Source organism: Paraburkholderia sp. J69-1 (genome assembly GCF_905220255.1).
GTDB lineage: Bacteria > Pseudomonadota > Gammaproteobacteria > Burkholderiales > Burkholderiaceae > Paraburkholderia.
The window spans coordinates 171,279-228,053 of the sequence record NZ_CAJMZG010000014.1; the positions used below are offsets into that span (position 1 = coordinate 171,279).

Consider the following 56,775-nt stretch of genomic DNA (forward strand, 5'->3'; position numbering starts at 1 on the left):
CGTAGCGCCCTTCGTGGTGATTCGTCTGGGTATCGACATGGTGCCGGGCCTGCCCGCCACGATTGCGCAGACGGTCGATAAAATCAGTTTCGCGCTGATCGTGTTGCTCGTGACGATGACCATCAGCGCGACGCTTTCGGCCTTCGAACATGCGCATCGCACCGCGCGTCAGGATCAGCCGCGCCTCTCGCTCAAGGGCGCGATGCAACTGGTCAAGCTCGTGATGTTCATCACCGCGGCGCTAATTGTGATTGGCGATGCTACGGGCAAGCAGATCGGGCTGCTCCTTTCGGGGATCGGCGCGATGTCGGCGGTGCTGATGTTGATCTTCAAGGACACGATTCTCGGCCTCGTGGCAGGCGTGCAGCTTTCGTCGAACGACATGCTGCGCATCGGCGACTGGATCACCATGCCGAGCGCGGGCGCGGACGGCACGGTGATCGACATCACGCTCAACACCGTCAAGGTGACGAATTTCGATCACACCATCATCACGATCCCCACCTGGAAACTCATCACCGAGAGTTATCAGAACTGGCGCGGCATGACCGAGGCGGGCGGGCGGCGTATCAAGCGCGCGCTGTTTATCGACGCCACCAGCGTGCGTTTTCTGCAGCCGCAGGACGTCGCAAGACTCGAACGTCTCACGCTGTTGCAAGACTATCTGGCGCAAAAGCGCGATGCACTGACGCAATTCAATGGCGCGCTAGGCAGCGCGGGCGAATGCACGGCGAACCGCCGCCAGCTCACGAATCTGGGCACATTCCGCGCTTATGTGGATCAATATCTGCAACGCCATCCGCATATTCATCGCGAGATGACCTGCATGGTGCGCCAGTTGCCGAGCGGTGCAGAAGGCATTCCGCTCGAACTCTATTGCTTCACCAATACGACTACGTGGGTGGAGTACGAGTCGATTCAGTCCGATCTGTTCGATCATCTGATTGCGGTGCTGCCTGAATTCGGGCTGCGTGTTTTTCAGAATCCCTCGGGTTACGACATGCAGCAAGGCCTGCTGGGCGCGCAGGAAAAACGCGGCGAACGCGAAAGCGCACTCGCCGCGTAAACGCTCAGGCGGGCTGTTGGACGTCGACGGGCTCGTGCGACGTCGGCAGATCGTTGCGATCCGATTCCGGCACCTCGCCAGCCCGGCGGTGGATATCGTGCGTTACGAAACCCTGTTCGCGGCTCGGCACCGCGAACCAGTCAGGATGCGAGAACGACGCGCGTATATCTTCCAGCCCGCTCGACCAGTGCTCCTCCATCGTATCGACGCTGAACTCGTAGTCCTTGTAGTGGCCTTCATAAGGTTTGTTCTTGTAGATCAGATGCACGACGTTGATCGACGAACCATCGGCCACGGTTTCCGCGAGGCGAAACAGCGGGTCGCTGCGGCGCGCTTCGGCGGGCACGTGCTCGAGCAGTTCCTTGATGAAACGCGCGTGCTTCTGCCGATCGGCGAGCATATTGGTGATGGCGCGCGTGCGGCTCGAATACTGGATGTCCTTGGCGCGTTCGGCCACGTCCATGAAATCGGCAGGCACGTTGCCGTTCGCACTCCATAGATCGACCTGAAAAACCAGCGTGTCCTTGTGGTCCGCGTCACGCAGAACCTCCGTGAGCGGCGTATTCGAAACGAGGCCGCCGTCCCAGTAGTATTCGCCTTCGATCTCGACAGCCGGAAAACCCGGCGGCAATGCGCCCGATGCCATGAAATGCTCGGGTTCGAGACGCATCTTCGTGTTGTCGAAGTACACCAGGTTGCCGCTGCGCACGTTCACGGCGCCCACCGAAACGCGGGTGGGGCCATCGTTGATGCGGTCGAAATCGGCGAAACGCTGCAGCGTGGCCTTGAGCGCGGCAGTGTCGTAATAGCTCACTGAATTGGGCAGCGACTTCTGCCAGCCCGCGAGCGGCAAGGGACGACGCGGCGCGAAAAAGCCCGGCTGACCTTCGGCGAGCGCGCGCCCCGCCGCCCACATGCTGGCCCAGCGGCGCGCCAGATCGTGATGGCCGAACAGCGGCAGCGCGAGCGAACCCAGATTGCCGAACCAGTCGAGCGGATGGCAGATCGACTCCCAGAAGCCGCGCAAGGCGGCCACGCGCTGGCCGGGCTCGTTACCCGCGATGATCGCCGTATTGAGCGCGCCAATCGACACACCCGCGATCCAGTGCGGCTCCACGCCTGCCTGCGCCAGCCCTTCGAACACGCCGGCCTGATAGCTGCCTAGTGCGCCGCCGCCCTGCAAAACAAGGGCGATTTCGTCATAGCGCGGCAGCTCAAACGGCTTGCGCTCCGAGTTGCGCGTGGATTTGGCCTCTCTGCGGGCGGTTGTATTGCTGCTGCGCATGAACGCCTCCTTTAGTGCATCGACCAGCCGTGCGTGACGAGCACCGATTGGCCCGTCAACGCATTGGACTCGAAGCCCGCGAGGAAGGCCACGGTGTTGGCGACATCGTCGAGCGTGGTGAATTCGCCATCGACGGTGTCCTTGAGCATGACGTTCTTGATGACGTCCGCCTCGGAAATGCCCAGCGCCTTGGCTTGTTCCGGGATCTGCTTGTCGACCAGCGGCGTGCGCACGAAGCCCGGGCACACGACATTGGCACGCACGCCGCGCGAGCCGCCTTCCTTGGCGACCACGCGTGCCAGGCCCAGCAGACCGTGCTTGGCCGTCACATAAGCGGCCTTGAGCTTCGAGGCTTCGTGCGAATGCACCGAACCCATATAGACGATCGAGCCGCCCTTGCCGCTGCCGTACATATGCTTGAGCACGGCCTTGGTGGTGAGGAATGCGCCATCGAGATGGATCGCGAGCATCTTCTTCCAGTCACCGAAAGCGAATTCATCGACCGGGCTGATGATCTGAATTCCGGCGTTCGACACCAGCACATCGATCCCGCCGAACACCTTCGCGGCTTCCTCGATGCCCGCATTGACGGCGTCTTCGTTGGTGACGTCCATCGCCACGGCGAGCGCCTTGCCGCCTGCCGAAATGATGCTGTCGGCGACCTTGCCGGCTGCCGCGAGGTTCAGATCGGCGATCACGACGGCCGCGCCCTGCTGAGCGAACATCCGTGCGCAATGTTCGCCAATGCCACTTGCCGCACCGGTAATAACGGCGACTTTGTTCTTCAACGACATAAGTAATCCTTACTGAATGAGTTAAAAATTAGGTGAGCGCCGGTTCTTCGTCGCTATGGCGCGCCGGCTTTGCAGCGGTATCGGCCAGATAGTCGAACGCGACTTCGCCGATATCGAGCGTGAGATTGGCGATCACATGACGTGCGCCCACCACGCGGCGCACGGGCAGATCGGCCACTGGCGCGAGGGCGTGCGGATGCAGTTCGAGCGCGGCCGGACCGCTCCAGGCGCCATGCACGGTGACATCGCTGAGATAGAAGCGCACGAGTTCGCAGATGCGCGCCGTGCCGTCCACGTGCGGAATCACCTTGAGCAGATAGTTGGGGGTATCGGCCAGCTTGCGACGTTCGTCTTCGTTATTCAGAACGTTGTGCTTGTAGCCCATGGTGCCCGTGGCAATGCGCTGCGTGCCGTAATCGAGCGTGCCGAGCAGCGTGTCGTTGCCGTCCACGCCCAACACCGGGCGGGCGAGTTTCTTCGGAAAGCCCCAGATTTCGCGGCCGCCCGCGATCGGGCCTTCGTCGTCCAGATACATGGAGTGCGTGTAGTTGGCGAGACGGCCCTGCGGGTCGCGCACCGACACCACCTGCCCGCTTTCGGTGTAATCGCCGAACCCCGAAGAGTCGGGCATGCGGATGAATTCGTAGTGCACGAGATTGTTCTCGGGCTTGAGCGGTTCCGGCACGATGGCGCGCAGCGCATCGGGATCGGTCTCGTACGTGATGATGAAGTATTCGCGATTGACGAAGCGAAACGGCGGGCGCGGATAGGCCGGATTGTGAACCGGCATCGCAAACGCTTCGCGGCGGATTTTTGCTAGATCCATGCTGTCCTCATGACTGGGCTGCGGTAAAACGTCGCGACTCATCATAGAGGTGAAAGCGCAGTTCAGTGGTGATGGATATCAATAAACACTGTTGCGATCGCCGTAATCAAGAAGGTTTATGAAAGGAAATAGCCGTATATTATTCACGGCATCACAATACCCTTTTCACGTCCATACGCTGGTTGTTGCGCTTCCATACCTTATCCGTTGCAGGAATCGGATAAGAACAATCGTCATAACATATAAAGTTGCACGCACAACTAATATGTTGAATGAATCAAGCGGTGATAAAGCAGAAAGTTGAGCGTGCGCCGTGCGAGCGACGGCGCATGAGACGCGTACAGGAACAACTAGAAATTGTACTGCACGTAGATCTGGCTGAAATTGATACCGGGGTTCGGGTGCTTGAGTCCGGCGTTCGATAGGTGCTGGAAGCGAAAGCCCACCTGATAGTCCTGGTGCTCGCCGAACTGTGCACCTACACCAACCATATCCGCAAACTGGAACGAAGACGAGAAGCTTCGATCCGGCGTTTCGTCCACGTGCGAAAGCAGGCGTACGCCCACACCCGCCTCGATGAAAGGACGGATAAAGCCGGAGTTCTTGATGAAGCGGAACACGGGCGTAAAGCCGAATTCCCAGATGTTTGCATTGGCGGACGGTCGCTCGCCGATGTCCCAGTAGGCGACGTGTCCTTCGCCCACCACGGTGAAATGATAGCCGCCGATATTCCACCATTGCCAGCCGGGGTCCCACACAACGCCAAGGTCGGCTTTCTTCACGTCGTGGTCGGCGACGCCGCCGGCAAACTGGACGCCCCATCGGTCCGCGTGTGCGGCCGTCGAGCCGAGGCACAAGCCCGCAAAAAGAATAGCGAGTGGCAGTTTTCTTTTTCGCATTTCCTCACTCTTTCGATTATCGATTCTGATGCGGCACGATCGATTGAATGATGAAAATGCCGCGTCGAAACCCGGCGAATTATAAATTCAGGGTCATCTTTATTGCCCTATCTTCAGCGCAATGCTTTATTACCGAAAACGGGAAAGTCGAGATATCGAAAATAGAAATGGTGAATTGCGTTGAGTGTTTTCGGATACAAAAAAAAGACCTCCGCCTTTGCGCAAGCGGAGGTCGAAGTCGGTTTGGAGACCAGCGTTGTTCATCGCCTGAACAACGCCCGCAGATATTAATGATGTACGGTCAATCAATAAACTCACTAGTGCGCATCAGTCCATTGCGTTCATTGCAGCAATGTGAATGCGATCAGATGCGTAAATGGGTCAGCGCGTTTTATACGTGCGTACGCAGCATCGCAATCTGTTCGCGCCAACGCGCAATCACACTCTCGCGCTCATGGAGCCGGAACGTCACACCGCTGAGCACGTCGGCATATTTCGCGCGATGCACGTCTACGCGCTCGATATGCAGGCGAAACACGCTGAGATTGAGCGCAGTCTGCTGTTCGGCAACGAGGCTTGCGCGGGCGCGGATTTCCAGCAGTGCGCCGTCGTCCACAAGCGAAAGCGTCAAACGGCCATCGCGCGCCATGTTGTGTGCGGTATTCGAATTGGGCCACATCGCGACGAGCAGCGTTTGAGGATCGACGGCCAGCACTTCGCCCACGCTCAGTTGCGCGCCGTGCGGCCAGCCATCGGCGCTCACCGTCGAGATACGGATGGCGCCATCGGCGTGCATTTCCAGATGGTCGCCGTCGAACGCGGTGAGTAAAGGTGCGGGTAATGTGTGATCTTGCATCGGCTTCTCCTGATCGTGTGACGCGACGCCAATCTACCGCATTGTGCGCGTTGGCGGAGTAAGCTGTGGACCTCGACGACGCACGGGAGATCCACCATGACCGACGATGAAACCTGCCTGCGCAACGTGGTCGCGCAATGGCACGCGGCCACGAATGCGGGCGACGTTGACGCGCTGCCCGCGCTGATGACCGAGGACGTGACATTTCTCGTCGCCGGTCAGCCGCCCATGCGTGGCCGCGACGCCTTCGTGCAGGCGCTCAAGCCTTTGCTCGTCACCCATCGGATCGAATCGACGGGCGCGATTCAGGAAATCGAGGTCTCCGGCGATCTCGCCTGGTGTCGCAGCGAACTCGATGTGCGTGTCGTCGCGCGCGACGGCAACACGGTCATGCGACGCGCAGGCAGCGTCCTATCTATCTTCCGGCGCAGCCCCGATGGCTGGCAACTCGCGCGCGACGCCAATCTGCTGACGCTGCAGAAAGACGCTTGACCTCGCGCGCGCGGGCTGCAGGCGTCAGGCCTCGTCGGCGTGTGCACGCTCGCGGATCGTATCGAGCGTGACATCGACACAGAGACGCCCGTTTTCATAGACCGTTTCGAGCGCTTCTTCCCAGTCGCGTTCGAGCGTGCGATCTTCCCAGGCGAGCGGCAAGGTCGCGGTGCGATATTCGCCTGTACGACGGTTGCGCAGCAGCGTGAGGCGGCCCATCTTCGAGCGCTTGCCGGCGTCGGTCACCGGATCTTTGCGCACGCCGGTCCACGTATCGCCCAGCCGGATCGCCGAACACTTCATCGCGAAGCGCTGCGTATCGCGATCCACGCGCTGCAACAACGCGCCGCCCATGCCGAAGGTGACGTTGTCCGCCGCATAGCCCGCGTCGTCGAGCGCCGCGAGGATCGCTTCGATCGAGGCCTCGTTCACGCCATCGCCCTGAATCACACGCACGGTGTTCAACACACGGCGGCCCCGGCTATTGAGCGTCGAGCCAAACGATGCATCGAGCGCGCGCACCGTTTTCATGACGATATCGACCGGCTCGCCGGAGTCCGGCCGGATCACAAGCGTGGCGCCGGAGTCGAGCACGGCCTGCTTCAACTCGCCGCCCCAGACTTCGAGCGCCGCGAACAGATCGTACGAATCGGAGACGACCGAGACGATCGCACCCGGCTTGCCGAATTGCGCGAGCATGTTGCGGTAAGCGTCGGCCTCGCGCTCGCGGCCCCAGGAGGTGATGGTGCTGTGCTCGGCTGCGGGCACCGAATACGCCGCCATCGACGCGTTGTAGTAGCGGTTCGCCGCGATCACGCCCAGCACGGTATCCGAGCCCATGAAGCTCACGAGGTGAGCCGCGCCGCCAATCGCCGCGCTTTCGGCGCTCGACACGCCACGCGCGCCGAAGTCGTGCAGCTTGAACGGCAGTTGCGTGAGATCGTCGCTGGTTTTGCGCAGATAGCGGCCGATCGTCTTGCGCAGGTGCCAGCTTTGCGTCGCAACGGTGATCGGATACCAGAGGCGCAGATTCATTGTTTCGATGTACGAAGCAAGCCAGAACACTCTGGGATCGTCACACTCGACAGTCATGAGCACCTGATGCGTCGGCACAACCGAGCCTTCTGGCACGGCGCGAATGCGCAGCGGCAGATAGCCGCCGTACTGCTCGACGATATAACGCCAGCCGGCTTCGTTGAATGGCTCGCCGTGTGCGCCGAAAAACAGCTTCGCTTCGTCGATCATCTGCGCCGTGATGGGACGGCACAGATATTCTTTCACCAGCATTTGCAGGCCGAAAAACACGGTGCGATCGTAACGGCCGCCACGCGACTCGACATACGAAAACATGCCCGTCGCTTCGGGCGGATATTGCAGAAAGTGGGAGGCCTTGTAGGAGTCCGTATTAAGAATCGGATTGGCCAGAACGGATGCGAACGAATCGAATTGGGCTTGCATGGCTAGAGCTCCTCTATGCCGTTGAGAGTCCGCCGGGTCTTTCCCGACGGGGTAAAACTGTGCGTCCTGCTACGTGTGCCTAGAGTTTGCCGAGGAACAGATGCGCGATATCGAAGTGATCTTCGAACATCACGTCGCGCATGCGCGCAAACGTGTTGAGCGGCACCCAGCGCGCCTTGTCGGCATCGTCGCCGCCCTTCACGCGCGGCAGATCGCCAACCGGAAAATGAAAGAGGAAAGCATGGGTGATGGTGCGCCCGCGCAGCGAGCGTTGCGGGTGATCGAAGACCTGACGGTCCTTGATCGAGCCGCGCAGCACCGGCTCGGGCAGCTTGAGGCCGGTTTCTTCGCGCAGTTCGCGAATGCAGGCGGTTTCGAGGCGTTCGTCCTGATTGACGAAACCGCCTGGCAGCGCCCACAAGCCGCGGCCCGGTTCGCTACGACGACGCACGAGCAGGATATGGCCGGAATGCACGACGAGCGCATCGACGGTCACGAAGGTCACGGGATAAGGCGCAGCAGCCCAGGCCTTCTGATAACCGGCGATGAATTCGGCTTCCGACTTCAGTTGCGCAAACTCGGGCCGCGTACGAAAACCTTCGAGCCAGTTGTGCACCGGCGCGGGCACAGCCCACGAGACGAAGCTGTTGCTGCGCTCCGCAAACAACTGCTCGCGAATCTCGGTCGCGGAGATGTCTTCGGTGGCGTCCGTTTCGACAAAGTCCCACTGCGGGAACATGCGCAGATAGTAGGAACTGCTGTCCTTCTCGTGCCCGATCAAGCCGATACGGCGGCCCGTGGTGTCGCCCAGTTGCGCGGCCACGGCGTCCTGAATCCAGCGCAGCCAGTCGCCGTCGTTGTACATCGAGTCCTGCACGGGCGCGATAAGTACCCGCTCGCGCTCGTCTTCGTCGAGCATGGCGAGAATCATCTGGCGGCGTTCGTCGAAGGAGAACGGGTCCTTGATGGTACGCGGGCGGTCGGTCGAACCAATCAGCACACAGACACGCGTAGCGAGTCCCAATGCGCGGCGCAGCACATCGAGGTGACCACGATGCGGCGGCTGGAAACGGCCAATGAAAATCAGTGCGTCGAAACGCGAGGTATTCGTGCTCATGAGGCTCCCTCAAGAGATTGGCGGTCGTGGGTCTGTCCCTTGACCGAGCGATCATCGTAACGCTGTCAGAGCGATCGCGTCAACCGGTTTGCCGCGCTTCCGGCGATACGAGGATGCGCGAACGCCGCCAAAGCGCTGCACCGGCATATTCGAAACGTCATATTCGCGACTATTTTCTCGACTTATACTCGCGCGAATACAAGGCGCCGGTCGTGTCGTGACCGGGCGCATCGTCCCCAATCGCATCGTCTTCACTCTCGTTACGGCGATCATGAAACGTGTGTCCGTCCGGCAATCGCCGGTGCATGGCAAAGGCGTATTCGCACTCTGCGGGCTGCGCGCCGGCGAGCGTATCTTCGAATACAAAGGCATGGTGACGACGTGGCGCGAGGCCGCGCGCTGGAATGCGCGGCGCGATGTCTCGGGTCATACCTTCCTGTTCGGTTTGTCCGATGGTCGCGTAATCGACGGCGGGCGTGGCGGCAATGGCGCGCGCTGGCTCAATCACGCGTGCGCCGCAAACTGCGAAGCCGTGGAAGACAGTGGCCGCGTCTATATCGAAACGATCCGCGAGATTGCTGCGGGCGAGGAACTGTTCATCGATTACGCGCTGGAGATCGACCAGCAGACCGACGACGAAGCCCAGCGCGAATATGCGTGCCGCTGCGGCACGCCTTGCTGCCGGGGCACGATGCTAGGCGCCGGCGCAGTGGAAACGGTTGTTGTGGCAGCGTGATTTGATGAGGATTACCAGGTAATTCGCGCCGAAGTTCGCGCTTGACAGTGGGTGTCGAGCGCCCGGCGTGCGGCCATCGAGGCGCAAAAGTTATCCACAGTTTCCGGGGATAACTCTTGGGATAAGCCTTCGGATGAATCGCCCAAGTCATTGATCCCACGTCGATATTTTTCGACGCGCTTCGGGATCATCGGGCTGCCTGCACACTATGCGCAAAGTCGCGCCCGAACGGCGCGATCGCAACGATTTTTTGCCAGGCACGTCGCCCTGCCACGAGGGCAGGGGACTCACAGCCCGCTCTGTTTGAGCTTGCCGTAGACGAACTGACCGAAGTACCAGGACAGATCGGAGTGGTTGAGGATGTTCACATCGGAAAGCGCACCGGCCTCGAGCTTCAGGCGGCGCAGCATGAGCTTGCCGGCCTGCGAGGCGATGTAAAGACGCACGAGCTCCTTGCGGGTCTTCTCGTCGGCCGATTCGAAATGCTCGCGACCGCGCTGCACTTCGTCGTTACGGCGCGTGCGGGCCTCTTCGTCGCGGGCGGCGATGCTCTGCTTCACGGCAGTGGTGGTCGCCGCCTTGGCGGTTTCTTCGGCGTCCACAGCCGCCGCGCGTTCGCCCTGGATCGCCACCATCTTGCGCTCGGCCTCCGAGACCTGCCAGTTATGGCTCAGCGCCTTCATGAGGTAACCCGCCGGGCTCTTCGTCACCTTGCCCTGGTTGAGGCGGAAACGCGTGTACTCGATCGCCTGCTGGATGCGCTCGTCGGTCCAGTTCACGCGATGCTCGGCGATCACGTCGAACTGCTTGTTGCTCAGGCCGAATTCCTCCTTGAGCGTGAGCAGCAGGTCGTGCGCGTCGGGCTGACGGCTCAACATCGCCGCAACCGTGTCCTTGCGCTTCAGGCGAAAGCGGATCTTGTTGATCTTGCGCGAGGTCTCGGAGTCGGCACGCGTCTCGTAGCTCAGGTCGATATCCGACAGCTCGTTGATCTGCTTGACCGCAGGATCGAGGTATTTGGGCCGGAAATGTTTGAACTCGGATGCACTCGAACCCAGCTTGCCCGGCCAGCGGCGCATGACGTCGAGCTCGATCCAGTCGGTGAGGCCGGCAAGCACATAGGGCTGCACGTAGTCGTAAATCGCGCGCGCAAAGGTCTGCGAAAACGCGGCGGTGATGCAGAGGTTGAGCCAGTGATGCTTCTCCGGCCCGGTGATGTGGCGCAGCATCAGCGGCGGAATGCGGAACTGGATCCGCCCCTTGCCGATCTTGACGCTGCCCATCAACTGCTCGGAAATCCACTGGTCGTCTTCGCTGGGCGCGCGGTCCGGCGGCGTGTCGGTCACTTCGATCAGGACGCGCTGCGCCTCCTTGATCACGCTCTGAAGGTGACGCACGTTGCGGCTTTCGTAGCGCATCAACCACTTGAAGTAGTTGAGGTCGACGTCGTAGGTCTCGTGCGGAACCGGCTCCTGGGCTGCGATGAAATACGCCGCGTCGATGAAACGCCGCGACGACAGGCCGAGCCCGTTGATGGCAACGAAAACGTTGTTGCGCTGAAAGCCGATCTCTCTCGTGCTCTCGCTGATAGGTTGCCCGGACATCTCTTCGAACAACCCAAGCGACATTTGCTGGGTGGTCGTCCTGCGTCCGCTGTCCTCCGACATTCGCGTGCTCTCCGTCGATATTGGCGGGGACTCTATCACTCCGTTTACACAAGTCAACACAATAACCGTTACCTCAAACGCCACGTACGAAAAGCGTCGACACAAAAAACGTGCCGAACTGCACATAAACCGCGCCATCCCATGCACATAAAACGGCACCCTTGCGCACATAGAACGATGCCTTCAGCACATAGACCGTTTCTTTTCGAGGGCAAGTCTTTGAAATCAAAGAATTCAGGGCGCTACGTTAGTGGGTTTGTAGGTTTTTTGTTTTTAAGTAAACAAACCAACCTCGTAAAAAAAGACGCTTGGTACCGAAATTTGTGCTGATCGGCTAGCAGAACAGGGAAATAAGACGCTTGAGCGCAGGTGATCGAGCCGCAAGCCGCGCTCATTGCTGTTTTATTGGGCAATCTAGGGTTAACACGAGGTTTTGTGGCTGGAAACGCTCGATAGCAAGGCAACGTTTTGTGTGCATCTCCTGGATCGGATGGTAACGGTTCATGTGCAGATGAGGATTCAAGTCCTTTCGGCGCAGCGAAATCGCGTTTGGTAACGGTTTTTGTGCGGATTGAAGCCGGAGACAGCGATGTAGTGGTTTTTGTGCGCGGAAGTGTGGCGCGAGAGAAGGCAACGTTTAATGTGCAGCCGCAGGTATCGGCATCCTTTACGGCGTCAGCGGCTGTTCTTAGGGCTGCGGGTAACGGTTTTTGTGCGATCAAGCTGCCTGACGCCGCTCGCCGCGGGGTTCCGCTGGGCTTTCGCAGTATTCAGTTTGCTATTTCTGTACAAGCACGATGATTCGCGTGCGTTTTTTGTGCAGATGTATGGAAGTGCAGCGCTCGCAAGGATTCTGGAGAAATGCGGTAACGGATTTTGTGCCATTTCGCCGCGTACACGAGTGCAGCCGCAGTAAAAAAATACAATAGCCGTTGTGGCAATTCCAAAGCGACTGCATGGACTTGTACCAAATGGCGAAAGTGCACAAAAACCGTGACTTCTGCGAATTGGCGCTTGCCGAAGCTGGAAGAGGCGTCTGAGTCAACGCCGGGTTAGTCGTGGCGGCAGGAGACTTCTCAGTGTTCTCTTGAATATTTGCTTAAAAAATAGGCAAATCGACGGAGAGGGGCTTAGGGGCCTCCAGGCGGGCTTGGCCGTTCAGGATAGGCCAACGGCTGGACGAGCCCGTCCGAAGCCGTTATAGCGCGAATAAAAAGGTCGTTTTTTTCGAAAACCGGTCTCAATCAGTGTGTTTCGATACGCTTTTCCTGTATTCTACGCTTTATCCAAATTCCGATGAAAAGCGTATTAATGGCAAAGACTATCGAATTTCCATCAATTGACCGGCGCGTCGACCTTTCGGCTGTCACGCACTTTGCGGAAGAGGCGGGGCTACTGTCGGAAGAGCTTCGGGAAATGATGCTGGCGCCGAAGCCGCGCAAGATGGCACCGACGTTTACCTCGGCCCAGGTTGCGGAACTGTGCGGTATCGACCGGATCAAGCTCAATAACCTGTTGGCTACGCGCGAAGGCTTGCCCCAAGGCGAAGCGCAAGGATCGGGACGTAGCCGGGTGTTTACGTTGCCTGAAGCGCGTGTCTGGGTCCAGCAGGTTTCGGATATTTATCAGACGCCGCTCCACACCGGCGTGCGCGATGCGGACGGCAAGGTCATTCTCGTCGCGAACTTCAAGGGCGGTTCGACTAAAACTACGACGACGATGTGCCTCGCTCAGGGGCTGACGCTGCGCGGCCGCCGCGTGCTGCTCATCGACCTCGACCCGCAAGCTTCGTTGACAGAGCTCTGCGGTCTCTATGCGGAGAAGGAAGTGACGGAGGACAGCACGGTCCTGCCGTACATCTACGATCCGCAAATGGAAGGCGGCCTGCTGAACTTCGTCCAGCCGACGTATTGGGATGGACTCGATGTCATTCCCGCGCACCCGACGTTGTTCTCGGCAGAGTTTCACATTCCCGGCACTGTCATCAAGAATCCCGGCTTCAAGTTCTGGGATCTGTTGCGCGAAGGCGTGAAATCGCTGCGCCAGCACTATGACTACATCCTGCTGGATACCGCGCCCTCGCTCTCGTATCTGACGATCAATGCGCTGATGGCAGCGGACGCAATGGTGATGCCGCTCGTGCCGGAGAGTCTCGACTTCATCAGCTCGGTGTCGTTCTGGAGCCTCTTCTCCGATCTCGCGCACACGATCATGGAGCGCGGTGACGAGAAGACCTACGACTTCGTCTCAGTGCTGCTTTCGAAGGTCGACTACGGCAAGACGTCATCGGCGCCGGTTGTGCGCTCGTGGGTGCAGCGTACCTATAAGGATTGGGTGAGCTCGGTGGAAGTGCCGGCGAGCTCGGCGATGAGCAACGGCGCGCTGGCTATGGCCACCGTCTTCGACATCAGCAAGGGCGATCTGGCAGACAAGACGGTTGCGCGGGTTCGGCAACCGCTCACCGACTACGTGCGCTGGATCGACGATCTCTACGTTGAACAATGGAGGGCCGGGAAATGAGTTCGTTCCGCGACAAGATGGCGGCGAAGACCGCCGAGCTTGGCTCGGCCTCCGAGCGTCAAACCACCGAACGCCCGGCGCCAGTAGCCCAGGAGCCGCGCCGTAGTAGCGCTTTCAAGACCGGCCCCGGCATGCTCGGCGCACTGGCGGTCGCGCAGCAGCGTATTCAGGAACTGGAGACGAATAGCGACAAACTGATGTTGCCGGTCAGCGCGATCCAGCCAAATCCTTGGCAGCCGCGCAAGATATTCAGCGACGAGGGTCTGGCGTCGCTTGCTGAATCGATCCGTGAAGTTGGGCTTGTTGAACCGGTAGTCGTGCGTCGCGCCGATCACGGTTATCAACTGATTGCTGGTGAGCGTCGGCTTCGCGCGCATGTGATTCTGCACGCGGAAGAGATTCGGGCGTCGGTGATCGAATGCTCCGACCAGGATATGGCGGTGCTGGCGCTGGTGGAGAACGTCGGTCGCGAAGATCTCACGGACTACGAAATCGGTCAGTCGCTGCGCCGCGCAGAACAGGAGTTTCCCACGCGTACGCGCATGGCTGAAGCGCTGGGTATGTCGCGCAAGGGGCTGTATCGATTCCTCTCGTTCGAAAAACTTCCGGATTTTGTTCGCCGCGATCTCGATCTGAATCCGCGCCTGCTAGGCGGCTCGGCGGCGGATGAGATTGTTTCGGCGATCAAGAAACACGGTGCGGGTGGGCTTTCTGCTGCGCGCGAATTGTGGCCGGCAGTCGTGGCTGGGACGCTGGATCAAGGCAAGCTGGCCGCCGCGATCGGGGCGCAATCGAACCGCAGCGAGGTCCCGCAGAGCGTTTCAGAACGTAGCATCGAGAAGATTTTCTCGGGGAAGAGCCACGCTGGCAGTATCACGAAGGACACGAATAGCTTCACGGTGAAGCTGAAAACGGGTGTGCTTTCGGATGCTCAGGAGACGCAGATTCGTGAACTGATCAACGAACTGTTCAATGTGAAACCTGGCTGAGTGGATTGGCTGGAATTTGGATTGAGGATTAAGCCCGCGAAAGCGGGCTTTTTTTATTGGTGAGTTGAAAGAGTGTGTCGAGTCGACACGGGCGGTGGGCATGCTGGTGCTGGCTGCTTGTGTCGACTCGACACATGGAAACGGCCTAGATCTCGACGGAAGATTGTTTCGGCTCTGCAGGTTGCTGGAGTAGGAGACCGGGAGGCAACGACTACGTGTGTCGAGTCGACACACGTAGGGAGTCTCGACGGAAGATGTGGTGTGGCGGCACGTCCGCATTCGCTCGGGGGCACTGGAGCATGCGGAGCGCTGATCTTGATTAGGCGCTCATCTTTGCAGCGATCGGTTCATTCACCCGGTCGTTGGAGGTGCGTATTCACTGCTACCGAGTCTTGGGGACATTGCGCGATTGATCGCCCTATGAGTCGTCGTGTGTCGACTCGACACACGACGATATGAGCGCTTGCCGCGACATTGGGCCAAACCTACAGAACGTTTGATCGTTGTTTCGGGCCATGCTCTGATCGTTGCGAGGAAGCGGTACTACCCGTCGCTAATCCTCATCTCACAGCGGCGAGTGTCTGATTCGAGCGCCGGCCTGCAAATCTGAGATGCAGGATATCTGTCCTATTCGCGAGTGCGGGGCAGCCAAACGGGTTTGTCAAAGCGAGCACTATTCGCTGCAGAACCGGGTATTCGAGAAGGGAAGGGTATTAGGGGGCAACTTTGCCTTGTTCGGATGTCGTGCGCCTTGTGTCGAGTCGACACAGTTAGTTCGTTTGAAGAAGACACGTGGGATGAGCGCGCCTGGGTCTAAGCGTTGGCAGAGTAAAGCCGGCGCTTTGTGCCGAGGCGAATACGGTGGAGTGCGCGATGTGATCGAGCAGGGCGCCGTCAATTTTCTGTCTGCGACGGTTGGCTGTTCTCATGGCCCGCAGTCATGCGCGAGGCAAGGTCATGGGGACGAGCAGATGAACTGCGTGATCCTGCCTGCTAGTGACTCTCCCTGAGGCCTGATGAGTTTGGGCAGGTCTCAATGGCCTTAGTCAACGCAGTCGATCGGGCCGGCACGTGGCGCGACGCCTCGGTCTTTTGTGTCGACTCGACACATGACGTCGCGCTCCCAACCGAACTGGGCGCGCGAGATAGGGCAGGCAGGGAAGTATTGGACGATGCATCGGCAGGAAAGTGTGTGTCGTTTCGACACACGAGTGCTCAATGGAGATCGTTGTACCGGGCGCGATTTCGCCGCGTCGAGAACTCTGAGTTGGCTTTGTGGATGCTCTTTGCAATGTGCCGATCTGCGCGAAATGGGCAGTGGTTTGCTCCGCGAGGAATCGTTCCGGCCGTCAACGGGTGACGACGGGGACACTAGCGAAACGCATCGAGCCGCCAATGAAGTCACTTATGTTCCCGAAGGCGAGCGACCTAAATGTGATGTATGCGGCTAGTTTCGATGCTCACGAACTGATTCGCGGCAACGCCACAGGTCATTGCGCCGCTAGCTTCACGAGGTCGTCGCCCGAACTGTGTCGACTCGACACAGGATTATTTTCCCAGCCGCCGGTTTGGGATTCCGCTAGCTAGGTGGACCAGGCAGCGCTTCACGCCCGTAGTTAAAGTTGCCCCAACTCAGGGACAACCGGTGTCTGTGTCGAGTCGACACACACGATTAGCGAAGGCCGACACGCTTGCGGAAAGCTCGGTGCCTCGATTTTGTCGAATGTGTACGCATCGATGTCGATGGAGCAGAGCGGAATCCCATCGGAACAACAGGGCGATTCTAGACTTAGGTGAGTGCCAGTTTTCGCCGATGTCATGACGTGATTTGTGCGATGCGCGCGAACTGCTCAAGAAGGGCTAGCGGCACAGGTTGCACTTAAGGGCGACGCGGTCTCCGCCATAACCGTGACCTGAGCGCTTGCCGAGCATAGGGTGCTTCTCTTCTCTGCACTGGCCCCAACCAAGAATCGTTGCAAAATCGCGCTCGCCCTGGGAAGCTCTCGGCTGCGAAGAAGGCAGTATGTGTTGGCACATTCGGCGAACCGGTGCGAGACAGATAGCTAAAGCCGAGCAGACGGGTCTCGCGATACCGACAAGCCATTGCGATTTAAGCCGTCACTGCTCTCGACTCAGGCACATCTGTCAGCGCGCGGCAAACGTGACGATGAGCACTACGAGGATAGAGACGTTTGCTTAATACATATTGGGTGGTCAAACGCATGCAACCAGAGCAGTTAACGCAACTAACCATCAAAAATATCACGGCCCAGTTTGTGCAAAAAACAAACTGAATCGACACCGCTGACGATCTAGAGAGGCAAGTGGCTGAGACGGCGCCTGTATTCTCTGCTCAACTGCGACCCCGCGATACCAATACGTCCAAAAACTAACGAAACTGCACCACTTCACACCTTCAAAACCCGCATTTAGCGGCCCAAAATCGCCGTCAGAACACATCTCGTGAAACATTCGCATCAAATCGAGAAATACGATAAAATCCTTATGCATCAAGCGCTTGCGCGATAGAAACTTGTTCTTGTAAGCAATGTTCCACGGCGCGAAGTGTTTTAACCCTCATAAAAACAGCGCTTAAAGCACAATTACAAACAAGCGCACGAAAAATAGCCCAAGACGTATATTTCACTACGTATTTTGTAATTAATCGAATAAGCGACGCTTCAAACCGCAGCGGTTTCTCTTCCCGCCGCAGTCTGCTCAAATTCCCAGCACGTCTTTAGCCAGCAAGCGTTCGCGCCTTAACGGCATCGCTTGCGAGCGCGAAATTCCCGGCACCAAGATGATGGATCGTGTGCAGGTCGCGATTGCTCTCATCGAATACCCAATGTCCGCCATCAAAGACGCGCGGATCAGCAGCCGCTGACACCACTTCGCAGAAGCACGTGTCGTAAGCATCTTCGGTGTGCTTCTCAGGAATCAGTCTGCACTCCATCCACGCGGCGAAACCTTGCTCGATAACGGGCACACCAAGCACTGGGCCTTTCACCGCGTCGATTTCGAATTGCGCGAACTTGTCTGTTTCGCGACCGCTTACGCTACCGACGGCAAAAGTCAGATCCATCGCAGCAGCACCCGGGACGCAGATCGCAAAGTTGCCGCTCGCGTGGATCAACTCACGCGTGAAGGTTTTCTTGTCGATGACAACGGCGATACGCGGTGGCGTAAATTCCACGGGCATCGACCACGCAGCGGCCATCACGTTATGACGAACTCCATCCGAACTGGTGACCAGGATTGTGGGGCCGTGATTGATGAGTCGACTCGCATGTTCGAGTGCGACAGGTTTAAAGCGGGAGAGTGTGTCCATCGTGTTGTCAGTCCTTCGTGTCGAGGTGCGAGGGACTGTACAACAGTTGGAAAAATGCTGCGGCGCGCGCCGGAGCCCGGCGCGGTCAGGGGAGGGGGTCAGCTGGTGATTGTCGAAGAGCCCGAAACGGGCGCGGCGCTCGACACACTCGACACATCCGTGGTGCGATGCGTCCGCTCGAGTGCAGTCACATAATCGTGCGACTGCATTTCGGCGAGCCGGCTCGTTGTGCGCGATACATCGTGCGCACCATCCAGTCCTTCAAGCGTTGCTCGCACCGGCCGGTCCGACGCCATAAACAGCGCGTGCTTGCGGTCGTAGAGAATATCGATCAGCCAGACGAAGCGCTGCAGTACGTCGCGCCGCTGGAGCATCGCCGTGTCCAAACGGTCAAGAATTACGCCGCGCCAGCGTTCGGCCAGCGCGAGATAGTCGAGGTGCGAACGCGGCGTGCCGCACAGCGCATCAAAGTCCACCCACACCAGTTGCTTGCCCGCCGCCGTGATTGGCAGCGAGCGACCGGCCACTTCAACATCTGCGGGATGGATGGATGCTTGCGCTTCGTATTCAGCAAAAATCGCCCACAGCGCTTCGCGCGTGCCATCGAGCGGGGCGAAGTAACGCGGTTGTGTCGACTCGACACACTTTTCCCGATAGTCGCGCGCGCCGTCGAACGCGATGATGTCGAAGTGACGCTCGATCCGCGCAATGGTCGGCTCGAAGCGCTCGTGAAATTCTGGGTCCGGCAAAAGCATGCGTGGCGCATAGTTCGAGGTCAGCACGATACGCGTGCCGCTCGTCAGTGCCGTTTCCAGAAATCGGCCGATCAGGAATGCGTCGGCGATATCGTGCACATGGAATTCGTCGAAGTAGAGCAGATCGACGCCGTCGAGCCACGCGCGCGACACATCGCCGAGCCGATCGTCGCTACGCGGTGCCTGCACGAGCAGACGGTTGATGTCGCGAATGAACTGATGGAAATGGATGCGTCGTTTTGAACACGGCGCGAGCGCGTAAATCGTGTCGACGATCAGACTTTTGCCGCGCCCAGGCAGACCGTGACAGTAGACGCCGCGATGCTCGCGTTGAGCCGCTTCTGCGCGGCTACCCTTGAGCAGGGCGCAGAGTGTGTCGATTGCCCTTTGCTGACTTTCGTCCGCGACGATCCCTTTTTCGGCAAGTGCGTGGGCGATGGCGGACGGCTCGATCATGCGAAGACTCTAAATCAGCGTTGAAAAGGCGAGGCGCGTACTCGACGCGCGGACGCGCCAGTTTATCAGCGGGGCTTCAAAGTCTGTCGCCATCTTTGCTTCACCGCCACCCGACGCAGCGAGGGGATTCTGAGCCACGTGATCATCCAAAATCCCCACGCAATTGATGTTCGTAATTCGTAACAATACATAGGATTACGTATCAATATACAGATTATAGAAATCGATAAGCATTGCGAATGAAAAATAAATTGCTACATCAAGCCACGTAAAACAAGCACAAAAATCACGCCGTTCGCTTGTCCGTTGCATAACGCCGGCAATGTTCCAGATACCCGGCTTCATGGCTGCTCGCCAGTTGGACCACACTGTTCCAGAGCCAAAGCGGCGCATCAATCGTCCTCGACCGGCTGCGCCGCAGTTCGGCAAGCCAGCCGCGTCGCGTCGGCGGGTCCATCTGCCGCGCGTGTGCCTTGCCTACCACGGCTGCGAGATAAAAGGCGACCTTGCGTGCATCGTCTTTATCGAGTTCGTCGATTTCGAGCTTGAGGTCTTGTGGCAGCAACTCGCGTATCACCACAGCGCGATCGAGCAGACGCGCGGCGCGCATGCGCTCGCCCAGAAACGGTGAAAGATGACGCGCGCCTTCGACGACACGTTCGGCGTTATCGCGCGGCATCGACGCATCTTCATAGCGCGGCGCAGCCGCTTTTACGCCTTCCTTGATGTCCATGAGACAGAGATCGTCGCCTTCGATCACACCGCCGTCCACATCGAGCAGCACCGCGTAACGCAGTCGCCCGAGCGAACTGCAGCCTTTCACCCAATACGCGGCATCGAGCACTTCCACGGCGCCTTCGTCGCTGCGACCGCGCAATCCTGTGGGCAAACTGGCGATCGCTTCATCGGCGAACAGCGACGCGATTGCCTTGCCCTCCGCGCGCGTGAGTGGCCAGAAGCGCTTGCCGAGCGGAATCGTCGGCCGGAGATCTTCGATGCGTTCTTCGGCGAGATGTCGCCACGAACGGCGTACCGCAAGCTTCATCGCCAGATGCACCGGCTCGGGCCGTTCGGGCAATTGCGGCTTTTTGCGCTTCGTTTCGAATGCCGATTGATAACCTGCGGCAAGCGCCTCGATCATGTGCACGATGGTGAGACCCGAGAGCGCCGATCCGCGCGCCGCCGTCGCAAGCGAAAGCCCAAGACGAATCAGATCGTGCGCAGGATTGCCGATGACGGTCTGATCGAGATCGCGAATATGCACCTCCACCTTGCCGTCCTGATTCGCAATCGGTCCGAGATTGCCGGTATGGCAATCGCCGCAGATCCAGATCGCCGGGCCGCGCGGCAGCGAACCGCCATTTGCATCGACGATCCACTCGTAAAACTGCTCGGTATTGCCGCGTACATAGGCATGCGGCGAGCGCGCCATTTTCAGGCGGCGCTGCTCGGTGAGAATCGCCTGGCGATCGGCAGGCTTCGGCAGTTTCTTTACGCGCTTCGCGTCTTTGGCGTCCAAAAGAAGCGCATTGTCCTGCGTCTCTTTTCTACTTTTCGATTTACTTTCGGTTTTGTTCGTCATTTGCGTCCCCTTCGCATGTGCGCAGGTGCAGTGCAAATGGCGTGCCTTGTTTTATTACGTTTTGAAAGGCATTCCCGAACCCAACGCACCCAACGTTACACAAACAGCGCATATCGACGAATCATGCGTCATAAAACTTAAAAGCGTTTTCGCTATGCTTCGACGTTGTCTTACCGCTGCTTTCCAGTGCGCGTAAGACGACGCTCGGGCCGCCTCCTCGAGCCGTTGTTGTGCCTCTATCTGGACGGAGACTTCGATGACGGTCGATTTCGTGCCGGCGCGCCCGCTATGGTGTAGCGCGCCGCGCAAACGTTTGAGCCTGCCCGGCGTGTTCTCACTCGCGCTTTTCAGCACTTTCGTTGCGTGCGCAACGAGTGCTTGCAGTAACCGCGACGACGACACGCGCGTCGTGCTGACCACGCGCGCGGAACGCGATCTCGCGCAAACGCAGCCTGCGCCTGCGCTATCTGCTGCCGCGCAGCAGCAGGGCACATCTTCGCTTGCGGGCGCGTTCTCGTCTCCATCGAATTCCCCAGACAGTGCAAATGGCGCCGCGGCGATTACCGCCATCGCTGTGCGCTCGCCCGCACGCGCCGCGGCTGTATCCGATGGCGCAAGCGGGGCGGAAGGCATTGGCAGCACCGGCGACGCACCGCTCGCACCTCCCGACATTCACACCGCAGACTGACGTACCCGCAGCCGTACCCGAAACGCAGCACCCGGCCGCGCGACCCCGCGCCGTCTGCCGCCATAGGGCGGCGCGGCGTCGCGTGTGCCTTCTCAACCCGACGATGGAAACCACAATATGACTTCGAGAAGCCGCCGTGATTTTCTCCGCACCGCCGCGATGAGCGCCGGTTCGGCCACCGCCCTGACGATGCTGCCGCAAGGCATCCGTAACGCACTTGCTATCCCCGCGAACAATCGCACGGGCAGCATCCGCGACGTCGAGCACATCGTCATCCTCATGCAGGAAAACCGTTCGTTCGACCATTACTTCGGCACGCTGCGTGGTGTGCGCGGCTTCGGTGATACGCGCGCCATCACGCTGCCCAACGGCAAACCGGTGTGGAACCAGCCGCTCGCTGCAGGCGTCGGCGAAGTGCTGCCGTTCCATCCCACCGCTGCAAATCTCGGCCTGCAGTTCATTCAGGATCTGCCGCACGACTGGCCGACCACGCACGCCGCGTGGAACGGCGGCCGCTACGATCAGTGGGTGCCCGCCAAGGGCACGACCACGATGGCCTACCTCACGCGCGACGATATTCCGTTTCACTACCAGCTCGCCGATGCCTTCACGATTTGCGACGCCTACCACTGCTCGACGCTGACCTCGACGGACCCGAACCGCTATTACATGTGGACGGGCTGGGTGGGCAACGACGGCAGCGGCGGCGGCCCGGTGGTCGATAACGCGGAAGCCGGCTATGGCTGGTCGACGTATCCCGAAGTCCTGCAAAACGCGGGCATTTCGTGGAAGATCTATCAGGACATCGGCGAAGGTCTGACCGCGAAAGGGTCGTGGGGCTGGACGGGCGATAACCCGTACATCGGCAATTACGGCGATAACTCGCTGCTCTATTTCACGCAATACCAGAACGCGCAGCCGGGCAACCCGCTTTACGATCGCGCACGCACGGGCACGAACGTGCTCAACGGCGGCGGTTATTTCGACGTGCTCAAGCAGGACGTGGCGAACAACACACTGCCGCAAGTGTCGTGGATCGTCGCGCCGGAAGCGTATACCGAGCATCCGAACTGGCCCGCGAACTATGGTGCGTGGTATGTCGATCAGGTGCTGCAGATTCTCACGTCGAATCCCGAGATCTGGAGCAAGACCGTGCTGCTCGTGAATTACGACGAGAACGACGGCTTCTTCGATCACATTGCGCCGCCGTTCGCACCCGCGTCGAGCGCGAATGGTTTGTCGACCGTCGATACCAGCAACGAGATTTTCCCGGGCAGCAGCAAGTATGCGTCCGGTCCGTATGGTCTGGGGCCGCGCGTGCCGATGCTGGTGGTCTCGCCCTGGTCGCGTGGCGGCTGGGTCTGTTCGCAGACGTTCGATCACACGTCGGTGATCCGCTTTATCGAAAAGCGCTTTGGTGAACAGCACAATCTGGCCGAGCCGAATATCACGCCGTGGCGTCGCGCGGTGTGCGGCGATCTGACGACGGCATTCAATTTCGCCACGCCAAATGCAGCGCTGCCTTCGCTGCCTTCGACGAGCAGCTACGCACCGCCGGATAAGATTCGTCATCCTGATTATGTGCCAGTGCCCCCGCTGGTGGGCAGCGTGCCGAAACAGGAGAGCGGGGTACGTCTTGCGCGCGCGTTGCCGTATGAACTGTTCGTGCGCTTCAATGCGAATGCATCGTCGGGCAAGGCGAAAGCGCACTTCATCAACACGGGGCGCGCGGGCGCGGTGTTCCTCGTCTACACGGCCAATAGCACCGATGCGCCGCTCACGTATACGGTCGAAGCGGGCAAGCGCCTGGAGGATCAGTTGACGATTGGCGCGACGGCCGCGTACGACTTCACCGTGCACGGGCCGAATGGTTTCCTGCGCCGCTTCGCAGGCAAGCAAACGCAGACGGGCTGGTTCGGCAGTGGCGAAACGGCGCGCCCGGAAGTGGCCGAAGGCTACGACGTGGCGAACGGCAATCTGCAATTTCGCCTTGAAAACACGGGCGGCGCGCGTTGCCAGTTCACTATCGTCAACGCCTACGATCCGGGCACGAAGATCCAGCGCACCGTGCGCGGCGGCGATACGGAACAGCTTTATCTCGACCTGCGTAACGCGTATGGCTGGTACGACCTGACGATCACTGTCGATAGCGATGCGAGCTTCGTGCGCCGCATCGCGGGACACGTTGAAACGGGTCATCCGAGCTATAGCGATCCGGCGCTGGGCGGCTGATACGCGTAGTTTTTCTTTGTCGACCACGGTTGCGCCGCCCGGCGCGCCGTGGTTTTTTGTTGGCGCTCGACAAATCGCGGATAAGCGAAACGTGGTCAAATCCGGCCACGCAATGTGTATGCAAACTCCGGAGACAAAATGAGCGAATCACACCACCAGATAGCCTGCTTATGCGGCGCCGTAACGGTCGATCTGACTGGCGAGCCTGCCGCACGCGCGAACTGTCATTGCGCAACTTGCCGCGACTTTTACGCGACGCCGATGCTGTCCGCGACCGCATGGGCAAACGAAAACGTAGCACCGCACGGCGAGTTGAGCGTCTTTCAGCATCCCACGAAACAGATGTCGCGCGCCTTCTGCCCGAAGTGCGGCGAAACGCTGTTCGGCACCAATCGCCTCGGGATGCGTGTTGTGCCCAACAGCCTGCTTGCACGCGCGAACGGCGGCACGCTGCCAGCCAATCGCACACCATCGATGCATCTCTTCTACCGGCATCGTGTGATTGACGTGAACGACACGGTGATCAAATACGTCGACGGTTGGGACGGTCCCACCTACGAGCCCGCGATTTGAACAACAACGTATCCGAACGCCAACGCGCGATATGCCGTAAATACGGCCTTGCTTAGACACCACCCGAAGCAATGGTCGCGCTGGCACCGGGCTCGCTCGAACAGCAACCGGTATACGGTACGCGCGTGATGCTCGCGGCAGCCGAGAACATCGACGATGCCGGCTACGAAGACGTCTGGTTAGCCGAATGATTCACCATGAGGCCGAGCAGCATGCGGGCCGCGTCGCTCATCTGTAGCACGTCGCGATGCACGATGCCGACGTCGCGATGAAACGCGTGATGGCCGAGATCGATCGCCCGCACCTGCGCCGGCCAGCGTTGATAGCTGGCCGTTTGCGGCACGAGCGCCACGCCCGCCCCCTTGCCGACCAGCGCGACGATGGCTTCCAGCTCGTCGAGTTCGCACACTTCCTGCACGACGATCTGCATGCGGCGCAGAAACCGGTCGACCAGACGACCACCAAACGAAGCGCGGTCGTAGCGGATAAACGGCTGCTGCGAGAGCAGCCTCATCCAGTCGCTGCCCTTGAGCGCGCGCGGCACGATCAGCCGGAACGGTTCGCTCGCGATCGCACTCCAGCGCAAATCGCTCTGCAGCGTAAAGGGCGGCCGAATGATCGCGGCGAAATCGAGTTCGCCTGCATCGACCAGATTGACCAGTTCCATCGACACACCCGGCACCACCCGCGTGTGGGCGCCGGGACATTGCCGATGAAAGGCCGCGAGCGCGTCAGGCAACAGCGCGCGCTGCACCGAGGCAATCGCGCCGATATTCAGGCGCACCGCCACGGCAGGATCGACCGCGACCGTACTCAGATTGCCGTAAAGGCGGATCACTTCCTGCGCCTGCACGAGCAGTTGCTGGCCGCGCGCACTTAAACGCGCGTTACGGCCTTCACGCTCGAATAGCGCAAAACCCAGTTCGCTTTCCAGGCGCTGCATTTGAGCGCTCACGGCAGCTTGAGTCAGGCCGATGCGCTTGCCGGCGGCGGCAAACGTGCCTTCTCGCGCCACGGCCAGCAGCGTTTTGAGTTCGCGGATCATTCACAAACAATTTTGATGGATCGGGAAATTATAGTTTGATTTTATTTTTCAACGATACGGCCTAACATGGCGCGAACCGTTTCCCTGCGGGACGCGAACCCCCAATCCCGACAGAACAGAACAAGGAGCCCACCATGAGTCTTTCGCCGTTTCATCTGGCGATTCCCGTCTACGATCTGCCCGCTGCGCGCGACTTTTATGGCCGTGTATTCGGTCTCGCCGAAGGTCGATCAAGCACGCATTGGGTCGATTTCGACTTCTTCGGCCATCAGCTGGTGATTCACGAACATCCGAAGACGGCTTCGCAGGACGCGGCGCACACCAACGCCGTGGACGGCCATGACGTGCCGGTGCCGCATTTCGGCGTGGTGCTGGAATGGACGCAGTGGGAAGCGCTGGCGCAGCGCTTGCGCGAGTTCGGCGCGCAGTTCGTGATCGAACCGTATATCCGTTTTCAGGGGCAGGTGGGCGAACAGGCCACGATGTTCCTGTTCGATCCGTGCGGCAATGCGCTGGAATTCAAGGCGTTCAAGGATATTGGGCAACTGTTTGCCAAATGAACGCCTGATGTGCCGAAAGGCGCGCGCGGGAATGCGCGCGCGAGGCAAAACGAATGACTAAAATAATCAGCCTTCGTAGATGAAGTTGCGCACGTGCGTATTGAAGAGATCGGCGTGCGTGCCGTTCATGCCGTGCGTTGCGCCCTTCATCGTCACGCGCTGCGCAAACTCAATCCACTCGTCGAGCGCTTCGACGTTGTTGCGGAACATCAGCGGGCTGCGCTGACCGTCGATCAGCAGCGTGCGGCATTTGATGTCGCCAGCCGGGCGGCGCGTGTAAGCGGGCAGCGGATCTTCGAGTTGCTTGGCCAGCGTCGTGGCATTGGCGATCGCCATTTCGCGGAACGCGTGCGTGCTCTTGCGCCACGCGCCGGGCATGCTGACCGAATCCACAAACAGTTCCAGACCGTCTTCGAGCTGACCGTCGTCGATCAGGCCGACCGCGCGCGAACGCAGCGCGTTGGTGGCCGGCGGCATGACGTCGTCGTCTTCTTCGAGGCGGCGCAGCGGGCCGCCCGGATCGGCGAGCACGAGCGTGCGCACGAGACGCGGATAACGGCGCGCAAGGTGATACGCGATGCTGCCGCCGCGCGAGTGACCGACCAGGTGCACGGATTCCAGACCCAGCGCGACGATGAAATCGGCCAGTTCGTGCAGATGGCTTTCCCAGCCGAAATCGCCCTGGATGCAGGCGTCGGCCGCCGGCCAGTAGTGGCTCAGGCTCGGCGCGATGCAGCGGAAATCGTCTTCGAGGCCGTCGAGTTGCGGCTCCCAGTAGCGGTAATCGCACAGCGAGCCGTGGACAAACAGCAGCGGCTCACCGGTCCCCCGTTCGAGGTAGGGCAGAACGACGCCCGAGTCGAGCGTCGCGAACGACAGATCGGGCGGGGCAAGCAGGGACGGATCGATGCGCTGGTTCAAGGAAGTCACTCCATTCGCGGAGATGACACTTTGCCGCATCAGAACGCTTATGGGAAACGCATTAAATTGAAGCTTGCTATCAGTTTTTCTGATTGACTGCTGGGTGAAACCCTAGGTTTCATGGGTGAAACACGGCTTGGATCAAATTAAAGCGTCAGGCGATAGCGAACGAAGTCGTCGGCGGCGACAAATTCGTCGTAAAGCTTGCGCGCCGGGTTGTCCTGGCGCGTGTGCCAATAGAGGCGCGACCAGCCGCGCTGCCGCCCGAGCGCCACCAGATCGCCGATCAGCGTCCGGCCCACGCCCTTGCCGCGCACGGCGGGATCGACGAACAGATCCTCCAGATAGCAGATGGGCGCGGCCACCCACGTGCCTTCGTGCAACACGCTCAGGCTGAAGCCGACGATGCGGGCGTCGAGCACGGCGACGCGGCCGAGCAGCGGCACGTCCGCATCGATCAGCCGCTGCCACGTGCGTTCGCTGATCTGCGGAGCGACTTCGGTTTCGTAAAACGCGTTGTAACCCGCCCACAGGCGGAACCAGTCGGCGCGATCGGCGGGCTCGATATTGCGGATCACTAGCTGATCAGGCATCGCGCAAGCTCGCAAGCGACGCACGCTGATTACCCTGCGCGTCGAAATTGTCGGGCGCGAGCCAGCTTTCGAACGCCTGCTTCACCTTCGGCCAGTCCTGATCGATGATCGCGAACCAGGCCGTGTCGCGGCTGCGTCCCTTATAAACCACCGCCTGACGGAAGATGCCCTCGAATTCGAAGCCCAGACGCAGCGCCGTCTTGCGCGAAGGCGCGTTGAGGCTGTCGCACTTCCACTCGTAGCGCCGGTAGCCGAGCTGGTCGAAGGCGTAGCGCATCAGCAGATATTGCGCTTCGGTCGACAGCGCGGTGCGCTTGAGCAGCGGCGAAAACGTCACGCTGCCGACTTCGATGACGCCGTGCGCGGGATCGATGCGCATCAGCGCGAAGGTGCCGACGGCCTTGCCGCTCGCGCGGTCGACGATGGTGTAGTGCAGCGGATCTTCCGAGGCCGCCGCCTTCGCGAGATACGCGCGAAACGACTCGAAATCGTCGAACGGGCCGGTGAACAGATACGTCCAGTCGCTGCCGTCGGGCGCGGCGCTATAGGCTTCGAAGAGGTCGGCGGCGTGGCGCTCGACGTCGACGGGTTCGATGCGGCAGCGCACACCTTCGATCGTGATGCGCGCCGGGCGCTCGCGCGGCGTCCAGCCTTCCAGTGCCGCGCCGATGGGTTGCTGATATTCGTTGGTTCTCGCTGCCATGCTGCTCGTGCTCCGATCGTGGGTCCGCAGAAATTTGCGTCGATGAGGCATAAGGTAACGCGTGGCGTGGCTCCCTGAAAGATCCACGATGCGCCGATACTGTAGGGCCACGCGAGAGAAATAGTTGGAGGGCGCTGTAACCGGCGGGCTGCCGCGAGCGAATTGGCATGAAAGCGCGCACCGCGACGGTGCGCATCGACACGGTACCGGCACGGTATCGGCAACACACGGAGATCGCGAACGTGAGCTGGGCGAACAGGGCAGCGCAGTGGCGACAGGCGGGCGAATTCGGCCCGCGAGGTGGCGTCGCGTCCGCTATTGCGGTGCAGGACGGCTTCGGCTACGCTCACCCGATCGCGCCCGAATTCGAGACCGGCGATGCCGGTAAAAACGCCTCAGCGGGCGCGCCTTCCCAAAGTCGCGACAAACCAGGACGCCCTTTGTATCCCGCGGAAATCCGTCTCAAAGCGCTGTTTGTCAGCGGCCTCGAAGGCGACGCCGATGCGTACCGCACTTTCCTGCAGGAACTCACGCGCCATCTGCGCGCGTATCTGCGCCGGCGTATTCCGCAGTTGCAAGACGATGTGGAAGACCTCGTGCAGGAGATTCTGCTCGCGGTACACAACGCGCGTCACACGTGGCGCTCCGACGAACCGCTGACCGCCTGGGTGCATGCGATCGCCCGCTACAAGTTGATGGACTTCTTTCGCTCGCGCTCCCGCCGCGAATCGCTCAACGATCCGCTCGACGACCACAGCGACCTGTTCGCGCAGGCCGACGACGAACCGGCGCAAGCGCGCCGCGACATCGGCCTGCTGCTCGACCAGTTGCCGGACAAACAGCGTTTGCCCATCCTGCACGTGAAGCTCGAAGGGCGTTCGGTGGTCGAGGCCGCGAAACTCACCGGGCTTTCCGAATCGGCCGTGAAGGTGGGCATCCACCGCGGCCTGAAGGCGCTTGCCGCACGCATCCGGGGGGCGCAATGAAAACCGACGATCTCATCAGCCTGCTGTCCACCGGCGTCACGCGCGTGGACCGCAAGGCCGTCGTGCGCCGCTTCGCGCGTGCGCTGCCGCTGGGACTGGCTGGATCGCTACTGCTGGTGGCCGTGGTGTTCGGCGTGCGCCACGATCTGATGGACGTCGCGCAGACGCCGATTTTCTGGGCCAAGATCGCGTTCCCGCTCGCCGTGGCGATTGCGGCGGCGCTGGCCGTGAGCCGTCTCGGCCGGCCTGGCGTGCGCGGCGGTTACGCATGGGCTTTGGTGGCCGCGCCGTTCATCGCGGTATGGCTCGCGGGCTGGGCAACGCTTGGCACCGCCGCGCCCGCGGAGCGCGTGCCGCTGATGCTCGGCCTGTCGTGGCGGACCTGTCCGTTCAATATCCTGCTGCTCTCCGTGCCCACCTTCGCCGCCGTGTTCTGGGCGACGAAAGGCCTCACGCCCACGCGCCCGCGCATGGCAGGCGCGGCAGCAGGACTCTTCGCAAGTGCGCTTGCCACCATCGCTTATTGCGTCCATTGCCCGGAAATGAGCCCGGCGTTCTGGAGCATCTGGTACGCCGTCGGCATGCTGATGCCGGCAGCGATCGGCGCCTGGCTCGGGCCGCGTCTGCTGCGCTGGTAAATCGCCGACGCTTTGTCCTGCGGGATGAAGCGTCAGCGATTTCTTTATCCGTCCATTTTATTTAGTCATCCTTCATGTATTGATCGATGTCACCGCTGTGACATGTTTTAACAAACCCATCCACGGCTTTGCTGAATAATAAGATGGTTCCCGCAGCAATCATTCGTACTCCAAAGCGATGCGATTGCGCTGATGGCGCATCGCGGGAAAAACAACGCACGGACTCGCAAAGCCCGAAGTTGGTCGAGATCGCTGGTGCTCTCCCACGCCAATGACCAACTTCTTTGCCAGTCTGGATGCGTCTGTCCGACTGGCATTTTTTGGCGTAGACCTCGTGCGAGCCATCGCGCCGAAAAGCAATAGAAGCGCTTATTCGATGAGACTTGCCATACTTTCCGGCGATGCCGAACTCACGCAGCTCACCTCCAGCACGCTCGGCAGCGAAGGCTGCGTGTGCCATCACTTCGCAACAGGCAGTGCGCTGCTCAGCGCGTTGCGCCGCGAAACCTTCGATCTGCTCGTGCTCGATCACGCCTTGCCCGACATGAACGGCGTGCGCGTGCTCAACACCATCCGCGCAATCATTTCCACCCAGATTCCGGTGATCTACGTCACCTCGATGCGCGGCGAGCGCGATGAAATCAGCGCCCTCAACGCCGGCGCCGATGCCTGCCTGAACCGGCCGCTCGACGCTGCCGTGCTGCGCGCGCGTGCATCGTCGGTGTTGCGCCGTGCGCGTGCGGTGCGGCTGATTCACGTCGACGAATCCGATAGCGCTTTCGAATTCGATCCGGTGGCCTGCAGCGTGCTGCGTAACGGCACCGCGATTCACCTGACCGTGCGGCAGTTCAGGCTCGCGCTGCTGTTCTATCAGCACATCGGCACGACGCTGTCGCGCGAGCATATTCTCGACCTCATCTGGAAAGGCGAGGCCGAGGTCAATATGCGCACCGTCGATACGCAGATCAGCCGCCTGCGCGCCAAGCTGCGCCTCGCGCCCGAAAACGGCTACCAGTTGACCTCCGTACGCGGCTGCGGCTATCGGCTCGACCGCATCTGACGCCTTCATCCGGCATCGGTTTCAAGCCTGATCGATGTGCACACGCTCCAGCCGATAGCCGTAGCCGTGCACGGAAACCACCACGAATCCATTGCCCGGATGCAACTGAAGTTTGGAACGCAGCCAGCACACATGCGTGTCGACCGTACGCGACGACACGCCAAACGATTGATGCCAGACCGACTCGAAAATCTGCGCCCGCGATAGCGGCTCGTCCAGGTGACGAAACAATAGCCACGCCAGATGAAACTCGCGCTGCGTCAGCGCGACGGCGTCGCCGCGCAAGGTGACGACACAGCGGACCGTATCGAATTCATAGTCGCCGTAACGCTCCAGTTTCTCGGGCTTCGGTCGATGACTCCATCTCAACAGCGAAGCCACGCGTGCGATCAGCACCTCGGGCGAGCGCGTGCGCAGGATGAAATCGTCCGCGCCCGCATTGAGCGCCATGGATTCCGCATCGGCGCCGCCCGGCTCGCCGATGATCAGGACCGGCACATCCGGCGCGTAGTGGCCGCGCACCCAGTTCAGCGCCTGCACGCCGTGGCCGTCGTGATCGAGGCCAATCACGATGAGCAGATCCACCGCGCCGCTCTGCAAGGTGGCGGCGAGTTGTTCGACGGTGCGGATCTCGCGGCACACGTAGGCCGCTTGCGTGAGCACGCTGCGCAGGAATTCGCCGTGCGGCACGTTGCCTTCGAAGAGGCCGATGCACATGATCTGGCGGTGCGCCCCGGCATCAGAATGCATGGCGGGATGAGGACTCGATAATTTCGGTTCGTTCATATCCATGGGTTCGCATCAGCAGCTTGAGCGCGTGGTGCTCCTTGATGCCGAAAAGACACTCGGGGTGCAGCCGCTCGCTGTTATTGGGCCCGATCCACACTTCGCGCACGGCCTCGGGCAGAAAGCCGTAGCGGAAGTACGACGTCAAACCGTATTTCGTCGTGCGCCAGTGAATGCAGGGCGTGCAGGTCCGGTTGTCGGTTTCGCCGCTCGACACATAGACGAGACGCCATTCGAGTTCGTGTCGGAACGAAGGGTCTTTCGACATCACGCCAAGCCATTCGCAGGCTCTCGCTGCGGCGCGAATGCCGGGTTCGCGGTCGAGGCTTCGGGTGTCCGGCGCGCCCGATCCCGCGTTGCCAGCGGCTTCGGCGACCATGTTTTTCAGGCTTTCGATGTGGCGTGTAAGCGTGGCGTCGTCGCCGTAGAGCACGGGCGAGAGCGCGATACCGCGCGCGGAATCGGCGAGCGCGTCATGCACCACGGGCGCACGCGTGACGCTGCCCGCCGGACTCAGCAAATCCGAATCGAAGCCAATCGCAAAGCCCCGGCCCACATCGGCATAACTCCACCATTGGCAGGTGTCGTCGCGATTCTCGGAGAAACAGCAGGTAAACAGCTCGCGACGGCTGAGGTTGAGCGTCAGTGCGAGTTCGGTGGCAAGTTCACGCTGTGCGCCCGATGGCGCGCCGTGGTGGATGAGTGCATCGACCAGCATGGTGCCGACCGTATCGCCCACACGCGCATCGAACATCTTGCGCGCATTGCCAAGCCACAGCGAACGGCTTTCGATGATCGAAAGGAAGGCAACAGGGTCGCAATAGTGATAGATGATTGCCATATCGCTCGGTCGATTGTGAATTGCATAAAAGTCGGACTATTCTCGGTTATCGATTGCCACGCCTTGAATGCGAATAAAGCGCAAATAGAATGCTCTTGGAGTGGAGAAATGTTTGAATGAAATGCGCTATATCAACAATGGCTGGCGACAGGCTAACCAGTCGAAATCCGGCAAACAATCAGAGAACTGTTAATAAGCGATAGATAGTCATGCCGGGTCTGACGGCGCGGGCGAAGCGCTGAATGCGCGTGCGCCAGATTGGGTCATCGATATGAAATACACGTAACAAAGCCTTCTGTTTTCTATCGTCATTGAAAATAAAAATAACAATTCGACTCGATTGAGCATGCTAGCCATGCATCTCGAATAGGTACAATTCTTCTTTATCCGGGAGCTATTCAGTTTCGATATACACGCCGCGCCTTTATGACCAGACCGCTCAATTTCCCGCAGCTTCAGGCGTTTCGTGCGGTCATGCAGATGGGCACGACCACAGGCGCGGCGGCGATGCTCAACACGACGCAGCCGTCCATCAGCCGACGGCTGGCCGAATTGCAGAACTTCTCCGGGCTCAAACTGCTGGAAAAGCGTCAGGGCCGTTTGCGGCCCACGCGTGAAGGCGTACTGCTCTATCGCACCATCCAGAAGCATTTCGAAGGACTCGAACAGATCGAGACGGTGGTGGCGATGCTGCGCCGCTCAGGCACGGGCACGCTGCGTATCGGCTGCACGCCTGCGCTTGCATTAGGTGTATTGCCGGGTGTCGTCGAAGTCTTTCGCGAGCGCTTTCCCGATGCCAGGCTGATCGTCCACACGGATGCCACGCCGCAACTGGTGGATCTGCTGCGTCAGGAATTGTTCGATTTCATTCTCACGACCGGCACGCTTGTGGATGGCGATTTCGAATCGGTATGCCTGAAGACATTGCCTGCCGTGTGCGTGCTGCCACATGGTCATCGCCTCATGAATGAAGCGTCGGTCGATATCGGCATGCTGGGAGGCGAGCGATTGATATCGCTGAGCAGTACCGATAATCTGACGATCGCCCTGAAAGCGATGTTGCTGGAAAACCATATAGAAGCGGTTTTCGCCATCGAAACCACATCGTCGATTACGGTGTGTGCGATGGTGGCGAGCGGCAACGGTATCGGCGTGGTCACGCCATTTGTTGCCGGCACGTTTGCGGGGAAAGTGCTGATCAAGCCATTCGTGCCCGCCATCGGCATGACGGTGAGCATGGCGGCTTCCGCGCAAACCGCGCCCTCGTTGCTGGCGCGGCATTTCGTGGAAGTGCTGCAGGCGCAACTACAGGCATCGGCCTAGATCGCGCCTGCTGCGCGTAGCGCTTGAACTTGCGATGCGCTGTAGCCGAGTTCGTCGAGAATCGCGTCGGTGTGTTCGCCCAGGGCGGGCACGGGGTCCATGCGTGGATTGTCGGCGGGCGTCATGCCGGGTGGGATCAAGGCGGGAATGTCCCCGGCGGGCGTATTCACGCGCGTCCAGCGTTCGCGTGCTGCAAGCTGTTCGTGCGTCCACACGCCCTGCATATCGTTGATATGCGCATTGGCGATCTTCGCGTTCTCCAGCCTTTCTATTACATCCTGCGCAGTGAGGCGCGAAAACGCATCGGCAATCAGCGTGCCGAGTTGCGCACGCTGTTCGACGCGCCGGCTATTGGTGTTGAATCGCGCATCGTTCGCGAGTTCGGGCTGGCGCAAGACGGCCTCGCAGAACTGCTTCCACTCGCGCTCGTTTTGCAGGCCCAGCATGACGGACTTGCCGTCGCCGGCCTTGAACGGACCATAAGGATAGATCGTCGCGTGCGCCGCGCCGTTGCGTTGCGGCGGCGTTTGCCCGTCGATCGCGTAATAGAGCGGGAAGCTCATCCACTCGACCATGCTTTCGAGCATCGATACGTCGATACGGCGGCCGCGCCCGGTTTTGCCGCGCTCGATCAGCGCCGCAAGAATGCTGGAATACGCGTGCATGCCGGCCGAAATATCTGCGATCGAGCAGCCGGCCTTGGCCGGTTCGTCGCCTGCGCCTGTGACGCTCAGGAAGCCCGATTCGCTCTGGATCAGCAGGTCATAGGCTTTCTTGTCGCGATACGGGCCGTCGCTGCCGTAGCCCGAAATGTCGCAGACGATCAGGCGTTCATGGCGCCCGCTCAATGTGTCGTAGTCGAGGCCCAGACGCTGCGTGGCGCCAGGCGCGAGGTTCTGCACGAACACGTCGGCGTCGGCGAGCAGGCGGTGCACGATCTGCATCGCTTCGGCATGTTTGACGTCGAGCGTGAGACTTTCTTTCGAACGATTGGTCCAGACGAAATGTGAAGCCAGGCCGCGCACGCGTTCGTCGTAACCGCGCGCGAAATCGCCCGCGCCGGGACGCTCGATCTTGATGACGCGCGCGCCCAGATCGGCGAGTTGACGCGTGCAAAACGGCGCCGCGATCGCATGTTCGAACGTGACGACCTTGATACCTTCGAGAGGGCGCATGGCAATCTCCTGGAGTCGGTCGGGGCCGCGTCAGAACGAGCGCGGCAAGCCGAGCACGTGTTCGGCCACGTACGAGAGAATCAGATTGGTCGAGATCGGCGCGACCTGATACAGGCGCGTTTCGCGGAATTTGCGTTCGACGTCGTATTCGCAGGCAAAGCCAAAGCCGCCGTGAAATTGCAGGCAAGCGTTGGCGGCTTCCCAGGAAGCGTCGGCGGCGAGCAGCTTCGCCATATTGGCCTGCGCACCGCAAGGCTCGTGGGCATCGAAGCGGCGCGCGGCTTCGAAGCGCATCAGATTGGCCGCTTCCACATTGACATAGGCCCGCGCGATGGGAAACTGCACGCCCTGATTTTGCCCAATGGGACGCCCAAATACCTGGCGATCCTTAACATATTTCGTGACACGATCGATAAACCAGTAGCCATCGCCGATACATTCTGCGGCGATCAGCGTGCGCTCGGCGTTCAGGCCATCGAGTATGTATTTGAAGCCTTTACCTTCTTCGCCGATCAGGTTGTCGGCGGGAATGTCGAGATTATCGAAGAACAGTTCGTTGGTCTCGTGATTGACCATGTTGGGAATCGGCTGCACGGTGAGACCCTGGCCGATGGCGTCGCGCAGATCGACGATAAAGATCGACATGCCTTCGCTTTTCTTCGTCACGTCGGCGAGCGGCGTGGTGCGCGCGAGCAGGATCATCAGGTCCGAATGCTGCACGCGCGAGATCCACACCTTCTGGCCGTTGATCACATAACGGTCGCCGCGCCGCACGGCGGTGGTCTTGATCTTCGTGGTATCGGTGCCGGTGGTCGGCTCGGTCACGCCCATCGACTGCAGGCGCAATTCGCCGCTGGCGATCTTCGGCAGATAGCGGCGCTTTTGCTCCGCCGAGCCGTGACGCAGCAGCGTGCCCATGTTGTACATCTGGCCGTGGCACGCGCCCGAATTGCCGCCGCTACGATTGATTTCCTCCATGATGACCGAGGCTTCCGTGAGCCCGAGGCCCGAACCGCCGTATTCCTGCGGAATCAGTGCGGCGAGCCAGCCCGCCTGCGTGAGCGCATCGACGAACGCTTCGGGATAGCCGCGCGCCTCGTCGATCTTGCGGAAGTATTCGTCCGGAAACTGGCTGCAGAGCGCGCGCACGGCGTCGCGAATGTCCTGGTATTGATCGCTTGTCTCGGTCATATCGGTTTTTGATTCGATGAACAGGAGCGGCGTTCAGGCCAGCACGGCCTGTGCCGACATCGTCAGCCAGCCTTCGTGGTCCTGCGCCCAGAGGTCGATGTGCCGGCCGTCCGCGGCGCGGCGTCCGCTGACCGTGAAGCGATGGCCGAGGAAGGTCGGCCGCACCGCCTTGAAACGGTATTCGCGCACGACGGCGTCAGGCATTGCGCGCGTCAGCGAATCGAGCAGCAAGGTGGCGATCAGCGGCCCGTGCACGACGAGGTCGGGATAGCCTTCCGTATTGCGCGCGTAATCGCGGTCGTAATGAATGCGATGGCCGTTGAAAGTGAGCGCCGAATAGCGGAACAGCAGGACTTCGTTGGGCGCGATTTCGCGTTGCCAGCCGGCATCGGAAGGTGCGGCGAGCGGCGGCGGCAGGGCCGCTTGCCCAGGCTGCGCCGCTTCGCGATAAACGATGTCCTGCTCTTCGCGAATCAACGTGACGCCGTCGGCCTTGATCGCATGTTCGACGCTCACGAAAGCGAGACGCCCGCTGCGGCCGGTCTTGTGCTCGGTGGAAAGCACGCGCGACACGCGCTCGGCCTGCGTGCCGACGATCAACGGCGCGTCGAATGTGATACGCCCGCCTGCGGCCATGCGGCGCGGCAGGCCCAGATCGGGCAGGAAGCCGCCTTTTTGCGCGTGACCGTCGGGACCGAGTTCGGCTTGCGGCGCGGTGGACCAGAAGTAAAGCCAATGCCAGATGGGCGGCAGCGCGTCGCCTTCGCGCGGCGCGCTCGCACAATCGAGCGTGGCGGCCAGCGCAGCGGCGGGCGCAAGGGAAATGGTGTCGCGCACGGCTTCGAGCGTCGCGTGTTCGTCGTGCATTGCTGTCTCCCGCGCCGTTACCGCTGGCGCATCGCAGTCGTGATCGGACGTCATCCGACGACTGTAGGCCAATGCCGCGCGCCAAGGAAATACGCATTGAATGTGCCGGTCATAGGGGTATCCTATGGCCCTCGCATCGAGGGCCGTAACCATGGACGTTCGTCAACTTCGCTATTTCGTCAACATCGTCGATTACGGCAGTTTGGGCAAAGCCGCGGAAAAACTCTTTGTGGCGCAGCCATCGCTGAGCCAGCAGATCGCGAAGCTGGAAGACGATCTGGGCGTGCCGCTGCTCATACGCAGCCCGCAAGGCGTGAAGCCCACGGCGTCCGGGCAGGCGCTCTACCGGCACGCGCGGCTCGTGCTGCATCAGATGGAACAGTTGCGCCAGGAAGTGCGCGAAGGCGCGGGCGCGGAATCGGGCACGGTCGCCATCGGCTTGCCGACGACGATGGCGTCCGTGCTGGCGATGCCGGTGTTCGAACGCGTGCGCGAGCGTTTTCCGGGCATCCGTCTGCAGTTCTTCGAAAGCATGAGCGGCTATCTGAACGAACTGCTCGCCAATGGCCGCCTCGATCTGGCCATTCTCTTTCGCGACACGCCTACGCCCGGCATCTCGGCCTTGCCGGTGCTCGACGAAGAACTGTATGTCATGGGCGAACCCGGCGTGCCGGCGCGTGCGCGCACCTGCACGCTGGCCTCGCTCGCGGATGTGCCGCTGGTGGCGCCGGGCGTGGCGAACGGCCTGCGCCTGCTGATCGAGCGCACGTTTGCGCGCGAACAGGTGCCGCTGAACATCATCGCCGATATCGACTCGTTGCCGATGCTGCTCTCGGCGGCACAATCGGGCGCGGCGAGCACGATCCTGCCTGCTTCGGCGCTGGCATTGCGTGCGAGCACGGAGCGGCCAAAGATGCGCCGCATTGTCGATCCGATGATCCGGCGCCCGGCGAGCATCTGCTGGCCGAATGCCTTGCCGGTGAGTTCGGCGTCGCTGGCCGTGCGGCGCACGATCTGCGAACTGATCGAGGAATTACGCGCGAGCGGAACGTGGACGGGAATCGAATTGCGCGAGGCGGGGATGGCGGCGGGCTGAGGTGAAACGCGAAGCGCCGCCACGGACGCTTCGCGTTAAAACACGCTTAAAACAGGCTGCAAATATGCCGGACCGGCTTATTGCGCAGCCTTGGCGCTGGCGTCCACGCGCTTGGGCTTGGGCGGCGATTCGATCTTCGCGTACTGGAATGCCGGCGTGGCCTTGAGCGCATCCTTGGTCGCGCCCGGCAGATAGAGATTGCCGCTGCGCACTTCGAGCGAGGCGATGGGCACCGCCACATCATGCACGCCCACGCCGAGGAAACCACCCGCCGAGACGATGGCCGCCGACACCGAGCCGTCCGGCGCGACGATCAGGTCGCGCACCGTGCCGACTTTCGCGTTCTCGTCGTTATAGACCGTCTTGCCGAGCACACTTTTTTTCACGCTCCAGCCTTCCAGCAAGGCCTGCGATTGCTCGACCGTCACGCTCAGGGGCTGCGCGCCCGCGACTTGCGCCTGGGCGCTTGCGCTGGCTACACCTGCGGCTATCACGGCGGCCGCCAACATCGTCATGCGAAAAGACATTTATCGAGCTCCTGATCCAGGGTAAGGGCGCGGCGGGGCCGCATCAAAGACATCGGATTGACATACTAGCGGGATTGAAAAAACGCTGCGCTTAAGCGGGATAAGCGCGGGCTTTCCTTCTCTACCGCCATGCCGATACCCCCGCACACGCGTCACGGAATGCGCGTGCGCGTCACGTCCACGACCTGATCGTCGCTCTCGAATAGCTGCGCCGGCGTGGGCGCTTTGGCAAGCCACGCGTTCTTCCAGATCATCAGCAGGTGATAGTAGAGCCGCAGGCTCAGCCCGAATCGATATGCATAGAGATGCGTCAGCGCGAGACTGAGCCCGGCGCGGCCCTGGCGATTGCGGGCATGCAGCGACACCACAATCGGCACGAGCCTGCGCAGCGCGAGGCGGCGAGCCGGTTCGAGTTCGGGCGGCAAGGCGAGGCTTTTCAGAAAATGCCACGCGGCCATCGACGCGGCGCTTGGCGTGTGGCGCGTCGCCTGCGAAACCGAATACCCGGTCTTGCGATAGCAGGAAACATAATCGTCGACATAACAGACCGCACGCGCGGACAGACATAAACGCACGCCGAAAACGAAATCGCAGCACACCTCCAGTTGCGTATTCGCAGGCACGTCATAGCCGATGCGTTTCACCAGCGCGGCATCGGCCAGCCAGCCGTTGTTCGGAAACATCTGCACGATGCCCGTGCGTCCCGCGAGGCGTTGCACACCGGCCGCAGCAGGCGTGCGGTGATAAGCCTCGTTCATGCGCCGGCTCGCCGGGACATCTATACGCCCTTGAGCATCGGCTTCATATTGATTGCCAAAGGCGACGTCGATGTCGGGATGCCGCGTCCATTGCTCGAGCAAGCGCGCGATCGCGTGTTCGAGCAGAAAGTCGTCGTCGTGAATCAGCAGGATCTTGTCGCCGCTGGCGCGCGCAAAGAGACTCGCGACATTGCGCGCCTGACCCAGCGCGGGCACGTTGCGCCGGTACAGCACGCGAGGATCGTGTCCATAGTGCTGCGCGATCAGTCTCGCGGTGGAAGTATCGGGCGAATCGTCGCCGATCACGATCTCGATGTTCGTATGCGTCTGCGCCAGGCACGATTCGATGCACTGAATCAGCAGATCCGGCCGATTGCACGTGGGCAGACAGATGGAGACGCTGGTTGTTATCGTCATGGGCCTACCCCAACAGAAAGAGCTAAGCAAAAGAGGTTCGCATTGCGAACGTCATCTGGCTGGCATGACGGTACGGGATCAAAATCCGAAAGAAATTGAAAATAAATCGCAAGGTACGCCGATGCGGGAAAACGCTGATTTAAAAGGATTTAATTCGAAATCGTCAGACGATTTAAAGGAAAAGCCATGTTGCGATGCAAACAGTGTCCTTGCAGATCGCTAACGGTTTGAGGCGGAAAATGGCACTGATTCGCAACTGCGTTCAAGGCCTGCGCGCGACGCCCCAATATTCCTTCAAGCTCGTTTAGCATCTTGGCTTCAAAGCGGCCGCGTTGCTGCGCGTGCCTGCTGAATGGATCCTGCTTCGACCTGCATTGACTGGCTTTAAGCCAACCGCCGCCATGACGCCCAACTCATACGTTCATAAACCGCTCACGCCATTTCGTCGCGCGCTCGCGCGCTTCTCGCTTTCGGAAATGGCGAAGTACACCAAGCTCACACTCGGCATGTGGATTGGCTTCGCGATTCCCTATCACTACGGTTATCCCGATGCGGCCGTCGCGCTCGCCGGCTCGACCATGCTGACGCTCGCGCTCGGCAGTTCCATTTCGGCGGCGCGCGGCTATTTCTATAAGCGCGTGACGTCGAATCTGGTCGCCATGCCAATCGGCACATTGCTGATCTGGCTCACTGCGCCGCATCTCTGGCTGGGCGTTCTGCTGCTGCCGCTGGTGATCTTTACGATCGTGCGCATCAAGCCTTCGGTGTTCCAGATGACCAGCATCACCGTGCCGATGACACTCGTGCTCTACACCGGCGAACATATTCCGTTGCTCGAACAACGATTGATCGGCGTGGTGCTGGGCATGCTGCTCGGTTTCGTGATCCAGCAACTCGTGTTTCCGCCCGATCATGGTTATTGGGCCAACACGCTCGTCAACGAAGGCAATGAACGCGCGCTCAAACTACTCGACGATATCGCCAGCGGCACGCTCGATCATGCGCAGTTGCGCGCCTCGACCGCCGCGCTGCGTAAAGCGAGCAGCAATCTGAAAGAAGCGCACGATCTTCTCAAGGCCGATCTCGCGCAGTCGTGGGTGTCGCCGCATCTCGAACGCAATCGCGTGCGCGAGCCGTTGTTCTGGTGTTATCACGAACTGTTCGATTCGGTGGTCAACTTCCTGGAGACTTTCGACACCTTCAACGCGCAATTCGAAACGCTCAATACGCAATGGAAAGACGACTTTCGCCAGGGGCTCGCGCGGCTCGTCGAAGCGCATCGGCAACTTGCGCAAGTGGCCGATCTGCGCGTCGAGCGGCCGGAACTGATGATGCGGCCTTTGCCGATGTCCGCGCTGCATGCGCTGGTGGACGCGCTGCCCGCATCGGGCGTCTACACCAGCGTGTATCTGGGTCACCTCACGGGCTACGGCATTCTGCTTTCGCGTCTGAACGAAATGCATACCGAACATCTGGGCGATGCCATCCAGCAGAGCGCGACGCCTTGACGGCCTCGCTCCAGCAGCCGTTTTTCCGCACCTGCGCGGCAAAGAGAAAATTATTCTTCGAAGCCGGAAAGGCGGCGCCTAATTTGGAACCACTTTCTCCGGCCTGCCGCGTAGCATAGGTCCCCATTCCAGACGCAATCGGACAAGAAACAGAATGGGCGACACACTGCATTACTTCGACTACGCGGCCACGACGCCGGCCGACCCGCGCGTGATCGCGGCCATGTGCGAATGCCTCGGCATGGACGGCGCGTTCGGCAATCCGGCCTCCAGTTCGCACGCCGCGGGCGTGAAGGCACGCGGTCTCGTGGAGAAGGCGCGTGCGCAGGTGGCCGCGCTGATCGGTGCATCGGCCGATGAAATCGTCTGGACCTCGGGCGCGACCGAGTCGAACAATCTCGCCCTCAAGGGTTTTGCAGAAACCGCCGCGCGCCGCCATCTGGTCACGAGCTGCCTCGAACACAAGGCGATTCTCGACACCATGGCGAGCCTCGAACAGCGCGGCATGACGGTCAGCTACGTGCTCCCGGATGCCAGCGGCAACATCGGCGTGCAAGCCGTGAAAGCAGCCTTGCGCGCCGACACCGGCCTGGTTTCGCTGATGCTCGTGAACAACGAGATCGGCACGCTGACGGATATCGCCGCGATTGCGCCGCTCGTGCACGAAGCGGGCGCGCTGCTGCACGTGGATGCGGCGCAGGCACTCGGCAAGACGCCGATCGACGTGAAGGCGATGGGCATCGATCTGCTGTCGATGTCGGCGCACAAGGTCTATGGGCCCAAGGGCATCGGCGCACTGTACGTGAGCCGTGAAGCGGCCGCGCGCATTGCGCCGCAGATGCACGGCGGCGGCCACGAGCGCGGGCTGCGCTCGGGCACGCTGGCGACGCATCAGATCGTCGGCATGGGGGTGGCCTGCGCGCTGGCGTCGGAACAGATGGACGCCGATACGCAGCGTATCGCCGGCCTCGCGCAGCAACTGCTCGATGGTCTGCACGACTTGGACATCGTCACGCAGAACGCGCGCAACGCCCGCCGTATTCCGCACACGCTGAGCCTGACGATCGGCTCGAACGGCTTCTTCCCGTTCATGCTGGCCGCCGATCTGGCGGTGTCGTCGACTTCCGCGTGCAATTCGGCTTCGGGCGCGCCCTCGCATGTGCTCAGCGCAATCGGCTTGAACGCCGATGCCGCCAGCCGCACGCTGCGTTTCAGCCTCGGCCGTTACACCACGACGCAGGATGTCGACCATGCGATCGGCTGTATTCGCACGGTGGTTGCGCAATGTGCGCCTCGCGTGACGGCGTGAGCGCGTAGCAGCGCAAAAAGCCGCGTAAAGTAGCGGGCACGCGTGTGCCCCTCAGCGCCGCCAGGAGTATTCCCGGCGGCGCGCGTGTTTTGACGGGCGCATTGGCGACACTCTGCGAATGTGAGCGCACCGATGCCCGTATTTTCCGCTTCCCTTTCCACCTCGCTCTATACCGCCGATATCGGCGGCTCGTTCATGCGCCTCGCGGCCCACGCGCCCGACGGCACGCTCACGCTGCTCGCGAAGCAGCCGACGCCCGCGCACGACTGGCCGCAGTTTGCCGACACGCTCGCGTCGATGCTCGCAGCGCATGCGCATCTCGACACCGAACCGCAGCGCGCGCCGCTCGCGCTCTCCATCGCCGGGCTGATCGATCCGCTCGACGGCAAGGCGCTCTCCGCCAATATTCCCTGCATCACCGGGCGCAAGCTCGCTGGCGAACTCCGCGCGCGGCTCGGTCGTGAGGTGTTCGCGGCCAATGACGCCGATTGCCTCGCGCTCGCCGAAGCCGTTTCCGGTGCGGGCGCGGGCCATCGCGTGGTGTTCGCCGCCGTGCTGGGCACGGGCGTAGGCGGCGGTCTGGTCGCCGATGGCCGCTTGATACGCGGTGCGGGCGGCGTGACGGGCGAGTGGGGCCACGGGCCGATCGTGAGTACGCAGTGTTTCGTCGACGCAGAAGCGGGAGGCGAACGAACGCTCATCGCCGTGCCGCGTTTTGCGTGCGGCTGCGGCCAGACCGGCTGTGTCGATACGATTGGCGGTGCGCGCGGCATCGAGCGCCTGCATGCGCATCTGCATGGCGCGAACATCGAGAGCCGCACGATCCTCGCCGCGTGGTCGCAAGGCGACGCCGCTGCCATGCGCACGCTCGACGTCTGGCGCGAACTGGTCGCGGAGCCGCTTGCCGCGCTCGTCAACGTGACGGGTGCGTCGGTCGTGACGGTGGGCGGCGGGCTGGCATCGGCGGGCGCGCTGATCGGGCGGCTCGATCAAGCCGTGCGCGCGCGCGTGCTGTATCGGCGCGAACAGCCGCTGGTCGTGCCGGGCCGCTATCGCGAGGAAGGCGGTTTGATCGGCGCGGCGTGGCTCGCGCGCCACGCGTCATCCACGAATACGGAGCGAGTATCGCCATGACTGTTCTGCTCGAAGTTTGCGTCGATAGCGTCGATGGCCTGCAAGCGGCCATTGCGGGCGGCGCGGATCGCATCGAATTGTGTTCGGCGCTCGATCTTGGCGGGCTCACGCCGGTGCCGGGCCTGATCGCCGCGGCTGCGCGTGCGCCGGTGCCGGTCTACGCGATGATCCGCCCGCACGCCGCCTCGTTCGTCTGGACGCCCGCCGATGCCGCCGCGATGCTGGCGGACATCGACGCCATGCGCGCAGCGGGACTTGCGGGCGTGGTGCTCGGCGCGGCGCTGCCCGATGGCGCGCTCGACGTGGCCTTGCTGCAGGAACTGCGCGCGCGCTCGCATGGGCTTGGCGCCACGCTGCATCGCGTATTCGATCTCGTGCCCGATCCGGCGCGCGCACTGGAAGCGGCGATTTCGCTGGGCTTCGAGCGCATCCTCACTTCGGGCGGCTCGGCGCGTGCCGAGGCCGGTCTGGCAGCGCTTGGCGCACTCGCGCGCCAGGCGGCGGGCCGTATCGGCATCATGCCGGGCAGTGGCGTTTCGGCGGGCAACGTGGCGAGCATCGTGCAGGCCGTGGACGCGAGCGAAGTGCACGCCTCGTGTCGCGCGGCCTTCACCTGCGACGACAGCAAGGGCGTAGAACTGGGCTTTTTCCCGGCGCGCCAGGGCAAAACATCGGCGAACGCGGTGCGCTTGCTCAAGGACGCGCTCGCCGCGATCGGCTAAGGCTCGAGAAGCGAGCGCGCTTCAAGCTAAATGTCGATCACGAAATCGGCTGCGAATCGGCGGTGGGATTGCCCAGATCGTCGGTCGGCAGCCATTGCTGGTCGAACGCGGCCACATAGAGCGCCCATTGCGGTTGCCCGAGATCGACGAGCAGCGCGCCGTCCTGCCAGATGTCGTTGTGATCGTTGCTGTCGTTGCCCGGACGATGGATGAACGCGCCCTTCGAACCCTGGTTCATGTGGACGTCGTGCACGCCATCGCCTTCGCTATAGAAACGGCCGAACACGTAGACATCGTTGCCCGCCTGCTGCGCGCGCTGCAACAGTCGTTCTAGCGTGGCCACCGGTTCGACGGAGCTGGAGCCGTCCATCACGTCGCTGTCGCGCCATTTGCCGGTGTTGGCGAGAAAATCGCTGCGCTGGAAGTCGATGGCGGGCAACGCGGCCTGGCCCGTGAGGTTCTGCGAACCGGAGGCGGCGTCCTTGAGCGTTGCCAGAATCTCGTGACGGAAATCGAACAGCAGTTTGTATTTGAGCAAGTCGTCCGCGTCGGTGGTGCCGACGTTCACGGCGACGTCCCACTGCTCGCCCGCCACCGAAAGACCGAAGTGCAGATGGTATTGCACTTCATGCGGCCGCCGCGTCGACTTGAGTTGCGGCGCCGACACGATCTTGCCCTTCGCATAGCCATAGGGAAGCGACATCGTTCACGTCTCCACTAAAGAAACGCACCATCGTAGGCGTGTTGCGTGACAGTTTTGCTGCGGGCCAGCCGCGCGCCGGGTCTTATTGCGCCGCCCAGTCGGCCAGTGTGGCGACCGTATTCATATTGCGCGCCGTGCCGTCTTTCGCCGCAGCGATCTTGAGCTTCGACTTGCCGATGCCATCCGGGTAATACACGTAGATTTCGCGCTTTCCCAGCGCGCACTGTTCCGTGGCCTGGCCGCTTGCGCTATCGAGCGCATGCTTGTCTGGGGCGGCGTCGAGGAAAATCGCCACCGTGCGCTCGGGCGGCGCATCGGCGAACGGGTTATCGGCGAGGATGGCGGCCATTTCGGCGGCGGTGCGCAGCATCACGCCCACGGGCTTGCCCGCGTAGGCTTCCAGGCGCTGCTCGAGTTGCTTCCTGACGTTCGCGGCCGCGAGGCGAGTTTCGAACACCACGTTGCCGCTGGCGATATAGGTACGCACGTTGCTGAAGCCGAGCGCTTCGCACATCGCGCGCAATTCGGGCATGGGCAGTTTGCCGGTGCCACCGACGTTCACGGCACGCAGCAGGGCAATATAGATAGGCATCGGCGCATGATACGCGGATCGCCATCGGCATGTTTGCAGCGGTGCGCGCGGTATGATCGCAGCGCGCGGCGCGCCATTGGGGCACGGCCGCCCAGACACGGATTTCACGCATGAAGACGCTGTTGATCGTCTATCACACGATGACTGGAGGCACGCAGCAGATGGCCGAGGCGGCAGCCGCCGCCGCGCGCGCACAGGCCGACGAACAGCAGCTGACGATCCGCCTGCAGCGCGCCCACGAAACCCAGCCCGCCGATGTGCTCGCCGCCGATGGCTATCTGTTCGCCACGCCCGAAAATCTCGCGGCGATTTCCGGCCTCATGAAGGACTTTTTCGACCGCTGCTATTACACGGCGCTCGATCGTGTGAACGGCCGCCCCTATGTGGTGATGATCTGCGCGGGCAGCGACGGGCAGAACGCCTTGCGGCAGATCGAGCGTATCGCCACGGGCTGGCGGCTCAAGCCTGTGGCCGATGGTGTGATCGTCTGCACGCATGCCCAGACACCCGAGCGCATTCTCGCGCCGAAGACCATCGCCGCCGACGATCTCGCGCGCTGCGAGGAACTGGGCGCGGGACTCGCGGCGGGTCTGGTTCTAGGCGTGTTCTGATGCGGTTTTGGGCAGTGTTGTAAAGGATTGTCAGGGCTTGCGCGGCGGCGTCAACGCTGCAGCCAGGACGGCGTTTATGCGGGACGACCCCAAAGGCGGGTCATTCTCAATCCTTTCGCAACACGAAACGCCTATGAAACGCATCATCATCGCCAGCTTTGCCTTTTTCACCTGCGCCGCTGCCTTCGCGCAATCGCCCGCGCATCATCCGCATCACCACGGCAAGCATCACAACACCTACTACGCGCACCGCGCGCAGGCTCCGCGTCACGTCAGCCACACGAACGATTCGGTAGCCGACCGCGCCGAGCCGCTCGACACCGCGCATTTCAAGCCCTGATTCCCGTTAGCGCGAGTGCAGGACGCATGCGCATCCGAATACCAGGATAGGAGACGATGCGCATCTTCGATAATGCTCCGCTCAATCAGAAATGCAGGATGACGAATTAATGAGATCGAGCATGAATCTGCGATGGCGCTGCGCCGCCTGGACGCTCGTGCTGGCGGTGGGCGCGGTCCTGTCGGGGTGCGCGTTACGCGGCGGCACGGACGCATCGGTTTTCGCGACGGGTTGCAGCAAGGCGGTGGCGGGCTACTACTGCGTGCAACCCGGCGACACGCTGGAAAGCGTCGCCTTCGGCTTCGGCCGCAAGACGGAGGACCTGGCGCGCTGGAACGGCTTCGCGCCCAACACCACTTTGCTGATCGCGCAGATGTTGCGCGTCGCGCCGCCGGACTGGACCCGCGCACCGATCGAATCGATGCCGGCGCCGGGCGCTGCGGCGACTGCCGCGCCTGCCGCGCCTGCGTCCGGATCGCTGGCGACGGCCGACAGGTTCGTGTGGCCCGTCAGCGGCATGATCGTGCAGGAGTTCGGTACGGACGGCTCGCGCGGCATCGAAATCGCCGGGCGGGCGCGCCGATCAAGGCGGCTGCGGCGGGGCGAGTCGTCTACGCGGGCGGCGGCATCAAGTCCTATGGCCTGATGATCATCGTCAAACACGACGATGGCTACGTCACCGCCTATGGCAACAACCGCAAGCTGCTGGTGCGCGAGGGCGAGACCGTGCAGCAGGGCATGGCGATCGCCGAAATGGGCGCGCGCAGCGGCCGCCAGCCGCTGTTGCAGTTCGAGATGCGCGAAGGCAGTCACGCGGTCGATCCGCTTGCGCATCTGCCGGCGGGGTCGGGGCCGGTGTCGGAGTAAGCGGGCGCGGGCCGAGGTCAGCCGGCCGTCAAACTCGCATCCGCATGCGCGACTCGGTTGCGGCCCGCGCGTTTGGCCGCATAGAGCGCGGCATCGGCGGCTTCGATCAGCGTGTGCGGCGTGATGCACACGCTCGCGGCACCAACGGCCGCGCCACTCGTGGCGCATCCCGCGCTCACCGTGATCTGCCCGGTTGCGGCAGGCGCGGGAATCATCAGTTCGGCCACGGCGGCGCGGGCGCGTTCGGCGATTTCGCCGGCGCTCTGCGCATCGGTATCGGGCAACACGAGCGCGAATTCCTCGCCGCCATAACGCGCGACGAAGTCGCCCGCCCGCAGCGTGCGCGCCAGCGCACCGGCCACGGCGGCCAGACAGGCATCGCCGTGCAGATGCCCGTAGGCGTCGTTGTAGCGCTTGAAGTGATCGACGTCGATCATCACGAGCGAAAGCGGCAGCGTCTCCTGCGCCGCGCGCGCACAGGCCGCGCGGAATTGCATGTCGAAGTAGCTGCGGTTGAACACGCGCGTGAGCGCATCGCGCGCCGACGTGCGCACGAGCGACGCATGCGCTTCCGAAAGCTGCCGATACAGCGTCGTGACTTCCCACACCAGCACGCAGACCAGCACGCCCGGCGCGAGCATGCTGAACACGCGCGCGACGTACCAGCCCAGCGTGAAGCGCTCGATGCTCAGCGTGTTGAGCGCGGCATCGACGAAAGAAGCCAGCAGCGCCACGACGATCCACAAATCGAGTACCAGCCGCAGACGCCCTTTGAGCAGCACCACGGCGATGGCGGCGACATTGAGCGCACAGATCGCCAGACCGGCGAGATTCGCTGCGAGGCTGGTGCCGATACCCGCTCCGATACCCACAGGTTGCATCGGCATCGATGCAGCCGTGGAAGCGCGCCACGGCTCGGCGAGATCCATCTGCGTGACCAGCAGGCCGAGCAGGATGGCCACCGCCGCCGGTCCGGCGATCAGCAGCCAGCCGTGCGGTGTGCGCGCTTTCAGGGCGGTGGCCGCGACGGCATCGTCGGAGGCGCGCGTGCGCACGAGTTCCGCGACGATCACGAGCAGCGGAAAGCCCGCGTGCCAGAAGATCCACATCCACGCGGCGCTATGCGGGCCCGCGCCCAGCAGCCCGGTGCGCGTGAAGACGCCGGGAAACATCAACAGTTGCAGCGCGACGGCGATCGCCGTGAACGCATACGCGCCGCCGAGCGCGCCGAGCATCGGCAGCCGCGTGGCGGCAAAGCGCGCGCCCAGCAGAAACGCGGCGATGCCCGAGGTGGTGAAAACCGTGAGCGCGCACATCGGCATGAACGGCGCGACGGCGGGCAGCACGTCCTGTGCGCGTGGCGCGGCAAGCGCGAGCGTGAGCAATATCGCGAGCGCGCAGGCGCTGGCGATGAGCGCCTGTCTGCGTGTCGCCGGTCCTATCAGCAAGCCGTCCATGTTGGGCCTGTCGCGTGAGGTGCTGCGCGTGCGCAGCGTTGTTATCGATGTTTGCGATCGATACTGAGGGTGCTGCCGGACCTGCGCGTAGCGTGTGGCGTGTGCGTCGCGTGCGTGTGGCGTGTGTGCAATCGGCATATTGTGCGCCGATTCCGTCCGCATGGGCGCGCCTGTGAGCCGGGTTGCGCAAGCCTGGCGCACGTGCAGCGAGGTTGAGTTTCTATATCGAGCGCGCTACATTGGGGCGCGCTTCGGCACGCCGGGGCGATCCTCGTAACTTCCCTGTAAGGAGCCCGGATGGTGCAACGCGCAGCGCGCGAGAACCGCGAAGCTTTTGGGTGGTTCGCCGGGCGTCAGGGCGAGACCCGGCTCGGTGCATTGGCGTTGGCGCTGGCCATCGTGTCCGGTTTGCTGGCCTTGTTGCCGGGCGCGCGGGATTGGCCATTCGATGCGCGCTGGTGTGCCGTGCTGGCGAGCGCGAGCGTCTGCATTCTGATGGCGGTCATCGGTACGCGGCTTTATGCCGAACGGATCATCGATACGCCTGCTGCACGTGTGCCGATCTGGAAGACGCTGCTCGTTCTCGCGCATCTCGCTTTGCGGCGCGACGAGCGCAAAGCGGGTGACTCCCGCAACGCCGACGCCACCGACACCACCGATCTTCCCGATATCCCTGATCTGCAAGCGCGCCTGCGCGCCCTGCCGTGGCGTCCCTACGTGGTGCCGCTGCTCGCGCTGATATCGTCCGGGTTTGCGTTGCTGGCCTGGTTGCGTCCCGCCTATGTGCCCGATGAGCGCGCGGCGCAAGCGCCGCTGCTGGTTGCGGGCGCGTTCTGGCTGGCGTTGGCGTTCGGCGTGCTGCTTGTCGAGCGCATTCATGCGCAATACGGCAAAGGCTCGACGGCGGCTGCGGCGCTCGCGGCCTTGCTGCGCGTGCTGCTCGTCGCCGCGTTGGGCGCAGCAATCTCCACCGCATGGGGCGCTTTCGGCGGCGCGTCGCTCACGTGGCTCGTGCGCCTTGTCGCGGTCTTGAGCGGCGCAGTCGCGCTCGAACTGGCGGCACGCTCGGCCTGGACCTGGTTCAGCGCGCCGAACGACCGCAACGAACCGTGGTTCCTCTCCAGCGCCATCGCGCAGGCCTTGAGGGCGCATGCGCGTCCGCTCGCCTCGCTCGACGCGCAGCTGCGCGCGCGCTATGGCATCGACTTGCGCCAGAACTGGGCGCTGCAAAGCTTCGTGCGCCTTCTGCCCGGCACGCTTGCCGTGATGCTGCTGACGGGTTGGCTGCTCGGCGGCGTGACGATACTCGGCCCCGATCAGCGCGCGGTCTACGAACGCTTCGGCGCGCCTGTGGCCGTCTGGCAAGCGGGCCTGCACGTCGGCTTGCCCTGGCCGTTCGGCCGCGCCCGCGTGCTCGATAACGGCGCGATCCATCAACTGATCGTCTCGGGCAGCGCTGGCGACGATCCCGGCGCGAGCCAGCGCAGCGCACAGCCCATTGCCGCCGATGCCCGCACGCCCGCTCAACTCAACCGCCTCTGGGACGTCGCGCATCCGTGGGAAACCACCCAGGTGATTGCGGGCACGAGCGGCGATCAGCAGGCCTTCCAGATCGTCAGCGCCGATGTGCGGCTCGATTACCGCATCGGTCTGTCCGACGCGGCCGCGCGTGCCGCGCTCTACCGCACCGTCGATCTCGACCAGACCGTGCGCGCGATCGCCAACCGCGAAGTCGTGCGCTATCTCGCGTCGCGCACGCTGCCGGCCTTGCTCGACACACCGCAGACGGCGATGGCCGCGACGCTGCGCGGCGTCATCCAGCATGAACTCAATCAGGCTGTCGGCGGCATCGAGGTGGTGGCGGTCGTGATCGAAAGCGTGCATCCGCCGGCGGGCGCGGCGGCGGCGTATCACGGCGTCCAGGCCGCCCAGATTCGCGCCGATGCCAGTGTCGTACAGGCGCGCGGTTTTGCCGCCGCGACCGTGGGCGGCGCGCAGCAGCGTGCGATCGAGACCATCGCGCAAGGCAGCGCGAACGGCGCGGATGCACTCGCCGCTGCGCGCGTGCAACAGGCAAGCTTCGACGCCGATGTGATCGCGCAAGGTCTGGGCGGTCCCGCATTCGCTTTCGAGTACTACCTGCATGCGCTGAGCAAAGGCCTGCAGAACGCCAACCTGACCGTGATCGACGACCGGCTCGCGAGCGGCAATCGCGCGACCATCGATCTGCGCACGCTCACGCCCTCAACCGCGACAGGCGTGCGGCCGGCATGGTGAGCCATGACCTTAACGTGCGATGCGTGCGATGCGTGCGGCGATCATCGGCATCAATCTTGAACAGGGTGATTTGAACGTGAGCCTCTTACACGCGCACGGCGATGCGCACCATCATCACGGCCATTCGCATGGACATGCCCACGGTCATGTGCACGGCCAGCCCGGCGCGCCGGTGAACCGTCCGCGCTTTGCGTTGCGCGTGGCGCTCGCGGCGCTCTGCGTGATCGTCGCGCTCGTGGTGGCGAGTTTCGTGCAGGTGCGCGAGGGCGAGGCGGCCGTGGTCACGCGGTTCGGCGACCCGGTGCGCGTGCTGCTGCAACCGGGGCTGGCGTGGCGGCTGCCCGCGCCGATCGAAGCCGCCGTGCCCGTCGATCTGCGCTTGCACACGACGTCGAGCGGCCTGCAGGACGTCGGCACGCGCGATGGCCTGCGCATCATCGTGCAAGCCTATGTGGCGTGGCGCGTGCCCGCGAATGCCAACGACATCGGCCACTTCGTGCGCGCCGTGCGCAACGAGCCCGATGAAGCGGCGCGGCAGATCCGCTCGCTGGTGGGCTCCGCCTTGCAGACCACTTCGGCGGGCTTCGATCTCGCTTCGCTGGTCAACACCGATCCTTCGCAGGTGCGCATCGGCGCGTTCGAGGAAGCGCTGCGCCGTCAGGTCGACGCGCAGGTCTACGCGGCCTATGGCGTGCACGTGGTCCAGGTCGGGTTGGAGCGCCTGACGCTGCCCGCCGTCACGCTCGCCGCGACGGTCGAGCGCATGCGCGCCGAACGCGAGACCGTAGCCGCGCAGCGTACCGCCGAAGGCAACCGCCAGGCCGCGCAGATCCGCTCCGATGCCGACCGCGACGCGCGCGTGCTGATCGCCGACGCCAACGTGAAAGCCGCCGATATCGAAGCGCAATCGCGCAAGGACGCCGCCGCGATCTACGGCAAGAGCTACGCCGCCGATCCGCAGCTCTACACGATGCTGCGCTCGCTCGACACGCTCGGCTCGGTGGTCAACACGAACACCAACCTGATCCTGCGCACCGATGCCGCGCCGTTCCGCGCGCTCGTGCAAGGCCCGCCGGGCATGGGCGCGGCCGTCAACGGCCCGGTGGCGGCGTCCACGCGCAGTTCGGGCAAAAGCCGATGAGCGCGCCGCAATTTCAGCGCGACATGCAGCCCGCGCTCGGCCCCGGCGCGCAGACCGTGCGCCTGTCGTTCTGGTTCGTCGCCGTGCTGGCGGTGCTGGCGGCGCTTGGCTGGGCGACTTCGAATATCCGCCGCATTCCCGCCGATAGCAGCGCCGTGGTGACGCGCTTCGGCGCTTATGTGCGCGATCAGGGCGCGGGTCTGCTGGTGGCCTGGCCGCGTCCGTTCGAGGACGTGCTGCTGGTGCCCGGCAGCGAACGCGTGCTCGAACATCGCGTGATCGCGCTGGAACGCAATCCGCACGCGAGCGCCACGCTCGGGCTCGACACCGATGCCGAAGCCGGTTCCGGTTACGTGCTGACCGGCGATAACGGCGTGGTGCAACTGAGCGCGACGCTGTTCTATCGCGTGAGCGACCCTTATGCCTACGCCATGCAGCTCGAGCATCGCGATGCCGCGATCGAGCGCGTGGTGTCCGCCGCCGTGGTGGAAACGGCGGCGCAGCGCGATCTCGACGCGATCCTCGTTGCGCGTCCCGAAACGGTCGCCGCCGATCAACAGATGGCCGTGCGCCGCGAGCAGTTGCGCGGCGACCTTGCACGCGCGATCCAGCGGCATCTGGATGCGCTCGCCGCCGCGCATGCCGGGCTGGGCATCGAAGTCGCGCGGGTCGATGTGCAGAGCGCGTTTCCGGCATCGGCCATCGACGCCTTCAACGCCGTGCTGGGCTCGATGCAGAACGCGGAGCGCGATGTCGCGCTTGCCCGCACCGTCGCCGAAAAAACGCGCCAGGGCGCGCAGCAGAACGCCGATCGCATCGTCCAGGACGCACAGGCCAACGCCGCCGAGCGCGTGGCCACGGCGCAATCGGAAACCTCGACGATCGTTCAGCTCGAAGCGGCGCTGGCGGAAAATCATGATCCGGGACTGGTCGCGCGCGCGTATCGCGACCGCGTGCAGGCGGTGCTGGCGAAGGCGGCGCGCGTGACGACGATCGATCCGAACGACGCATCGAGCCTCGTGTTGCCGGGGCGCGCACCATGACGACGCCCTGTGAAGCGGCCGATCAGGACGCGCATCTGCACGAAGCCGCCGAAGCTGCTGAAACCGACCAAGCCGCCGAAGTGCGCGACGAAAAGCACGACGCCGTCCACGCGATGTCTGCCGCCGAGCGCCGCGCGATCACGCGTCACACACTGCTCGCGCTGCTGGCGGGCGGCTTCCTGCTGCTCTCGCTCGCCTGGCCGTGGCTCTCGCCCGCAGGCGCGCGCGGCGACGCAACTGTCGCGCAACTGCTCGCCGCGCTCGCGTCGCTGATCGTCGCGCCGCCGGTGTTCGCGGGCGCGTGGCACAGCCTCAAATCGCCGAGCCTGCATGGCGTGACCGACCGCCTGATCGCGCTGGCGATGCTGGGCGCGTGGGCCGTCGGCGACATGACGACGGCGGCGTTGCTGCCCATCGTCATGACTTTCGGCCACGCGCTGGAGGAGCGCAGCGTGCTGGGCTCGCAGGAAGCGATCCGCGCGCTCGGGCGGCTGACTTCGGGCAAGGTGCGCCGCGTGAGCGAGTCGGGCGCGATCGAGGAAGTGGCTTACGAAGCGATCCGTCCCGGCGATTTCGTCGATGTGCTGCCCGGCGCGCGTATTCCCGCCGATGGCCTGGTGCGTCAAGGACGCTCCAGCATCGACAACGGTCCGATCACGGGCGAATCGCTGCCGCAGGACGCGGGCGAGGGCGCGAGCGTGTATGGCGGCGCGATCAATCTGGATGGGCCGCTGCGCGTGGAAATCACGCAGGTGGGCGAGGCGTCGACGCTCGGCAAGGTCATCGAACTGATGCAGCGCGCCGAGGCCGCCAAGCCGCCCATCACGCAGGCGCTCGAACGCTATATGGATGCATATCTCGCGCTCGTGCTGCTGATCGCGGCGATCGTCTGGTTCGTGAGCGCGAATGCGCAGGCGATGCTCGCGGTGATCGTCGCGGCTTGCCCGTGCGCGCTCGTGCTGGCGGCGCCATCGACTGCCATCGCCGGGATTGCGGCGGGCGCGCGGCGCGGCATCCTGTTTCGCAACACGGCGTTTCTCGACAAGATCGCCGAAATCGATTCGCTCGTGATCGACAAGACCGGCACGCTCACGCACGGTGAATTGCGCCTCACGCGCGCGTGCTGGCAGCCGGGCGCGGACGAAGCGCAGGCGCGCGAACTGGCGGCGCGGCTGGCGTTGAGCAGCGCGCATCCGGTGTGCCGTGCGCTCGCGCGCGAACGCGCACAGAGCACATTCGCTACGCTTGCGCCGCTGGCCGAAGCGCGCGAGTTGCGCGGCCTGGGCGTGATCGCGCCCACGCCCGAAGGCGTTGCCGTGCTCGGCCGCGCCGAACTGCTGGCGCAGCATGTGAGCGCATTGCCGCCCGCGCCCGCCGACATCGACGGTCCCAGCGCCGGGCTGGCGCTCGACGGCCGCCTGCTCGCCTGGTTCGGTTTCGACGATACTGTGCGGCCCGAAGCGCGCGGGGCGCTCGACGATCTGCGCGCGCTGGGCATGGCGCGCGAAGCGCTTGTGACCGGCGACCGCGAAAGCGTCGCGCGGCGGCTCGCGGGCGAACTCGGTATCGAGACGGTGGTGGCGCAGGCGCTGCCGCACGACAAGCTCGATTACGTGCTCGCCGAAATCGACGCGGGACATCATCCGCTCGTGGTGGGCGACGGCCTGAACGACGTGCTGGCGATCAAGGCGGGTTCGACCAGCGTGGCGATGGGCGAGCGCGGCATCGACATCGCCGTGGCTTCCGCCGACGTCGTGCTGCTCGCCGACGATCTGCGCCGTCTGCCCGACTGCATTCGCCTGGGCCGCGCGTGCCGGCGCATCGCCACGACCAACGCGGCGATCGGCCTTGCCTGGACGGTTGCCGTGATCGCGCTTGCGGCGCTGGGCGCGTTGAGCGCCGTGGCGAGCGCCATTCTTCATAACGTGGGCACGCTCATCGTGATCGCCAACGCGGGCCGCCTGCTGCGCCGCGACGACGGTGCGATCGGCGCCAAGCCCGATTCTTCCGCATGACACCCGATTCGATGAACACCACACCTACGCTGAGCGGTAAAACGGTCGAACTGCGCCCGCTGCGCGAAACCGATGCCACCGCGCTGATCGAAGCCGCCGCCGATGGCGAACTCTGGAACCTCAAGGTCACGGTCGTGCCGTCGCCTGCGACCGTCGACGCTTATATCGCCAAAGCGCTCGAAGGCGAGCGCGCGGGCACGGTCATGCCGTTTGCGATCGTGCAGCGTGAAAGCGGCCGCGTGGTGGGCAGCACGCGCTTCTGGAAGATCGACCGCGCGAATCGCAAACTGGAGATCGGCCACACGTGGCTGGCGGCATCGGCGCAGCGTTCGTCGATTAATACCGAGTCGAAATATCTGCTGCTCGCTTATGCGTTCGACACGCTCCAATGCGTGCGCGTGCAATTCACCACCGACGAACTCAACGAGAAATCGCGCGCGGCCATCTTGCGTCTGGGCGCCAGGCAGGAAGGCATCGTGCGCCACGAACGCATCATGCCCGATGGGCGCAAACGCAATTCGGTGCGCTTTAGCATCATCGACGATGAATGGCCGCAGGTGCGTGCAGGGCTCGAAGCGCGGCTTTTAGCCAGCTAGAAAAGACTCGCCTGACCGGAAATCAGCGTCTCGAATGCTTCGCGCAAAAACGGCAGGATGGCATCGGCTACAGGCTGCAACTGGCGTGTGAGATAGAAGGTGTAATCGGGCGGCGCGCTGAGCGTTTCGAGTGGTTCGGGGCCCACCGTCGTCATCACATAGCTGATCCAGCCGCCGTTCTGATATTGCAGAGGACGGCCTTTTGCGCGGTTGTATTCGTCGGCGACGCGCGCGGCGCGCACATGTGGCGGCACGTTGCGCTGATAGTCGCTCAAGGGCCGGCGCAGACGTTTGCGAAACACGAGTTGATCGTCGAATTCACCGGCAAGCGTGCGGCGCACGTAATCGCGCACGTAGTCTGCGTGCGGTTCGCGCACGAAAACGCGCCGGTAAAGCTCGCGCTGGAATTGCTGGGCGAGCGGCGTCCAGTCGGTGCGCACGGTTTCGAGGCCTTTGAATACCACTTCCTCGTCGCCGTCTTTCGCCAGCGACAGGCCCGCATAACGCTTCTTGCTGCCTTCTTCGGCGCCGCGCACCGTGGGCATCAGAAAGCGCGAATAATGACGCTCGAATTGCAGTTCGAGCGCGCTTTCCAGACCGAAGCGATTTTGCAGTTCCGCTTTCCACCATGCATTGACATGCGCGACCAGTTCG

General features: G+C 62.4%; 51 protein-coding genes and 2 pseudogenes (2 of these 53 running past the window's edge). 28 read left to right on the plus strand and 25 right to left on the minus strand.

The annotated features are described in order from the left end of the window. Positions 1-1,066, plus strand: the 3' portion of a protein-coding gene (locus U5A67_RS24980) for a mechanosensitive ion channel family protein (RefSeq protein ID WP_321816322.1). The gene continues 185 nt to the left of window position 1, outside the view; only the last 1,066 of its 1,251 coding nucleotides appear in the window; the start codon falls outside the window, past its left edge; it ends in the stop codon at positions 1,064-1,066. A gap of 4 nt (positions 1,067-1,070) precedes the next feature. Here U5A67_RS24980 and U5A67_RS24985 read toward each other — a convergent pair whose 3' ends face one another. From U5A67_RS24985 to U5A67_RS25005, 5 genes are all read right to left on the minus strand, one after another. Continuing rightward, positions 1,071-2,351: a patatin-like phospholipase family protein gene (locus U5A67_RS24985; RefSeq protein ID WP_321816321.1), complete on the minus strand. Its 1,281-nt coding sequence runs from the start codon at positions 2,349-2,351 to the stop codon at positions 1,071-1,073. A gap of 11 nt (positions 2,352-2,362) precedes the next feature. Beyond that, positions 2,363-3,145 carry a 3-hydroxybutyrate dehydrogenase gene (locus U5A67_RS24990; protein ID WP_321816320.1) on the minus strand — a complete coding sequence of 261 codons (783 nt, stop codon included), beginning with the start codon at positions 3,143-3,145 and terminating at the stop codon, positions 2,363-2,365. Positions 3,146-3,173: 28 nt separating this feature from the next. Next, positions 3,174-3,971 (minus strand): acetoacetate decarboxylase, encoded by a 798-nt coding sequence (locus tag U5A67_RS24995; RefSeq protein ID WP_321816319.1) that lies wholly within the window; start codon positions 3,969-3,971, stop codon positions 3,174-3,176. Positions 3,972-4,321: 350 nt separating this feature from the next. Then, positions 4,322-4,870 carry an acyloxyacyl hydrolase gene (locus tag U5A67_RS25000; RefSeq protein ID WP_321816318.1) on the minus strand — a complete coding sequence of 183 codons (549 nt, stop codon included), beginning with the start codon at positions 4,868-4,870 and terminating at the stop codon, positions 4,322-4,324. 391 nt (positions 4,871-5,261) lie between these two features. Continuing rightward, positions 5,262-5,726 (minus strand): pyridoxamine 5'-phosphate oxidase family protein, encoded by a 465-nt coding sequence (locus tag U5A67_RS25005; protein WP_321816317.1) that lies wholly within the window; start codon positions 5,724-5,726, stop codon positions 5,262-5,264. Between the two features lie 96 nt (positions 5,727-5,822). On the opposite strand from U5A67_RS25005, the gene U5A67_RS25010 reads away from it, so the two are divergent. Beyond that, positions 5,823-6,218 carry an SgcJ/EcaC family oxidoreductase gene (locus U5A67_RS25010; protein WP_321816316.1) on the plus strand — a complete coding sequence of 132 codons (396 nt, stop codon included), beginning with the start codon at positions 5,823-5,825 and terminating at the stop codon, positions 6,216-6,218. A 24-nt stretch (positions 6,219-6,242) separates the two neighbouring features. Here U5A67_RS25010 and U5A67_RS25015 read toward each other — a convergent pair whose 3' ends face one another. Both U5A67_RS25015 and U5A67_RS25020 read right to left on the minus strand, forming a co-directional pair. Next, on the minus strand, positions 6,243-7,676 hold the full coding sequence (locus U5A67_RS25015; RefSeq protein WP_321816315.1) for a nicotinate phosphoribosyltransferase: 1,434 nt from the start codon (positions 7,674-7,676) through the stop codon (positions 6,243-6,245). Positions 7,677-7,755: 79 nt separating this feature from the next. Continuing rightward, the gene (locus U5A67_RS25020) at positions 7,756-8,793 is read right to left on the minus strand and encodes a bifunctional nicotinamide-nucleotide adenylyltransferase/Nudix hydroxylase (protein ID WP_205985129.1); all 1,038 of its coding nucleotides are present in this window, start codon (positions 8,791-8,793) and stop codon (positions 7,756-7,758) included. Positions 8,794-9,064: 271 nt separating this feature from the next. Between U5A67_RS25020 and U5A67_RS25025 the strand changes: the two genes are divergently transcribed. Further along, positions 9,065-9,529 (plus strand): SET domain-containing protein, encoded by a 465-nt coding sequence (locus tag U5A67_RS25025; RefSeq protein ID WP_205985130.1) that lies wholly within the window; start codon positions 9,065-9,067, stop codon positions 9,527-9,529. Between the two features lie 287 nt (positions 9,530-9,816). Here U5A67_RS25025 and U5A67_RS25030 read toward each other — a convergent pair whose 3' ends face one another. Beyond that, entirely contained in the window at positions 9,817-11,196 is a 1,380-nt protein-coding gene (locus tag U5A67_RS25030) for a replication initiation protein (RefSeq protein WP_205985131.1), read from the minus strand. Between the two features lie 1,311 nt (positions 11,197-12,507). Here U5A67_RS25030 and U5A67_RS25035 point away from each other — a divergent pair. Continuing rightward, positions 12,508-13,716: an AAA family ATPase gene (locus U5A67_RS25035; RefSeq protein WP_205985132.1), complete on the plus strand. Its 1,209-nt coding sequence runs from the start codon at positions 12,508-12,510 to the stop codon at positions 13,714-13,716. Continuing rightward, entirely contained in the window at positions 13,713-14,705 is a 993-nt protein-coding gene (locus tag U5A67_RS25040; protein ID WP_205985133.1) for a ParB/RepB/Spo0J family partition protein, read from the plus strand. The genes U5A67_RS25035 and U5A67_RS25040 overlap by 4 nt, the downstream gene beginning before the upstream one ends. A gap of 2,737 nt (positions 14,706-17,442) precedes the next feature. On the opposite strand, the gene U5A67_RS25045 is transcribed toward U5A67_RS25040, so the two are convergent. The 3 genes from U5A67_RS25045 to U5A67_RS25055 all read right to left on the minus strand — a co-directional run bounded on the left by U5A67_RS25045 (position 17,443) and on the right by U5A67_RS25055 (position 20,826). Beyond that, positions 17,443-18,033 carry a flavin reductase family protein gene (locus U5A67_RS25045; protein WP_321816314.1) on the minus strand — a complete coding sequence of 197 codons (591 nt, stop codon included), beginning with the start codon at positions 18,031-18,033 and terminating at the stop codon, positions 17,443-17,445. A gap of 98 nt (positions 18,034-18,131) precedes the next feature. Beyond that, positions 18,132-19,244 carry a cell division protein ZapE gene (gene zapE, locus U5A67_RS25050; protein ID WP_321816313.1) on the minus strand — a complete coding sequence of 371 codons (1,113 nt, stop codon included), beginning with the start codon at positions 19,242-19,244 and terminating at the stop codon, positions 18,132-18,134. Between the two features lie 286 nt (positions 19,245-19,530). Further along, positions 19,531-20,826, minus strand: coding sequence for a DUF2252 family protein (locus tag U5A67_RS25055; RefSeq protein ID WP_321816312.1), 1,296 nt, complete (start codon positions 20,824-20,826; stop codon positions 19,531-19,533). Between the two features lie 256 nt (positions 20,827-21,082). Between U5A67_RS25055 and U5A67_RS25060 the strand changes: the two genes are divergently transcribed. From U5A67_RS25060 to U5A67_RS25070, 3 genes are all read left to right on the plus strand, one after another. Continuing rightward, positions 21,083-21,514: a hypothetical protein gene (locus tag U5A67_RS25060; RefSeq protein ID WP_321816311.1), complete on the plus strand. Its 432-nt coding sequence runs from the start codon at positions 21,083-21,085 to the stop codon at positions 21,512-21,514. Between the two features lie 117 nt (positions 21,515-21,631). Beyond that, positions 21,632-23,746, plus strand: coding sequence for a phosphocholine-specific phospholipase C (locus U5A67_RS25065; protein ID WP_321816310.1), 2,115 nt, complete (start codon positions 21,632-21,634; stop codon positions 23,744-23,746). 138 nt (positions 23,747-23,884) lie between these two features. Beyond that, positions 23,885-24,319 (plus strand): GFA family protein, encoded by a 435-nt coding sequence (locus U5A67_RS25070; protein WP_321816309.1) that lies wholly within the window; start codon positions 23,885-23,887, stop codon positions 24,317-24,319. A gap of 163 nt (positions 24,320-24,482) precedes the next feature. Here U5A67_RS25070 and U5A67_RS25075 read toward each other — a convergent pair whose 3' ends face one another. Next, positions 24,483-25,364, minus strand: a complete 882-nt coding sequence (locus tag U5A67_RS25075; RefSeq protein ID WP_321816308.1) for a LysR family transcriptional regulator — start codon at positions 25,362-25,364, stop codon at positions 24,483-24,485. Positions 25,365-25,498: 134 nt separating this feature from the next. Between U5A67_RS25075 and U5A67_RS25080 the strand changes: the two genes are divergently transcribed. After that, positions 25,499-25,924, plus strand: coding sequence for a VOC family protein (locus U5A67_RS25080; RefSeq protein WP_321816307.1), 426 nt, complete (start codon positions 25,499-25,501; stop codon positions 25,922-25,924). Positions 25,925-25,990: 66 nt separating this feature from the next. Here U5A67_RS25080 and U5A67_RS25085 read toward each other — a convergent pair whose 3' ends face one another. Next, positions 25,991-26,845, minus strand: a complete 855-nt coding sequence (locus U5A67_RS25085) for an alpha/beta fold hydrolase (RefSeq protein WP_205985141.1) — start codon at positions 26,843-26,845, stop codon at positions 25,991-25,993. Between the two features lie 146 nt (positions 26,846-26,991). Continuing rightward, a pseudogene (locus tag U5A67_RS25090) lies at positions 26,992-28,141 on the minus strand (GNAT family N-acetyltransferase). Between the two features lie 440 nt (positions 28,142-28,581). On the opposite strand from U5A67_RS25090, the gene U5A67_RS25095 reads away from it, so the two are divergent. The 3 genes from U5A67_RS25095 to U5A67_RS25105 all read left to right on the plus strand — a co-directional run bounded on the left by U5A67_RS25095 (position 28,582) and on the right by U5A67_RS25105 (position 30,825). Then, positions 28,582-29,127 carry a sigma-70 family RNA polymerase sigma factor gene (locus U5A67_RS25095; RefSeq protein ID WP_205985174.1) on the plus strand — a complete coding sequence of 182 codons (546 nt, stop codon included), beginning with the start codon at positions 28,582-28,584 and terminating at the stop codon, positions 29,125-29,127. Then, positions 29,124-29,765: a DUF1109 domain-containing protein gene (locus U5A67_RS25100; protein ID WP_321816306.1), complete on the plus strand. Its 642-nt coding sequence runs from the start codon at positions 29,124-29,126 to the stop codon at positions 29,763-29,765. The genes U5A67_RS25095 and U5A67_RS25100 overlap by 4 nt, the downstream gene beginning before the upstream one ends. A gap of 376 nt (positions 29,766-30,141) precedes the next feature. Beyond that, entirely contained in the window at positions 30,142-30,825 is a 684-nt protein-coding gene (locus U5A67_RS25105; RefSeq protein ID WP_321816305.1) for a response regulator transcription factor, read from the plus strand. A gap of 21 nt (positions 30,826-30,846) precedes the next feature. On the opposite strand, the gene U5A67_RS25110 is transcribed toward U5A67_RS25105, so the two are convergent. Then, on the minus strand, positions 30,847-31,575 hold the full coding sequence (locus tag U5A67_RS25110; RefSeq protein WP_321816304.1) for a response regulator transcription factor: 729 nt from the start codon (positions 31,573-31,575) through the stop codon (positions 30,847-30,849). After that, positions 31,565-32,452: a DUF2971 domain-containing protein gene (locus tag U5A67_RS25115; protein WP_205985147.1), complete on the minus strand. Its 888-nt coding sequence runs from the start codon at positions 32,450-32,452 to the stop codon at positions 31,565-31,567. Before U5A67_RS25115 ends, U5A67_RS25110 begins: the two co-directional genes overlap by 11 nt. 426 nt (positions 32,453-32,878) lie before the next feature. Between U5A67_RS25115 and U5A67_RS25120 the strand changes: the two genes are divergently transcribed. Beyond that, positions 32,879-33,775 (plus strand): LysR substrate-binding domain-containing protein, encoded by an 897-nt coding sequence (locus tag U5A67_RS25120; protein ID WP_205985148.1) that lies wholly within the window; start codon positions 32,879-32,881, stop codon positions 33,773-33,775. Here the strand turns inward: U5A67_RS25120 and U5A67_RS25125 are convergent. The 3 genes from U5A67_RS25125 to U5A67_RS25135 are packed head-to-tail and all read right to left on the minus strand — an operon-like array spanning position 33,772 to position 37,008. Further along, positions 33,772-34,950, minus strand: coding sequence for a CaiB/BaiF CoA-transferase family protein (locus U5A67_RS25125; protein ID WP_321816303.1), 1,179 nt, complete (start codon positions 34,948-34,950; stop codon positions 33,772-33,774). The genes U5A67_RS25120 and U5A67_RS25125 overlap by 4 nt on opposite strands. 30 nt (positions 34,951-34,980) lie before the next feature. Continuing rightward, on the minus strand, positions 34,981-36,141 hold the full coding sequence (locus U5A67_RS25130; protein WP_321816302.1) for an acyl-CoA dehydrogenase family protein: 1,161 nt from the start codon (positions 36,139-36,141) through the stop codon (positions 34,981-34,983). A 33-nt stretch (positions 36,142-36,174) separates the two neighbouring features. Next, positions 36,175-37,008, minus strand: a complete 834-nt coding sequence (locus tag U5A67_RS25135) for an acyl-CoA dehydrogenase (protein ID WP_321816301.1) — start codon at positions 37,006-37,008, stop codon at positions 36,175-36,177. A 151-nt stretch (positions 37,009-37,159) separates the two neighbouring features. Here U5A67_RS25135 and U5A67_RS25140 point away from each other — a divergent pair, with 151 nt between their 5' ends. After that, the gene (locus U5A67_RS25140) at positions 37,160-38,104 is read left to right on the plus strand and encodes a LysR substrate-binding domain-containing protein (RefSeq protein ID WP_321816300.1); all 945 of its coding nucleotides are present in this window, start codon (positions 37,160-37,162) and stop codon (positions 38,102-38,104) included. Positions 38,105-38,181: 77 nt separating this feature from the next. Here U5A67_RS25140 and U5A67_RS25145 read toward each other — a convergent pair whose 3' ends face one another. Both U5A67_RS25145 and U5A67_RS25150 read right to left on the minus strand, forming a co-directional pair. Beyond that, complete coding sequence (locus tag U5A67_RS25145) at positions 38,182-38,631, minus strand: PRC-barrel domain-containing protein (protein ID WP_321816299.1); 450 nt, start codon at positions 38,629-38,631, stop codon at positions 38,182-38,184. A gap of 152 nt (positions 38,632-38,783) precedes the next feature. Beyond that, positions 38,784-39,806, minus strand: a complete 1,023-nt coding sequence (locus U5A67_RS25150) for a glycosyltransferase family 2 protein (protein ID WP_321816298.1) — start codon at positions 39,804-39,806, stop codon at positions 38,784-38,786. Between U5A67_RS25150 and U5A67_RS25155 the strand changes: the two genes are divergently transcribed. The 5 genes and pseudogenes from U5A67_RS25155 (at position 39,781) to U5A67_RS25175 (ending at position 44,479) form a co-directional block, all read left to right on the plus strand. Further along, the gene (locus tag U5A67_RS25155) at positions 39,781-40,029 is read left to right on the plus strand and encodes a hypothetical protein (RefSeq protein ID WP_321816297.1); all 249 of its coding nucleotides are present in this window, start codon (positions 39,781-39,783) and stop codon (positions 40,027-40,029) included. The two genes, U5A67_RS25150 and U5A67_RS25155, sit on opposite strands and share 26 nt — an antisense overlap. 178 nt (positions 40,030-40,207) lie before the next feature. Beyond that, complete coding sequence (locus U5A67_RS25160; RefSeq protein WP_321816296.1) at positions 40,208-41,314, plus strand: FUSC family protein; 1,107 nt, start codon at positions 40,208-40,210, stop codon at positions 41,312-41,314. Between the two features lie 154 nt (positions 41,315-41,468). Continuing rightward, positions 41,469-42,602: pseudogene (locus U5A67_RS25165) on the plus strand (cysteine desulfurase family protein); the annotation flags it as partial. Positions 42,603-42,755: 153 nt separating this feature from the next. After that, entirely contained in the window at positions 42,756-43,757 is a 1,002-nt protein-coding gene (locus U5A67_RS25170; RefSeq protein ID WP_321816295.1) for an ROK family protein, read from the plus strand. Then, positions 43,754-44,479: a copper homeostasis protein CutC gene (locus U5A67_RS25175; protein WP_321816294.1), complete on the plus strand. Its 726-nt coding sequence runs from the start codon at positions 43,754-43,756 to the stop codon at positions 44,477-44,479. Before U5A67_RS25170 ends, U5A67_RS25175 begins: the two co-directional genes overlap by 4 nt. 37 nt (positions 44,480-44,516) lie before the next feature. Here U5A67_RS25175 and U5A67_RS25180 read toward each other — a convergent pair whose 3' ends face one another. Further along, complete coding sequence (locus tag U5A67_RS25180; RefSeq protein WP_321816293.1) at positions 44,517-45,182, minus strand: DUF2278 family protein; 666 nt, start codon at positions 45,180-45,182, stop codon at positions 44,517-44,519. An 82-nt stretch (positions 45,183-45,264) separates the two neighbouring features. Further along, positions 45,265-45,774, minus strand: coding sequence for a DUF1697 domain-containing protein (locus U5A67_RS25185; RefSeq protein WP_321816292.1), 510 nt, complete (start codon positions 45,772-45,774; stop codon positions 45,265-45,267). 110 nt (positions 45,775-45,884) lie between these two features. Between U5A67_RS25185 and U5A67_RS25190 the strand changes: the two genes are divergently transcribed. The 4 genes from U5A67_RS25190 (at position 45,885) to U5A67_RS25205 (ending at position 47,592) form a co-directional block, all read left to right on the plus strand. Next, complete coding sequence (locus U5A67_RS25190) at positions 45,885-46,385, plus strand: flavodoxin family protein (RefSeq protein WP_321816291.1); 501 nt, start codon at positions 45,885-45,887, stop codon at positions 46,383-46,385. Between the two features lie 133 nt (positions 46,386-46,518). Next, positions 46,519-46,725: a hypothetical protein gene (locus tag U5A67_RS25195; RefSeq protein ID WP_321816290.1), complete on the plus strand. Its 207-nt coding sequence runs from the start codon at positions 46,519-46,521 to the stop codon at positions 46,723-46,725. A gap of 121 nt (positions 46,726-46,846) precedes the next feature. Next, a complete protein-coding gene (locus tag U5A67_RS25200) occupies positions 46,847-47,371 on the plus strand; it encodes a LysM domain-containing protein (protein WP_321816289.1) in 525 nt (174 codons plus the stop codon). Further along, a complete protein-coding gene (locus U5A67_RS25205) occupies positions 47,353-47,592 on the plus strand; it encodes a M23 family metallopeptidase (protein ID WP_321959748.1) in 240 nt (79 codons plus the stop codon). Before U5A67_RS25200 ends, U5A67_RS25205 begins: the two co-directional genes overlap by 19 nt. Before the next feature lie 17 nt (positions 47,593-47,609). Here U5A67_RS25205 and U5A67_RS25210 read toward each other — a convergent pair whose 3' ends face one another. Continuing rightward, the gene (locus U5A67_RS25210) at positions 47,610-49,049 is read right to left on the minus strand and encodes a sensor domain-containing diguanylate cyclase (RefSeq protein WP_321816288.1); all 1,440 of its coding nucleotides are present in this window, start codon (positions 49,047-49,049) and stop codon (positions 47,610-47,612) included. Between the two features lie 297 nt (positions 49,050-49,346). Between U5A67_RS25210 and U5A67_RS25215 the strand changes: the two genes are divergently transcribed. The 5 genes from U5A67_RS25215 (at position 49,347) to U5A67_RS25235 (ending at position 56,121) form a co-directional block, all read left to right on the plus strand. Continuing rightward, positions 49,347-51,326 (plus strand): SPFH domain-containing protein, encoded by a 1,980-nt coding sequence (locus U5A67_RS25215; RefSeq protein WP_321816287.1) that lies wholly within the window; start codon positions 49,347-49,349, stop codon positions 51,324-51,326. Positions 51,327-51,402: 76 nt separating this feature from the next. After that, positions 51,403-52,467 carry a protease modulator HflC gene (locus U5A67_RS25220; RefSeq protein WP_321816286.1) on the plus strand — a complete coding sequence of 355 codons (1,065 nt, stop codon included), beginning with the start codon at positions 51,403-51,405 and terminating at the stop codon, positions 52,465-52,467. Next, positions 52,464-53,510 carry an SPFH domain-containing protein gene (locus tag U5A67_RS25225; protein WP_321816285.1) on the plus strand — a complete coding sequence of 349 codons (1,047 nt, stop codon included), beginning with the start codon at positions 52,464-52,466 and terminating at the stop codon, positions 53,508-53,510. The genes U5A67_RS25220 and U5A67_RS25225 overlap by 4 nt, the downstream gene beginning before the upstream one ends. Next, positions 53,507-55,525: a heavy metal translocating P-type ATPase gene (locus U5A67_RS25230; protein ID WP_321816284.1), complete on the plus strand. Its 2,019-nt coding sequence runs from the start codon at positions 53,507-53,509 to the stop codon at positions 55,523-55,525. The genes U5A67_RS25225 and U5A67_RS25230 overlap by 4 nt, the downstream gene beginning before the upstream one ends. Beyond that, the gene (locus U5A67_RS25235; protein WP_321816283.1) at positions 55,522-56,121 is read left to right on the plus strand and encodes a GNAT family protein; all 600 of its coding nucleotides are present in this window, start codon (positions 55,522-55,524) and stop codon (positions 56,119-56,121) included. The genes U5A67_RS25230 and U5A67_RS25235 overlap by 4 nt, the downstream gene beginning before the upstream one ends. Here the strand turns inward: U5A67_RS25235 and U5A67_RS25240 are convergent. After that, positions 56,118-56,775, minus strand: the 3' end of a protein-coding gene (locus tag U5A67_RS25240; RefSeq protein WP_321816282.1) for a DNA polymerase II. It continues 1,721 nt past the right edge of the window; 658 of the gene's 2,379 nt are visible here — the last part of the coding sequence; its start codon lies beyond the right edge, outside the window; its stop codon occupies positions 56,118-56,120. The genes U5A67_RS25235 and U5A67_RS25240 overlap by 4 nt on opposite strands.

Coding starts and splice junctions, on each gene's coding strand:
- U5A67_RS25005 (WP_321816317.1), bottom strand. CDS start 5,726: ATGCAAGATCACACATTACCCGCACCTTTACTCACCGCGTTCGACGGC.
- U5A67_RS25055 (WP_321816312.1), bottom strand. CDS start 20,826: ATGACGAACAAAACCGAAAGTAAATCGAAAAGTAGAAAAGAGACGCAG.
- U5A67_RS25035 (WP_205985132.1), top strand. CDS start 12,508: ATGGCAAAGACTATCGAATTTCCATCAATTGACCGGCGCGTCGACCTT.
- U5A67_RS25140 (WP_321816300.1), top strand. CDS start 37,160: ATGGACGTTCGTCAACTTCGCTATTTCGTCAACATCGTCGATTACGGC.
- zapE (WP_321816313.1), bottom strand. CDS start 19,244: ATGATCGAGCCGTCCGCCATCGCCCACGCACTTGCCGAAAAAGGGATC.
- U5A67_RS25075 (WP_321816308.1), bottom strand. CDS start 25,364: ATGATCCGCGAACTCAAAACGCTGCTGGCCGTGGCGCGAGAAGGCACG.
- U5A67_RS25045 (WP_321816314.1), bottom strand. CDS start 18,033: ATGGACACACTCTCCCGCTTTAAACCTGTCGCACTCGAACATGCGAGT.
- U5A67_RS25155 (WP_321816297.1), top strand. CDS start 39,781: ATGGAGACGCTGGTTGTTATCGTCATGGGCCTACCCCAACAGAAAGAG.
- U5A67_RS25130 (WP_321816302.1), bottom strand. CDS start 36,141: ATGACCGAGACAAGCGATCAATACCAGGACATTCGCGACGCCGTGCGC.
- U5A67_RS24985 (WP_321816321.1), bottom strand. CDS start 2,351: ATGCGCAGCAGCAATACAACCGCCCGCAGAGAGGCCAAATCCACGCGC.
- U5A67_RS25010 (WP_321816316.1), top strand. CDS start 5,823: ATGACCGACGATGAAACCTGCCTGCGCAACGTGGTCGCGCAATGGCAC.
- U5A67_RS25200 (WP_321816289.1), top strand. CDS start 46,847: ATGAATCTGCGATGGCGCTGCGCCGCCTGGACGCTCGTGCTGGCGGTG.
- U5A67_RS25225 (WP_321816285.1), top strand. CDS start 52,464: ATGAGCGCGCCGCAATTTCAGCGCGACATGCAGCCCGCGCTCGGCCCC.
- U5A67_RS24995 (WP_321816319.1), bottom strand. CDS start 3,971: ATGGATCTAGCAAAAATCCGCCGCGAAGCGTTTGCGATGCCGGTTCAC.
- U5A67_RS25135 (WP_321816301.1), bottom strand. CDS start 37,008: ATGCACGACGAACACGCGACGCTCGAAGCCGTGCGCGACACCATTTCC.
- U5A67_RS25160 (WP_321816296.1), top strand. CDS start 40,208: ATGACGCCCAACTCATACGTTCATAAACCGCTCACGCCATTTCGTCGC.
- U5A67_RS25195 (WP_321816290.1), top strand. CDS start 46,519: ATGAAACGCATCATCATCGCCAGCTTTGCCTTTTTCACCTGCGCCGCT.
- U5A67_RS25175 (WP_321816294.1), top strand. CDS start 43,754: ATGACTGTTCTGCTCGAAGTTTGCGTCGATAGCGTCGATGGCCTGCAA.
- U5A67_RS25070 (WP_321816309.1), top strand. CDS start 23,885: ATGAGCGAATCACACCACCAGATAGCCTGCTTATGCGGCGCCGTAACG.
- U5A67_RS24990 (WP_321816320.1), bottom strand. CDS start 3,145: ATGTCGTTGAAGAACAAAGTCGCCGTTATTACCGGTGCGGCAAGTGGC.
- U5A67_RS25185 (WP_321816292.1), bottom strand. CDS start 45,774: ATGCCTATCTATATTGCCCTGCTGCGTGCCGTGAACGTCGGTGGCACC.
- U5A67_RS25030 (WP_205985131.1), bottom strand. CDS start 11,196: ATGTCGGAGGACAGCGGACGCAGGACGACCACCCAGCAAATGTCGCTT.
- U5A67_RS25040 (WP_205985133.1), top strand. CDS start 13,713: ATGAGTTCGTTCCGCGACAAGATGGCGGCGAAGACCGCCGAGCTTGGC.
- U5A67_RS25150 (WP_321816298.1), bottom strand. CDS start 39,806: ATGACGATAACAACCAGCGTCTCCATCTGTCTGCCCACGTGCAATCGG.
- U5A67_RS25015 (WP_321816315.1), bottom strand. CDS start 7,676: ATGCAAGCCCAATTCGATTCGTTCGCATCCGTTCTGGCCAATCCGATT.
- U5A67_RS25060 (WP_321816311.1), top strand. CDS start 21,083: ATGACGGTCGATTTCGTGCCGGCGCGCCCGCTATGGTGTAGCGCGCCG.
- U5A67_RS25110 (WP_321816304.1), bottom strand. CDS start 31,575: ATGCATTCTGATGCCGGGGCGCACCGCCAGATCATGTGCATCGGCCTC.
- U5A67_RS25115 (WP_205985147.1), bottom strand. CDS start 32,452: ATGGCAATCATCTATCACTATTGCGACCCTGTTGCCTTCCTTTCGATC.
- U5A67_RS25000 (WP_321816318.1), bottom strand. CDS start 4,870: ATGCGAAAAAGAAAACTGCCACTCGCTATTCTTTTTGCGGGCTTGTGC.
- U5A67_RS25190 (WP_321816291.1), top strand. CDS start 45,885: ATGAAGACGCTGTTGATCGTCTATCACACGATGACTGGAGGCACGCAG.
- U5A67_RS25100 (WP_321816306.1), top strand. CDS start 29,124: ATGAAAACCGACGATCTCATCAGCCTGCTGTCCACCGGCGTCACGCGC.
- U5A67_RS25145 (WP_321816299.1), bottom strand. CDS start 38,631: ATGTCTTTTCGCATGACGATGTTGGCGGCCGCCGTGATAGCCGCAGGT.
- U5A67_RS25025 (WP_205985130.1), top strand. CDS start 9,065: ATGAAACGTGTGTCCGTCCGGCAATCGCCGGTGCATGGCAAAGGCGTA.
- U5A67_RS25120 (WP_205985148.1), top strand. CDS start 32,879: ATGACCAGACCGCTCAATTTCCCGCAGCTTCAGGCGTTTCGTGCGGTC.
- U5A67_RS25170 (WP_321816295.1), top strand. CDS start 42,756: ATGCCCGTATTTTCCGCTTCCCTTTCCACCTCGCTCTATACCGCCGAT.
- U5A67_RS25080 (WP_321816307.1), top strand. CDS start 25,499: ATGAGTCTTTCGCCGTTTCATCTGGCGATTCCCGTCTACGATCTGCCC.
- U5A67_RS25180 (WP_321816293.1), bottom strand. CDS start 45,182: ATGTCGCTTCCCTATGGCTATGCGAAGGGCAAGATCGTGTCGGCGCCG.
- U5A67_RS25105 (WP_321816305.1), top strand. CDS start 30,142: ATGAGACTTGCCATACTTTCCGGCGATGCCGAACTCACGCAGCTCACC.
- U5A67_RS25235 (WP_321816283.1), top strand. CDS start 55,522: ATGACACCCGATTCGATGAACACCACACCTACGCTGAGCGGTAAAACG.
- U5A67_RS25215 (WP_321816287.1), top strand. CDS start 49,347: ATGGTGCAACGCGCAGCGCGCGAGAACCGCGAAGCTTTTGGGTGGTTC.
- U5A67_RS25020 (WP_205985129.1), bottom strand. CDS start 8,793: ATGAGCACGAATACCTCGCGTTTCGACGCACTGATTTTCATTGGCCGT.
- U5A67_RS25230 (WP_321816284.1), top strand. CDS start 53,507: ATGACGACGCCCTGTGAAGCGGCCGATCAGGACGCGCATCTGCACGAA.
- U5A67_RS25125 (WP_321816303.1), bottom strand. CDS start 34,950: ATGCGCCCTCTCGAAGGTATCAAGGTCGTCACGTTCGAACATGCGATC.
- U5A67_RS25210 (WP_321816288.1), bottom strand. CDS start 49,049: ATGGACGGCTTGCTGATAGGACCGGCGACACGCAGACAGGCGCTCATC.
- U5A67_RS25065 (WP_321816310.1), top strand. CDS start 21,632: ATGACTTCGAGAAGCCGCCGTGATTTTCTCCGCACCGCCGCGATGAGC.